The organism is Streptomyces sp. NPDC051913 (genome assembly GCF_044593635.1).
In the GTDB taxonomy this organism is placed as follows: domain Bacteria; phylum Actinomycetota; class Actinomycetes; order Streptomycetales; family Streptomycetaceae; genus Streptomyces.
In genome coordinates this window covers 278,512-319,379 of sequence record NZ_JBIUCI010000011.1, presented here as the reverse complement: position 1 = coordinate 319,379, position 40,868 = coordinate 278,512, and the positions used below count along the sequence as shown (strand labels likewise).

The window sequence follows — 40,868 nt, the reverse complement described above, 5'->3', positions numbered from 1 at the left end:
AACCCCCGGACCCCCGGCCGACCCCTCGGGCATCCCGCGCCGCACACCGGAAGACCCGACAGGCGCAGCCGAAGCCAGGAGGGCCGATCGGCGGCGGGCATCGATCAAGCAGGGCCCGACCGACGCGGGCCAAGCCCAGGAAGACCGACCAGCAGCAGGGCGCCGATCAAGCGACGCCCCCACCGGCAGGTGTCAGCGCTCCTCGACCGGGATGAAGTCGCGCTCGACGACGCCCGTGTAGATCTGGCGCGGGCGACCGATGCGGGAACCCGGCTCCTTGATCATCTCGTGCCACTGGGCGATCCAGCCCGGGAGGCGGCCGAGGGCGAAGAGGACCGTGAACATCTCGGTCGGGAAGCCCATCGCGCGGTAGATGAGGCCCGTGTAGAAGTCGACGTTCGGGTAGAGGCTGCGCGAGACGAAGTAGTCGTCGGAGAGCGCGTGCTCCTCCAGCTTGAGCGCGATGTCCAGCAGCTCGTCGGACTTGCCGAGCGCGGAGAGGACGTCGTGCGCCGCCGCCTTGATGATCTTCGCGCGCGGGTCGAAGTTCTTGTAGACCCGGTGGCCGAAGCCCATCAGCCGGACGCCGTCCTCCTTGTTCTTCACCTTGCGGATGAAGGAGTCGACGTCACCGCCGGAGGCCTGGATGCCCTCCAGCATCTCCAGCACGGACTGGTTGGCACCGCCGTGCAGCGGGCCCCACAGCGCGTTGATGCCGGCCGAGATGGAGGCGAACATGTTGGCCTGCGAGGAGCCGACGAGGCGGACCGTGGAGGTCGAACAGTTCTGCTCGTGGTCGGCGTGCAGGATGAGGAGCTTGTCGAGCGCGGCGACGACGACCGGGTCGAGGTCGTACTCCTGGGCCGGCACCGAGAAGGTCATGCGCAGGAAGTTCTCGACGTAACCGAGGTCGTTGCGCGGGTAGACGAACGGGTGACCGATCGACTTCTTGTACGCGTACGCCGCGATCGTCGGAAGCTTGGCGAGCAGCCGGATCGTCGAGAGGTTGCGCTGCTTCTCGTCGAACGGGTTGTGGCTGTCCTGGTAGAACGTGGACAGCGCGGAGACGACCGACGACAGCATGGCCATCGGGTGCGCGTCGCGCGGGAAGCCGCGGTAGAAGTTCTTGACGTCCTCGTGCAGCAGGGTGTGCTGCGTGATGTCGTTCTTGAAGACGGAGAGCTCGTCGACGGTCGGCAGCTCGCCGTTGATCAGCAGGTACGCCACCTCGAGGAAGGTGGAGCGCTCGGCCAGCTGCTCGATCGGGTAGCCGCGGTAGCGGAGGATGCCCGCCTCGCCGTCGAGGTAGGTGATGGCGGATTTATAGGCGGCGGTGTTGCCGTAGCCGCTGTCCAGGGTCACCAGACCGGTCTGGGCGCGGAGCTTGCCGATGTCGAAGCCCTTGTCGCCGACGGTGCTGTCGATCACCGGGTAGGTGTACTCGCCATCGCCGTACCGCACTACTACAGAGTTGTCGCTCACGTCATCCCTCACCGACGTTGTGCCTCTTCTTCGAGGTTGCCCTGACTGTCTCTACCATCCCCCATTCGGCGCAGAAGAGTGCACTGGGGGTCGACCATTGGGCCTATTGGCGGCACTCAGTGCCGCCAACTTGCCCATCCTGCCCCTCCCCTACCCGGTTCCGGAAGGGCTCTGTGACCTAGGTGACTCATTTGATCGATCATTTTTTGATGAGAGCCTGAAGTCCAGTGCCGTGCAGCGCCGCCCCGCCGACACCGTGCGCACCGCCTGGCCGATCGCCTTGCGTGAACCGACCAGCACGACCAGCTTCTTGGCCCGGGTGACCGCCGTGTACAGCAGGTTGCGCTGGAGCATCATCCAGGCCCCGGGGGTGACCGGGATCACCACCGCCGGATATTCACTGCCCTGGGAGCGGTGAATGGTCACCGCGTACGCGTGGGCCAGCTCGTCCAGTTCGTCGAACTCGTACGGCACCTCCTCGTCCTCGTCCGTCAGCACCGTCAGGCGCTGGTCGACCGGATCGAGCGAGGTGACCACGCCCACGGTGCCGTTGAAGACGCCGTTCTTGCCCTTCTCGTAATTGTTGCGAATCTGGGTGACCTTGTCGCCGACCCGGAAGACCCGGCCACCGAACCGCTTCTCCGGCACATCCGGACGGCCGGGCGTGATGGCCTGCTGCAACAGACCGTTGAGATTGCCGGCGCCCGCGGGGCCTCTGTGCATCGGCGCGAGCACCTGGACGTCCCGGCGCGGGTCGAGCCCGAACTTGGCCGGAATCCGACGGGCCGCCACATCCACCGTGAGCCGCCCGGCCTCCTCCGTGTCGTCCTCGACGAAGAGGAAGAAGTCCTTCATGCCGTCCGTGACGGGATGCTGCCCGGCGTTGATCCGGTGCGCGTTGGTCACCACCCCGGACTGCTGCGCCTGCCGGAACACGCGCGTGAGACGGACGGCGGGGACGGGGCTGTCGTCGGCGAGCAGATCCCGCAGCACCTCGCCCGCGCCGACGGACGGCAGCTGGTCGACGTCTCCCACAAAGAGCAGATGCGCCCCCGGCGGCACCGCCTTCACCAGCTTGTTGGCGAGCAGCAGGTCCAGCATGGAGGCCTCGTCCACGACCACCAGATCGGCCTGGAGCGGGCGGTCCTTGTCGTAGGCCGCGTCACCGCCCGGCTTCAGCTCCAGGAGGCGGTGGACGGTGGAGGCCTCGGCGCCGGTGAGCTCGGCGAGGCGCTTGGCGGCGCGGCCGGTGGGGGCGGCGAGCACGACCCTGGCCTTCTTGGCGCGGGCCAGCTCCACGATCGAGCGGACCGTGAAGGACTTGCCGCAGCCCGGGCCACCGGTCAGGACGGCGACCTTCTCGGTCAGCGCCAGCTTGACGGCGGCCTCCTGCTCGGGCGCGAGGTCGGCGCCGGTGCGGTCCTTCAGCCAGGCGAGCGCCTTGTCCCAGGTCACGTCCCGGAAGCCCGGCATACGGTCCTCGCCCGTGCGCAGCAGGCGCAGCAGCTGGGCGGCCAGGGAGAGTTCGGCGCGGTGGAAGGGGACGAGGTAGACGGCGGTGACCGGTTCGCCGTGCTCCCCGGGGACCTTCTCGCGTACGGCGCCCGGTTCGCCGGTGTCCTCGTCCGGCTCGGTGAGCTCGGCCAGGCACTCGATGACCAGGCCGGTGTCGACCTGGAGCAGTTTCACCGCGTCGGCGATCAGCCGCTCCTCGGGGAGGTAGCAGTTGCCCTGGTCGGTGGCCTGCGACAGCGCGTACTGGAGGCCGGCCTTCACGCGCTCCGGGCTGTCGTGCGGTATCCCGACGGACTGGGCGATCTTGTCGGCGGTGAGGAAGCCGATGCCCCAGACGTCGGCGGCGAGCCGGTAGGGCTGGTTCTTCACGACGGAGATGGAGGCGTCGCCGTACTTCTTGTAGATGCGCACGGCGATGGAGGTGGACACCTCCACGGTCTGGAGGAAGAGCATGACCTCCTTGATCGCCTTCTGCTCCTCCCAGGCGTCGGCGATCTTCTTGGTCCGCTTCGGGCCGAGGCCGGGCACCTCGATGAGCCGCTTGGGCTCCTCCTCGATGATCCGCAGGGTGTCCAGGCCGAAGTGCTGGGTGATGCGGTCGGCGAAGACCGGCCCGATGCCCTTCACCAGACCCGAGCCGAGGTAGCGGCGGATGCCCTGGACGGTGGCGGGCAGGACGGTCGTGTAGTTCTCGACGGTGAACTGCTTGCCGTACTGCGGGTGGGAGCCCCAGCGGCCCTCCATGCGGAGGGACTCGCCGACCTGGGCGCCGAGCAGCGCGCCGACGACGGTGAGGAGGTCGCCGGCGCCCCGGCCGGTGTCCACGCGCGCGACCGTGTACCCGTTGTCCTCGTTGGCGTAGGTGATTCGCTCCAGCACGCCTTCGAGGACGGCGAGTCGCCGCTCGCCCGTCGCGTTCCCCGCCTGTTGAGCCATGATCCGACGGTACCGGTGCGGTATGACAACGGCCGGGGTTGTCCACAGGTGGGGCTCATCGGTGCGGGGAGCGCAGCACGTCGCGCATCGTGCCCTCGGCGGCGCTGGCGTGCCCGCGGGCGGACCGGGCGAGTGCGCGGAAGCCGTCCCACTCCACCGGGGGCCGGGTCAGATCGCGGCGGCGCAGATACCGGTCGGTGGCCCGCTGGGTGTGGCGCAGGACCCGTAGCGCGTCGCTCGGCCGTCCCGAGCCCATCGGTTCCAGCACCTTCCCGGGCACGAGCAGCCAACCGTCGTCGGTCTGCCTCAACTCACCGCGGACCAGCGCGTTCCGCATCCGGTTGAGCTGGTCGTCGTGCCGGTGCACCAGCAGCGAGGCGGGCCCCGGCACGACCGCGTGATCGTCGGGCGGGCTCACCACGAAGCCGCCGACCGTGGGCGCGGTCCGGGTGCGGGCCAGTACGGGCGCCCCGGAGGCGTCGCGCGCCGCGAGGACCGCCGTGGGATGGCCGGCGAGCTGCTCCGCACCGGGCAACGGAGTGCCGTCCGGCCCGGCGGACACCTTCAGGAAGGGGGGCGCCGTGGCGGAGCGCGCGATCACCCGCTCCGGGGTGACGGTGACGACGAGCCGCAGGTAGTACCAGTCCATCAGCCGCCGCATCGATCATCTGCTGCCCCTGCGGGAGCAGTTCGCCGGGACGGCCGGCGGGGCCTACGCGACGCGTCCCCTCGCCCGGGCCCTCGGGGACCTGTGCCGGTTCCTCGGCGAGGAGCGGCACGCGGCCGACGCGTACGCCGCGGCCGAGCGGGGGGCCCGTGCGTGGGGGTGCGCGGACAGGCCTCAGGTGAAAGGCCTCCTGTCCCCGGCGAGCACGACCCCGACGGCGGCCAGCAGCGCGGCGAGCGCCGCGAGGGCGGTGCCGGTCCAGCCGACGGCTTCGAGCAGCGGCGCCGCGATCGTCGTGCCGACGGCTCCCACCGTGAAGTACAGCACCAGGTAGACGCTGCTGAGGCTGCCGCTCCGGTCGGGGTCGAGGGCCATGACGCGGCTCTGGTTGGCCGCCTGGGCGGCGAACGCGCCGGCGTCGAAGAGGGCCAGGCCGAGGGCGGTGGTCAGGGGGCTGTCCAGGCCCGTGGCGAGCAGGGCGGTGCCGGTCGCGGCGGTCAGCAGGGAGGCCGTGATCACGGTACGGGGGCTGTGGCGGTCGGTGAGGCGGCCGGTCAGCGGCAGGGTGACGAAGCCGAGGAGGCCCGCCAGGCTGTAGAGGCCGATGGCGGTGGGGCCGAGGGAGTACGGAGGGCGGCCGAGGGCGAGGGCGAGGCTGACCCAGATCAGGTTGAAGGCGAGATACCACAGGCCGCCGGCGGCCACCGCGCGGCGCAGGCCGGGGTGTCGGCGCAGGAGGCGGGGCAGTGCCTGGACCGCGGCCAGGTAGGTGCCGCGCGCGGGCGGCCGTTCCCCCGGCAGCAGCCTCGCGACGGCCGTCGCGCACAGCACCGCGGCCGTGGCGAAGACCAGCAGCATCGCCCGCCAGCCGAGGGCGTCCGCGAGGGCCCCGCCGACGAGGCGGCTGAGCAGGATGCCGGCCGACATCCCGGCGGCGACGGTGGCCACGGCCCGCGCGCGGCGTCCCTCGGGGGCGAGGCGGCCCGCGATGGTGCCGGCCTGCGCGGCGGCGCCGGCCGTGGCGCCGATGAGGAGGTAGGCGGCGAGGAGCACGCCCGCGCCGGGGGACGCCGCGGCCAGGACGAGGGCGGCGGCGAGGGCGGTGAGCTGGGCGGCCAGCAGACGGTCGGGGGCCACGCGGTCGGCGAGCGGGAGCAGCAGCACGAATCCGGTCATGCAGCCGAGGAGCGCGGCGGTGGGGATCAGGCCGATCACCGACAGGGGGACGTGGAGCTGGGCGGCGACGTCGGTGAGCGCGGGCTGGATCGCGTAGTTGTTGGCGATCGCCGTGCCGGCGACGACGGCCAGGAGGAAGGGACGGCCTCGGGGAGCGGGTCCGGGCGCAGGTGCCGGTGCGGGCCCGGTTGTGGGAGCGGGTCTGGGTGCAGGCGCGGGTGCAGATTCGGACGCGGGTCCGGAAGCGGGTCCAGATTCGGGCGCGGGTCCGGAAACGGGTGCAGATCCGGGCACGGGTCCGGAAACGGGCGCGGGTCCGGAAACGGGCGCGGGTCCGGAAACGGGCGCGGGTCCGGAAACGGGCGCGGGTCCGGAAGCGGGTCCAGATTCGGACGCGGGTCCAGATCCGGGCGCGGGTCCAGATCCGGGCGCGGGTCCGGAAGCGGGTGACCCTACCGGGTCAACGGTGACGCGGGGGGCCGTCGACGCGCGGCGTCGCGCGGGGCGTATCGGTCGCCTCATGGCTGCGGGTGCCGGGCCAGGACGACGACGTAACGGCATTCGGTGTCGGTGTCGTTGACGAAGGTGCGCGGGGCCGGTTCGCCGAGTTCGATGGTGTCGCCGGAGTGGAGGCGGTGCACCAGATCTCCCTCGTGGAAGGTCAGTTGACCGTCGAGGACCCACACCAGCTGCCGGATGAACGCGAACGCCGCCGCGGGGTAGGGGACTTGGGCCCCGGCGGGCAGGCGGATCTCGGCGATCTCCGTGGGGAAGCGGGGGCTGGTGATCTGGCGGCGCCGGTAGCCCGTCTCGGGGTCGCGCCACACGGCCGCGTCGGCCTCCCGACGCACCCGCTCCCCCTCGTCCGCGACCGCCGCCTCGCCCTCCGCCGACGCCAGCAGCGAGGACACGCTGAGCTGGAACGCGGCCGACAGCTTGCCGAGGACGACCGCCGTGGGGCTGCTCTCCTCCCGTTCGATCCGGCTGATCATCGCCTGGGAGACTCCGGAGGCCTCGGCGAGCTGCGCCAGGGTCCAGCGGCGGCGCTCCCGCTCGGCACGCACGCGTGCGGCGATCTGGCGCACCAGAGGATCTACTATGTTGGACATGAATCCAATATACGAGACGTCCACCACGGGCGTGACCGTACGCCCGGCGCTTGCCGGGGACGCCGAGGCGGTCCGTGAGATCCGCAATCACGCGATCGAGCACTCCACGGCCCTGTGGACCGACCGGACCCTGTCCGCCGCCGAGGGCGCGGCCTGGCTGGCCGCCCACCTGGAGCGCGGCTCCGCGTTCGTCGCCGAGGCCGCCGGCGAGGTGGTGGGCTTCGCGACGTACGGGCCCTGGCGGGAGAAGGAGGGCTACCGCCACACCGTGGAGAACTCGGTCTACGTCCGCGAGGGACGCCACGGCCTGGGCATCGGCTCCGCGCTGCTGGACGCCGTCATCACCTCGGCCCGCGCGGCCGGCCATCACGTGATGGTCGCCGGGATCGAGGCCGGGAACAGTGCGTCGGTCCGGTTGCACGAGCGGTACGGGTTCGAGCATGCGGGGACGGTCCGGGAGGTCGGCATCAAGTTCGGGCGGTGGCTGGACCTGACGATCATGCGGCTGCCACTGAGCTGAGCACCCCTTCCCCACGAGCACCCCTTCCCCACGAGCACCCTTTCATCACGAGCACCCCTTCATCACGATCCGGTCTCAGAGGTCGGGCGGGGGCTTGATTAACTGCCGTGTAATCGATTCCAATCCTCCGTACACGCCGATGTAATCGATTCCATGAACCGATTGCCCGGCTGATCACGATCGATCCACAAGGAGGTGGAACGGCGATGGCGAGCATCAAGGACGTGGCTGCCGAGGCGGGAGTGTCCGTCGCCACGGTCTCGCGCGTCCTGAACGACCATCCGTCGGTCAGCGCCGACGCACGCACACGCGTGCTGGCCGCCGTGGCAGCGCTGGGCTACCGCCCGAACGCCGTCGCCCGTTCGCTGCGCACCGACCAGACCCACACCCTCGGCCTGGTCATCAGCGACGTGCTCAACCCGTACTTCACCGAACTGGCCCGCTCCGTCGAGGAGGAGGCCCGCGCGCTCGGCTACAGCGTCATCATCGGCAACGCCGACGAGCGGCCCGACCTCCAGGACCACCACGTACGGACGCTCCTTGACCGCCGTATCGACGGCCTCCTGGTCTCCCCCACCGACGGCGGCTCCCCGCTGATGCTGGACGCCGCCCGCGCGGGGACGCCGATGGTCTTCGTGGACCGGTGGATCCCGGGCGTGGACGTACCGGTCGTCAGGGCCGACGGACGGGCCGCCGTCCGGGACCTCGTCGCGCATCTGCACGCGCTCGGGCACCGCCGGCTCGCGATCATCGCGGGCCCCGCCGCCACCACCACCGGCAGCGAGCGCGTCGAGGCCTTCCGCGAGGCCCTCGCCGAGTACGGCATCCCCCTCCCGGACGCCTACATCGGACAGGGCGACTTCCAGGCCGAGAGCGGGCGGCGGGTCACCGAGGGATTCCTCGACCTGCCCGAGCCGCCCGAGGTCGTGTTCGCCGCCGACAACCTGATGGCGCTCGGCGCACTGGACGCCGTCCGCGCGCGTGGGCTGCGGGTCCCCGAGGACCTCGCGCTCGCCGCGTTCGACGACATCCGCTGGTTCGTGCACACCGATCCGCCGATCACCGCGATCGCCCAGCCCACGGACGAGCTGGGGCGGGCCGCCGTGCGCGCGCTCGTCGACCGCATCGAGGGCCGGGAGCCGCGGTCCGTCACCCTCCCCGCCCGTCTCGTCGTACGCCGCTCGTGCGGCGAGCAACCGGCTTCCCCCGAGCCGGCCCCCGTACAGAACAGGAGCACGTCGTGAGCAACCCGGACGAGTTGCTGCGCATCGAAGGCATCCGGAAGACCTTCCCTGGCGTGGTCGCGCTGGACGGCGTCGACTTCGACCTGCGCCGCGGCGAGGTGCACGTCCTCCTCGGTGAGAACGGCGCGGGCAAGAGCACCCTCATCAAGATGCTCTCCGGCGCCTACACGCCCGACGAGGGCCGCATCCTGGCGGCCGGCGCGGAGGTGCGCATCCAGGGTGCGCAGGACGCCGAGCGCCTCGGGATCGCCACCATCTACCAGGAGTTCAACCTCGTCCCCGACCTGACGGTCGCCGAGAACATCTTCCTGGGCCGCCAGCCGCGCCGCCTCGGCATGATCGACCGCAAGCGGATGGAGGCCGACGCCGAGGTCCTGCTCGCGCGCGTGGGTGTCGACGTGTCGCCCCGCGCGCGGGTGCGCGAACTCGGCATCGCCCGCCTTCAGATGGTCGAGATCGCCAAGGCGCTGAGCCTGGACGCGCGCGTGCTGATCATGGACGAGCCGACCGCGGTGCTCACCTCCGAGGAGGTGGAGAAGCTCTTCGCGATCGTGCGCACGCTGCGCGAGGACGGCGTCGGGATCGTCTTCATCACGCACCACCTGGAGGAGATCGCCGCCCTGGGCGACCGGGTCACGGTCATCCGGGACGGAAAGTCCGTCGGGCAGGTCCCCGCCTCCACCCCGGAGGACGAGCTCGTGCGCCTCATGGTCGGGCGGTCCATCGAGCAGCAGTACCCGCGTGAAGTGCCCGAGCAGGGCGCCGCGCTGCTGACCGTCGAGGGGCTGACCCGGGACGGCGTCTTCCACGACGTGTCCTTCGAGGTCCGCGCCGGTGAGGTCGTCGGAATCGCGGGGCTGGTCGGCGCCGGGCGGACGGAGGTCGTGCGCGCGGTGTTCGGCGCCGACCCGTACGACCGGGGCGCGGTGCGGGTCGCCGGGGCCGCGCTGAAGCGGCATGACGTCAACGCGGCCATGGCGGCGGGCATCGGGCTGATCCCCGAGGACCGCAAGGGCCAGGGGCTGGTCCTCGACGCGTCCGTGGCGGAGAACCTCGGCCTGGTGACGCTGCGCTCGGCCACGCGCGCGGGGCTCGTCGACCTCAAGGGGCAGCGGGAGGCCGCCGCCCGGATCGCCGGTCAGCTGGGCGTGCGGATGGCCGGACTGGGCCAGCACGTAAGGACGTTGTCCGGCGGCAACCAGCAGAAGGTCGTCATCGGCAAGTGGCTGCTCGCCGACACCAAGGTGCTGATCCTCGACGAGCCGACGCGTGGCATCGACGTCGGCGCGAAGGTCGAGATCTACCAGCTGATCAATGAACTGACCGCTCAAGGTGCGGCCGTGCTCATGATCTCCAGCGATCTGCCCGAGGTCCTCGGCATGAGCGACCGGGTCCTGGTCATGGCCCAGGGCCGGATCGCCGGTGAACTCCCCGCCGACCAGGCCACGCAGGACGCCGTGATGGCGCTCGCCGTCAGCAACCCCAACACCCTTGAGAAGGAGGCCCCTCGTGGCCACTGACACGCTCAAGAGCACGACGGGCGCCTCAGGGCTGCGCCGCCTGCTCCTCGACAACGGCGCGCTGACCGCGCTGATCGTCCTCGTCATCGCGATGTCGGCGCTGTCCGGCGACTTCCTGACGACGGACAACCTCCTGAACGTCGGCGTCCAGGCGGCCGTGACCGCCATCCTCGCCTTCGGTGTGACCTTCGTGATCGTCTCGGCGGGCATCGACCTGTCGGTCGGCTCGGTCGCCGCCCTGTCGGCCACCGTCCTCGCCTGGAGCGCCACGTCGCAGGGCATGCCGGTGGTCCTCGCGGTACTGCTCGCCATCGCGACCGGCATAGCGTGCGGCCTGGTCAGCGGCTTCCTGATCTCGTACGGCAAACTGCCGCCGTTCATCGCGACGCTGGCCATGCTGTCGGTGGCGCGCGGTCTGTCGCTGGTGATCTCGCAGGGTTCCCCGATCGCCTTCCCGAGCTCGATCTCCCATCTCGGTGACACCCTCGGCGGCTGGCTGCCGGTGCCCGTGCTGGTGATGATCGGCATGGGTCTGATCACGGCGTTCGTGCTCGGGCGGACGTACATCGGCCGTGCGATGTACGCGATCGGCGGCAACGAGGAGGCGGCCCGTCTCTCCGGTCTGCGGGTGAAGCGGCAGAAGCTCGCGATCTACGCGTTCTCCGGTCTGTTCGCCGCGGCCGCCGGCATCGTCCTGGCCTCCCGCCTCTCCTCCGCGCAGCCGCAGGCCGCGCAGGGCTACGAGCTCGACGCGATCGCCGCGGTCGTCATCGGTGGGGCGTCGCTGGCCGGTGGTACGGGCAAGGCGTCCGGGACGCTGATCGGCGCGCTGATCCTGGCGGTGCTGCGCAACGGCCTCAACCTGCTGTCCGTGTCGGCGTTCTGGCAGCAGGTGGTCATCGGTGTCGTCATCGCGCTGGCGGTTCTCCTGGACACCGTCCGCCGCAAGGCGGGTGCGACGCCGGTGGCGGCGGGGACGGGCGGCAACAAGGGCAAGCAGGCGATGACCTATGTGCTCGCGGCCGTGGTCGCCGCGGCGATCGTGGGCGCCACCTCGCTCCTGCACAGCGGCACCTCGGAGGCGAAGAGCCAGAAGATCGGTCTGTCGCTGTCGACCCTCAACAACCCGTTCTTCGTGCAGATCCGCGCCGGAGCGCAGGCCGAGGCGAAGAAGCTGGACGTGGACCTGACGGTCACCGACGCGCAGAACGACGCCTCGCAGCAGGCCAACCAGCTGGAGAACTTCACCAGTTCGGGCCTCGGCACGATCATCGTCAACGCCGTGGACTCCGACGCGGTGACCCCGGCGGCGAAGGCCGTCAACAAGGCGGGCATCCCGCTGGTCGCCGTCGACCGCGCCGTCAACAACGCGGACACCGCCGCCCTCGTCGCCTCCGACAACGTGGCCGGCGGCAGGCTCGCCGCGAAGGACCTCGCCGAGAAGCTGGGCGGCAAGGGGAAGATCGTCGTCCTCCAGGGCCAGGCGGGCACCTCCGCGAGCCGGGAGCGCGGCGCCGGTTTCACCGAGGGACTCAAGGCCTACCCGGGCATCGAGGTCGTCGCCAAGCAGCCCGCCGACTGGGACCGCACCAAGGGCCTGGACGTCATGACCAACCTGCTCCAGGCCAATCCGGACGTCGACGGTGTCTTCGCCGAGAACGACGAGATGGCGCTCGGCGCGATCAAGGCGCTCGGTTCCAAGGCCGGAAAGTCCGTCCAGGTCATCGGCTTCGACGGAACCGAGGACGGCCTGAAGGCCGTCAAGGCAGGCACGCTGTACGCGTCGGTGGCGCAGCAGCCGGCGGAACTGGGCAGGATCGCCGTGCAGAACGCGGTGAAGGTCGCCGAGGGCGACAAGGTCGAGAAGTCGGTGATGGTGCCGGTGAAGGTGGTCACGAAGGAGAACGTGGCCGACTTCGCGGGCTGAGACCAAGGCCGGCGGGCGCTCGTCACGGGCGCCCGCCGGCTCACGTCATCTCATAGGGGAGCAACTTCATGTACGACTACGACCTCCTGGTCGTAGGGTCGGCCAACGCCGACCTGGTGATCGGTGTCGAGCGCCGGCCGGCGGCCGGGGAGACCGTGCTCGGCTCCGACCTGGCCGTCCACCCGGGCGGCAAGGGCGCGAACCAGGCGGTCGCGGCCGCCCGGCTGGGCGCGAGTACGGCCCTGCTGGCCCGGGTCGGCGACGACGGCCATGGCCGGCTGCTGCTGGACTCGCTGCGGTCGGCCGGGGTCGACACGGTGGGCGTGCTGGTCGGCGGGGCGCCGACGGGGGTCGCGCTGATCACCGTGGACCCGTCCGGGGACAACAGCATCGTCGTCTCACCGGGCGCCAACGGCCGGCTCACGCCGGAGGACGTGCGCGCGGCGAGCAGCCTCTTCCATGCCTCGCGAGTGGTGTCGGCGCAGCTGGAGATCCCGCTGGAGACGGTCGTGGCGGTGGCGTCGAGCCTCGCGCCGGACAGCCGTTTCGTGCTGAACCCCTCTCCGCCGCGTCCGCTGCCCGCCGTGCTGCTGGCGGCCTGCGACCCGCTGATCGTCAACGAGCACGAGGCGAAGGTCATCCTCGGCGACTCGGCGATCGGCGACGACCCGGAGGACTGGGCTCGCATCCTGCTGGCGAAGGGCCCGCGGTCGGTGGTCGTCACCCTGGGCGCGGAGGGCGCCCTCGTGGCGTCCAGGGACGGGGTGAGCCGGGTGGCGTCGGTCAAGGTCGACGCGGTGGACACGACGGGCGCGGGCGACGCGTTCACGGCGGCGCTGGCGTACCGGCTGGGGACGGGGGCCTCATTGCCTCAGGCGGCGGCGTACGCGGCCCGGGTCGGGGCGGCGGCGGTGACGAGGGAAGGCGCGCAGGTGTCGTTCCCCACGGCCGAGGAGGTCGACGCGCTGTGAAGAAGGCGGGCATCCTCAACCGTCAGCTGTCCGGTGCGCTGGCCGAGTTGGGGCACGGCGACGGGGTGCTGGTCTGCGACGCCGGTATGCCGATACCGGACGGCCCCCGCGTCGTCGACCTCGCGTTCCGGGCCGGGGTGCCGTCCTTCGCGGAGGTGCTGGACGGGCTGTTGGCCGAGCTGGTCGTGGAGGGCGCGACGGCGGCGACGGAGGTGCGGGACGCGAATCCGGCGGCGGCGAAGCTGCTGGCGGGGCACTTCGACGGGGGCGCCCTGGAGTTCGTGTCGCACGAGCGGCTGAAGGAGCTGTCGGCGGGGGCGCGGTTGGTGGTGCGCACCGGCGAGGCCCGGCCGTACGCGAACGTGCTGCTGCGGTGCGGGGTGTTCTTCTAGGTCGTGTCTTTCGGATCAGCCCGACTCGGAGCGACGGTGCTGAACCGGTGCCGGTGAGCGGGGCTTGGTGCGTGCAGCTGCAAGGCGGAGGAGGGAGTCGACGCGGAGCGTCGGCGACCGACGACAACGCGGCAGATGGGCGTGCCAAGCCCCGCGGCCCCGGGATGATCCGAAAGACACGGCCTAGCCGTACAAGCTTCGAGGGGGCCTGGTCCGTCGACCAGGCCCCCTCGGCTTTCCCCTCCAGTCAGAACCCCCGCGATCCCCCCAGATCCCCTCCCCAGAAGTCCTGATGCCATGTACGACCCGCGAGGTGGGGGGAGGGTTGCACGGCCGACAGGAATTTTTTTCAGGACGGTGGCCGGGGGCCGCGTTTCAGGTAGCGGACCAGGGCGTCCAGGTCGGGAGCGCCCGTCTCGGGGGCGATGTGCCAGTGCGTGGCGGAGGCCGAACCCGGGAAGCCCGGGAGGGCCTCAGGGCCGTAGCTGGGGAAGAGAACCCAGAGGATGCGCTTCTGCCACGTGGCCGGGTGCTGGTACACGTAATCCAGGATGTAACTGGCCTCCCAGGTCGCTCCCAGCCCTACGCCCGGCTCCTCCTCCTGCCGCAATCTGCGCCGGTACGCGGGTGAGGCCACCCCGATGATGAAGTCCGCCGGCTCCAGTTGCCCGTCCATCCACCGCAGCCAGATCTGCGGTTCCTCGGACGCCTCCGCATCCGTCCTGACGTCGATGTCCTGCCGCCGCAGCAACGCGGCCAGGGACCGGACGTCGTCGTCGTGCCCGGGCTGGTCGTCGGCGTGGGCGTAGGAGAGGAACACCCGGGGCGGACGCACCGGTTCGGGCGGTGGCTCCGGCGGCTCGGCGGTTCTCTGCCCGGGCACCGTGACGGGCACGGAAGCGGGCTCGGGCAGGAGGCCGTCGTCGGGTGACAGGACGGGGACCGCCGCCCGGTGGCCCTCCCGTACCTGGGCGGCCAGGGCCCGCAGCGCCCGCCGGTAGGCGGTTGACTGCCGGCCCTGTTTGCGTACCACCGTGTAGAGGCCGGACTCGTTGTAGTCGTCGTAGGCGTCCAGCCTGTCCCCGTCGAGTCGCGGTGCCCAGGGCCGGCCGGGCGGCGGGATCCGGACCGGGCGCCAACGGACCAGCACCCGCGCGGGGTTGTCGTGCGGTCGTCCCTGCTCGGGGACATGGCCGAGTCTGCGCTGGAACACCGCCCAGTCCCGCCGGCACTCCTCGTCCTGGTAGTAGGCGGGAGAGCAGAGGACGACCAGGACACCGGCCTCGGCGACGAGCGCACGGCGTTCCCCGGCGGTCAGGGTGTCGTCGCAGGCCCGGGCGACGATCTTGCGGCCCCCGAGCAGCCTGCCCACCTCCACGGCGAGATCGTCCTGGAATCGGGCCGCGTACCCCCGGTGGTCGGCGGCCGTGAAACTCGTGACGAAGTAGCTCGCCATGGGCAACCCCTTTCACTTTCCTTTGTTCCCGTTCCCCCCGGTCAGGCGGAAGAGCGGCGAACATTGGCCAGTTGACGCCTCGCTGCACGTAAAGCGCCCTGCTTACGGTGGGCGGGGGACTCTCATCACCGTGCAGCCGATCGTTTCGACGGGCATGGATGCGGCTGCCCCGTGGGAGGAATCGGGGGGCGGAGATGAACAGTCTGCATGACAGTACGTCGGTCCGCAGCGTGCCGGACAGTGCTCGGCGAGGCCCGACGTGGAATGACTACTGCCCGCCTCCTGGTCATTGGCCAATGCCTCGTCTTTCCGTCACCAAAGACGGACGGACGCGCCTTGCCGCCCTCGACCAATTCACCGTGAAGCTGCACAGCAGATGCAATCTCGCGTGTGACTACTGCTACGTCTACGAATTACGTGACACGAGTTGGCGTGAGCAGCCCCGGATCATGCCGGGCCCGATACGGGAAAAGGTGGCGGACCGCATCGCGGAACATATCCGCCGGCATGGTCTGGAACGGATCAGGGTCATCCTGCACGGTGGTGAACCCCTGCTCGCCGGCGAGGCGGTCATCGACGAGTTCGCCGCCTCGGTCCGCCGGTCGGCGCGGGCGGCGGGCGCCGTGGCGGAGCTCGCCGTTCAGACCAACGGCACCCTGCTCTCGGAGGCCGTGCTGAAGGTGCTGCACCGCCATGAGGTGCGCGTCGGCATCAGTCTCGACGGGGCCGCGGAGACCCACGACCGCCATCGGCATCGGCGCGGGAACGGCGGCTCGGCAAGGGGCAGCCACGCCGAGGTGAGCGCGGCGCTGGAGCGGCTCGGCTCGCCGTGTCATCGACGGTTGTTCGGTGGCCTGCTGTGCACGGTGGACCCCACCGCCCCGCCCCGGCAGACGTACGACGCCCTTGCCGCACACCGCCCGCCCGCCGTCGACTTCCAGCTGCCGCACGCCACTTGGGACTTCCCGCCGGCCGGCGCCGGCAGCTCGCGCGCGCCGTACGGCGACTGGTTGTGCGAGGTCTTCGACCACTGGACGGACACCGGCCGCGCGGTGCCGGTGCGGCTCTTCGAGTCGGCGCTCACCCTGCTGCGGCACGGCTCCGGCAGCAGCGCCGAGATCCTCGGCCTGCTGCCCGCGGCCGTCACCGTGATCGAGACGGACGGCAGCCTGGTGTGGGCGGAGTCCCTCAACGCCGTGGCCGATCGCGCCGCACACACGGGTGCGAACGTATTCAGCCATTCATTCGACGATCTTCTGGCGTTACCACGTGCCCCCGAAACCGGAATCGGAACTCTTTGTTCCAGCTGCCGGTCCTGCGCGCACGTCGACATCTGCGGCGGCGGACTGCGCACTCATCGGCACAGTGCGCGGCGCGGATTCATGAATCCATCGGTGTACTGTCTGGACCTCACTCGGCTCATCCGGCACATACGCCGACGAACCGGCCACTGAACCAGCATGTACATTCCTCCGAAATCGAACATCGATCAGTAACGCGCCCGGAATTTCCGGCCACTCCAAGGGGACCCGAGAGAGATGTCCCGGTTTCAAACCGGCTCCCAAGCGGGCAAAACTGCTTATCATAGGGCTGAATTGACACCGCCGCGTGGAAACACGCCGTCCCATCAACCGACCGGTGTCAATTCAGGCGATCGGGGGTGCGACGGACCATCGTCTAGCGGGAGGCTGGTCCCTTGGGGGGTTGCTGTGGGGCCGTTGTTCTACACCAGCTATGCCAGTTCGACCGGCGACAGAGGGCCGGTCCAACGGTTCCACTTCGATGTCCAGAACGAGATCCACACCCTGCTCGGCCGCCTCTCCCGCCATGAGGGCCGGCTCCAGCGCCCCACCCCCTCCCCCGGCCCCGACCCGTCCGTCCTCACCTGTCGCTCGCTGCTGGTCCTGTACTCCGCCGACTATCTGACGGACCGTCGGTGCGCCCTGGAGTGGTCCGTCTTCCGTGAGCGCATGGAGCGACGGCAGTGGCTGACCGGGCACCACTCGGACGCGCTGATCGGGGTGCTGTGGCGCACCGACGCACTGGTCCTGCCCCAGGAAGTCGCCGACACCGGCCAGTTGCTGGAGGACGTCGAGGACGGATACCAGGGTCCGGGCGTGGCAGGACTGCAGGACGACACCGGTGCCCGACAGCGCTACCGGGCCCTGGTGCGCCGGGTCGCCGAGCGCTTGACGCGCGCCGCGCGCATCCCGCTGCCCGCCATGACCGAGCAGGACGGCACAGCGGTGAAGCCGTGTTTCGGGCCGGACCGGGAGCGGTTCGTGGCCCGTCACCAACCGCCGCCCCCGCCTCCGGTCGCCGAGCTCCGACTGGTGCTCGTACTGCTCGCCGGGACCCGGGACGGCATGGAGCGGCTGCGCGAGTCCGCCGACTGCTACGCGGAGACCGCCGAGGAGTGGCGCCCCTTTTGGCCGCACAGCGACGAACCGGCCGCCGGGATCGCCGGCTGGGCGGCCCGCGAGCGCGGGGTCGACCGGCTGACCGTCGTCACCCTGGACGGCGTCGGGCAGGAAGAGCTGTCCGAGGTCGCCGATGCGGCGGTGGTCGTGGTGCTCGTCGATCCCTGGATGACCGGCGATTCATCCTTTTCGGTGCACTGGGAGCGGCTGGCGCGCTCGGGGGCCCGCGTCTCGGCTGTCATCAGTGTGTTGCCGCGACAGGACCGCGAGACCCGGCGCGCGTCGGGGAGGCTGCGCGAGGCCCTGGCCCGGACGCCGGCCCGCGATCTGGGCGCGTCGCACCACGAGGCGGGGTCGCCGGAGGCGCTGTCACTGGCCATGGCGGCGGTGCTGGCGGACGCCCACACGGATGCCGAGGAGGGGGAGGCCCCGCCACACAGAGCGGACGAACCACTGCTGGAGACCGCTGGGGAGCGGCTCGCCCGCAGACAGCAGGAACGGGCCGGCTGGCTCAGGCGCAGAGAACCCTGGCCACCGCTGGTCACGAGAGCACCCAGGGAATCATGGGGCGGGGGATGAGTACGACCGTTCGACAGACGAGAGTCATCACGTTCTACGCGGCCAAAGGGGGAACCGGCCGCACCATGGCACTGGCCAACATCGCCTGGATCATGGCCAGTCACGGCAAGAAGGTGCTCGTCATCGACTGGGACCTGGAAAATCCCGGTCTTCACCTGTACTACGCGAAGTACCTCACGGACCCGGACCTGAGCACCGGCGACGGCATCCTGGACATGTTCTCCGCCTTCGCCACCGCCGGCCAGCAACCGCTCACCGAAAACCTGCGCGCCCTGCACCCGGAGCACGCGGCGTTCGACATCTACGACGTCGACGTCAGATACGCGTTCCCGAACGGCGGCGAGCTGTACTACCTCAGCCCGGGCCATCTCGACGGCGACATCGGCGCCGCGCGGCACAAGGCGTTCGACTGGTCCCAGTTCCAGCACACCCCCGACGGGCGGGAGTTCCTCGCCGCGCTGCGGCACCGGATGACCGGCAGCAAGTACGACTACATCCTCATCGACAGCCTGACCGGCTTCGCCGAGGACGCCGCCATCTGCACCCTCGCCCTGCCGGACACCGTCGTCCTCGGCATCAACCTCGACCGGCAGTCCGTGGAGGGCGCCCGCGACATGGCCCGTCGCGTGTACGCCCACTCCCGGCCCATCGGCCTGCACGTCCTGCCCCTGCGGGTGGACAGCACCACCGACGCGACCCGCGTCGAGCGCGCGGTCACGGCCGCCCGGGCCGCGCTCGACGAGTTCCTGGACGTCGGCGACGAGGACGCCCTGGAGACGTACTGGCAGGAGGTCCGGCTCCCCTACCAGGCGCAGTTGGCCCTGGGCGAGGAACTCGCGGTCATGACCCAGGACCCGAACCTCCCGTACACCCTGCTGCACGCCTGTGTGAAGGCCGCCCGGCGGATCACCGACGGCGAGGTCGACTCCTTCCAGCGGGTCCCCAAGGAGCACCGGGAGGAATACACCCTCTGGCGGGCGCGCAGGGAGCGGGACGTCCCCCGACTGACCGCGACCGTCCTGAACCACCCCGACGACCAGCTGTGGGCCGACTGGGCCGCCGAACAGCTCACCGCGGCCGGCATCCAGGTGAAACCGGACGCCGTCCCCTGCCCGGAGGACCCGCTGGAGCCCGGCGAGGTCAGCGGACCCGACACCGACTACGTCATCGCCCTCCTCTCCAAGCACCTGGAGGGCACCACGGCCGGCGACCGCATCGCGCGGCTCACCGAGGACGCTCCGGTAGACGGCACCCCACGGCCCAAGAAGGTCGGAGTGCGCATCAGTTCGGCCCCGCTGCTCGCCCTCTTCGACTGGCCGGACGCGGTCAACCTCGCCGGGCAGACGGAAGAGACCGCGCACCGGGGGCTCCTGTCCCGCTTCGCCCGGGAGATCGGCACCGCGCCCTTCGCCCCGGCGGAGCACACCAGGTTCCCGGGCACACAGCCACGGGTGACGAACCTGCCCATGCGCAACACCCACTTCGTCGGGCGCTCCAGAGAACTCACCGAACTGCGCCGCGAGTTGACCTTCTCGCCGGGCGAGCACACGGCCCCGCGGGTGCTGTGGGGCGTCATGCGCGGGGCGGGCAAGTTCCAGGTGGCCCTGGAGTACGCCCACCGGTTCGCCTCCCAGTACGACCTGGTCTGGCATGTCCCCGCGACCAGCGAGGACGGCATCAGGGCCGCACTGCGCGAACTGGCGGCGCGGCTCAACGCGGCGCTGCGCGGCACGCGTGACGGCGACGATCCCGAGGCCCTGCTGCACGATCTGCGGACGGGCGAGTACTGCCCTCGCTGGCTGCTCGTCTTCGACGGGGCGGAGAACAGCGCGGCCGTCGAACGGTTCCTGCCGACCACCGGTCCCGGCCACATCCTGATCACCTCCCGCACCCCGGAGTGGCCGCCCGGCTACGAGGTCCAGCGGATCGACCCGTTCACCCCGGAGGAGAGCCTGGCCCTGCTGGAGAGGGGGCTGTGCGCGGCAGATCCCGCCGCTCTCGGGCGGCTCGCCGAGCGGTTCGGGCATCTGCCGCAGGTCCTCACCTCGGCGATCAGCGTGGTGGAGGCGTACCCGTCCCAGATCGACCGATTCATCGCCCGGCTCGACAGCCTGGAGGGCGCGGCCCAGGCCGAGATCATGCCGGAGTACGGCACCATGGGGACCCTCTACCGCGGTATCTACGCGGACCTCTCCCGCAACCACCCCGCCGCCGCACGGCTGTTGGAGCTGTGCTCCTTCCTGTCGCCGGACGGTGTCGGCATGATGGTCGTCGAGTCGAAGGGCATGACCAGACTGCTGGCCCGGCTGGACGAGAGCCTCCAGGACGAACTCCGCATGCGGACCGTCGTGAACCGCCTGGCCCGCGCCACGCTGGCGGTCGTGGACCAGTCCAGCGAGCGGCTGATGGTCAACCGTGTCATGCAGGACCTGGTACGCGGTTGGATGGACGCCGAGAAGCGGGAAGAGACCCGGCGCGAGGTCCTGGCGGTGCTGGCGTCCATGGTCCCCTCGGACCTGAAACGCCACCAGCCGCGGTACCGGCCCGTGTTCGCCGAACTCGACCGGCATCTGGAGGCCTCGGGAGCCCCCGACAGCACGGATCGCGACGTACATCGCTGGCTGATCAGCCAGGCCTATCACCGGCGCGTCACCGAGCGCTGGGTCGAAGCACGGCAATTGGGCGAACGCGCCCTGGAACGCTGGCGCCCGGAGTCCGGCCCGGTCCCCTTGGAAGTCCTGCGCATGGAGTCGGAGGTGGCCTCCGCCTGCCGGGAGGCCGGCCGGTACGCGTGTGCGCTGCCCTTGTCCAAGCACGCGTTCGAGACCCTGAACGAGCGGGACGCCAGGGACGTCTACACCCTCATGGCAGCGCGGGGCTACGCCGCCGACCTGCGCGCCGCCGGAGAGTTCCGCAAAGCCTTCGAGCAGGACCAGGCGACCTACCGGGGGCTCGTCGAGGAGATCAACAAGGAACACGGAGCCACCCTCGACGCCTCCAACAACCTCGCCCTGTCGAAGTTCTACATGGAGACCGTCAAGGCGGCCGTCGAGCTGGACCGCGAGACCCACACCATCCGCCTCCAGCAGTTCGGCGAGGACGACTTCCGGCCCTGGCTCTCCTTCGCCAACCTCGGTACCTACTTCCGGGAACTGGGCGATCTGGAGTCCTCGGAGCGGTACCTGGTCCGCGCCTGCGAACGCTTCCTCAAGCTCACCGGGAAGACTTCCCACCATCATCTGGGCGCGCTGGCCAGCCTGGGCATGACGATGGTCCGCAAGGGCGAGATCAAGAACGGCCGGGAACGGCTCCAGGACGCGCTGCGCGGCTTCCGGGGCCAGTGGGGCGACCGTTATCCCCGCACCATGGCCTGCGAGTTGTCCCTCGCCATCGGGCTCAACGCCGCCGGTTCGCCGTCCGACGCGTTGCGCCGCACGCAGGAGGTGTACGAGCGCTACAAGAGCGTCTTCGGCGAGAAGCATCCCTTCACCAGCATCTGCCTCAACAACATGGCCGTGTATCACCTCGCGTCCGGGGACCCGGAGGCGGCACGCTCCTGTCTGCAGAAGGCGGTGTACCAACTGGAGACGGTGTTCGGCCGCGAACACCGCTATCCACTCGCGGCACGCCTGAACCAGAGCAACTGCACGCATGTACTGGGGAGGGACACCTCCACCGAGGACATCGGCATCCACGAGGACTGCCGACAGCCGACGGCATGGGGGGAGCGGCATCCGGTGACCCTGAAAGCACTGGCCAACCGGCTTTCGTCGACAACGGACGGCGACCGCGGACTGCGGGCAATCCTCGACCGGAGTGTCTCCGAACTACCTGAGCGGCACCCGCTCAGGGCCGTGCTGCTCGCCGCCCCCTACCAGCGGGCGGGTGTGGATCTGGAGGTGCAGGATGTCTGACCCTCTGGGTGCCACGGCGCAGACCACTGTCCGCTTTCCTTCCGGGGAGACACCGCCGATGACCCGACTCGCCGAGCAGCTGCGGGAGTTACTGCGCCACGACGGCCTCGCGCATCTGGTCCTCTACGACGGCGACACGGCGACCGTCGCCCTGGACGCCACCACCGCGCATTCCCCCGCCCTGTCCCAGGATTCCCATGAACACGAGCGGGCCGGGCGACAGATCTACTACCTCCTGGAGGAACTCCAGCCCGATTTCAACGCGTTGCGCACCGGCGCGCTCATTCGCACCGTATTACGCGTGCCCTCGGGCGCCGTTCTCTATTACCAGGTGGAACCCGGATTCCATCTCTATGCGGCCACCTCGGAAAGGGAACGCCTGGACGAACTCGACGCGAGTATGGCCGAATGCGCCAATCGCCTTCGGCTGCCCGCGCGTTACAGTCCGCTGAATTACGGCTCCTGGTTCAACACCGATTCCTGGGCGCTGCTGACCGAACCCGAACCAGAACCCGCCGAGGCGGGGACCCTGGAGGAATCGACCGTCCCTGCCGAACCGCCACTGGACGAAGACCCGCCGGAAACGCCCGCCGCGCCCGTCACGGCGCGGGACATCCATGTACGGCGCCCGGAAACCGCCGTACCGCAGCCCGCGACCGAGGAGTTGCTCCGGGAGGCGCTGGACGTGCGCGGGCTGCACTACATCGCGTACCACCGGTCCCCGGGCACGGCGTGGGTTCAGGACATCTTCGGCCATACGGCGCTGGACGACTTCTTCCGGGTCCGCACTCCGGACCAGCGGCGCGAACGCTACGCCCGGATGAGCCGGCTGCTGCCCGGGGTCGCCGGGCGGATGAACCTGTCGCTGCGGGCGATCCTGGGCGGGGAACTGGTCCAGCTCGTCCTCGATGTGGAGCAGGGGGCGGTGTACTTCCACACGCTGTCCGAAGGCCGCTATCTCATCGGGGTGACGCTCGATCAGTCGCGGGTCACGGCGGCCGACCACCGGCTGGCCCGGCTGGCGAAGGAACTGCCCCCGGACGGATCCAGCGACTGACCCGCGGCGGCTCGGGCCGGCCCGGAAGGAGTGATGCGTGGAAGCCCCAGTCGGCCTCTCAGGGCGTGACCACGCCCTTCTGCGCGCGCTGGGCCTTCCCCTGTTGCTGCCGCTCTCGCTCGCCGGTGCGGGGCTCGTCGTCGGCCAGTGGCTGACGGTGCGGCCCGAGGGCGGCGGCGGCATGTACGGCCACCTCACCGCCGGGCTCCTCGCGATCGGCCTCTACGGCAGCGCCGGCGGCGTGGGGCGTCCCGAGAGCCGGGGGGACGTGTACCGGATCGTCGTCGCCATCACCTTCGGCGTGGTCGTCAAGGCGGCCTTCATCGCCGGGGTGTTGTGGCTGGCGTTCCGGGGAGAGCCGGAGTACCTGGTGCTGGCCGTGGCGATGGCGCAGATCGATCCGCTGTCGGTGTCGGCGATGCTGGAGTCCCGGGACCTGTCGCCACGCGCGAAGTCGCTGCTGGCGGCATGGGCGTCGTTCGACGATCCGGTGACCACGGTGCTCGTGGTGATCCTGGGCTCGATGGTGCTCAGCGACACGGGGAGCATCGCCTCGGGGGCGACGACGTACGCGCAGACGCTGGTCGGGAACGCGGTGCTGCTGGTGGCGGCGGCCGGGGTGTGGCTCCTCGTGCGGCAGCCGAAGGCGCGGCGGGACGAGCCGGTCGGGCCGCGCCGGGCGGTGCTCCAGGTCGTCGCACTGCTGGGCCTCCTGACCGTGGCCACCTGGAAGTTCCTGATGCTGGGGCTGGCGGTGGCGGCGTTGTTCTTCCGTCCGGCGCTGGGGCGGTGGCTGGGGCGGGCGACGAACCTGGCGCTGTGGGTGGCCACGTTCCTGCTGGGGATGCTGCTGGCCGAGGGCGCCGACTTCCGGGTGGGTGCCGTCCTCGGGGTCGCCACGTTCCTGGCGCAGGTGCTGGTCGGGGCGGTGGTGACCCTGGGTTTCCCGGCCCGCGACCGGGTCTCGTTGTCCCTCAGCCAGCAGAACGGCATCACGGCGATCATCCTCGCCCTGCTCCTGGAACCCGCCCTCCCCCAGGCCGTCGCCGTCATCGCCCCGGCGATCCTCGTCGTGAACCTGCTGCATCTGGGGTCCAACGCGCTGCGGGACCGGTTCCGGCTCACCCGGGAGGAGTCCGCGGGCCGCACGGCGAGCGTGGCGGGCACCGGCGGGCGGGCCTCGGTCCCGGGCGCACCGGAGGCCCTGGGCGCGGGCAAGGAACCACCCGCGCCCAGGGCCTCCTGAGCGCAACCGCGGCGAGGGTCAGTCCGTGTGCTCCACGAACCGCGCCGCCGTCTCCGCCAGCACCTCCCGCCCGTCCCGCGCCCACAGCGCGTCGTTGAACAGTTCCACCTCGATGGCGCCGGTGTAGCCGGCCGCCTCGACGTAGCCCTGCCACTCGCGCATGTCGATCGCGCCGTCGCCGACCTGGCCGCGGCCGTTGAGGACCCCCTCCGGCAACGGGGTGGTCCAGTCGGCGAGTTGGAAGGTGTGGATACGGCCGCCCGCGCCCGCCCGGGCGATCTGCGCGGGGGCGTGGTCGTCCCACCAGATGTGGTACGTGTCCACCGTGACGCCGACCTGGTGCGCCGGGAAGCGTTCGGCGATGTCCAGGGCCTGGGCGAGGGTGGAGACCACGCAGCGGTCGGAGGCGTACATGGGGTGGAGCGGCTCGATGGCCAGGCGTACGCCGTGCTGCTCCGCGTACGGTCCCAGCTCGGCGAGCGCGTCGGCGATCCGTTCCCGGGCGCCGTGCAGGTCCTTCGATCCTGCGGGCAGGCCGCCGGAGACCAGGACCAGGGTGTCCGTGCCGAGGGTCGCCGCCTCGTCGATCGCCCGGCGGTTGTCGGCCAGGGCCGCCGCCCGCTCGTCCGGGTCGATCGCCGTGAAGAAACCGCCTCGGCACAGGGTGGTGACCGTCAGGCCCGCGTCGCGGACCAGTTTGGCGGTCGCCTCGACGCCGTACGACTGGACCGGCTCCCGCCACAGGCCCACGTTGGTGATGCCCGACTCGGCGCAGGCGTCGGCCAGTTCCGGCAGCGACAGCTGCTTGACCGTCATCTGGTTGATGGAGAAGCGGGAGAGGTCGCCGGTCACTGGGTCACTCCGTACATCGCGAGCAGGTTCTTCATGCGCTCCTCCGCCAGCTTCGGGTCCGGGAACAGGCCCAGGCCGTCGGCGAGTTCGTAGGCGCGGGCGAAGTGCGGCAGGGAGCGGGCCGACTGCAGGCCGCCGACCATGGTGAAGTGGCTCTGGTGGCCGGCCAGCCACGCCAGGAACACCACGCCCGTCTTGTAGAAGCGGGTCGGGGTCTGGAAGAGGTGGCGGGAGAGTTCGACCGTGGGGTCGAGCAACGCCCTGAAGCCCGGTACGTCGCCCGTGTCGAGGACGCGGACCGCCTCCGCCGCCAGCGGGCCCAGCGGGTCGAAGATGCCGAGCAGGGCGTGGCTGAAGCCCTGCTCGTCGCCCGCGATCAGCTCGGGGTAGTTGAAGTCGTCGCCGGTGTAGCAGCGGACGCCCTGCGGGAGCCTGCGGCGGATGTCGATCTCGCGCCGCGCCTCCAGGAGGGAGACCTTGATGCCGTCGACCTTGTCCGGGTGGGCCGCGATGACCTCCAGGAAGGTGTCCGTCGCCGCGTCCAGGTCGGACGAGCCCCAGTAGCCCTCCAGGGCCGGGTCGAACATCGGGCCGAGCCAGTGCAGGACGACCGGCTCGGTGGCCTGGCGGAGCAGGTGGCCGTAGATCTCCAGGTAGTCCTCGGGGCCGGTGGCCGCCGCGGCGAGGGCGCGGGAGGCCATCAGGATGGCCTGGGCGCCGGACTCCTCCACCAGGGCGAGCTGCTCCTCGTAGGCCGCGCGGACCTCGGCCAGGGTCGCCGGGCCGGTGAGCTGGTCGGTGCCGACGCCGCAGGCGATGAGGCCGCCGACGGACCTGGCCTCGGCGGCGGACCGGCGGATCAGCTCCGCGGCGCCCGCCCAGTCCAGGCCCATGCCGCGCTGGGCGGTGTCCATCGCCTCGGCGACACCGAGCCCGTGGGACCACAGGTGGCGGCGGAAGGCGAGGGTGGCGTCCCAGTCGACGGCGGCGGGAGCGTCGGGCGTGGTGTCCGCGAAGGGGTCCGCCACGACGTGCGCCGCCGAGAAGACCGTACGGGAGGTGAAGGGCGTGCCCGTCTTCACCTCGAACGGCTCGGTGCGGGGCTCGTACGCCCTGAACCCGCCCTGGAAGTCGGGGAGTTGGATCGTCACAGCGAGATCTCCGGAACGTCGAGACGGCGGCCCTCGGCGGAGGACTTCAGGCCCAGCTCGGCCATCTGCACGCCGCGCGCACCGGCGAGCAGGTCCCAGTGGTAGTCGGCACCGGCGTAGACGTGCTTGAGGAAGAGCTCCCACTGGACCTTGAAGCCGTTGTCGAACTCCGTGTTGTCCGGGATCTCCTGCCACTGGTCACGGAAGGAGTAGGTGGCGGGCAGGTCCGGGTTCCAGACCGGCTTCGGCGTCGCGCTGCGGTGCTGGACCCGGCAGTTGCGCAGCCCGGCGACCGCCGAGCCCTCCGTGCCGTCCACCTGGAACTCGACCAGCTCGTCGCGGTTGACGCGCACGTCCCAGCTGGAGTTGATCTGGGCGACGACACCGCCCTCGATCTCGAAGATGCCGTAGGCGGAGTCGTCGGCGGTGGCGGCGTACGGCTTGCCGTCCTCGTCCCAGCGGGTCGGGACGTGCGTGGTGGCCAGCGCGTTCACCGAGGTCACGCGGCCGAACAGCTCGTGCAGGACGTACTCCCAGTGCGGGAACATGTCGACGACGATGCCGCCGCCGTCCTCCGCGCGGTAGTTCCACGACGGGCGCTGTGCCTCCTGCCAGTCGCCCTCGAAGACCCAGTAGCCGAACTCGCCGCGCACGGACAGGATCCGGCCGAAGAAGCCGCCGTCGATGAGCCGCTTGAGCTTGAGCAGGCCGGGCAGGAACAGCTTGTCCTGTACGACGCCGGACTTGACGCCCGCCTCGCGCGCCAGCCGGGCCAGCTCGATGGCGCCTTCGAGGCCCACCGCGGTCGGCTTCTCGGTGTAGACGTGCTTGCCGGCGGCGATGGCCTTCTTGAGGACCTCCTCGCGGCCCGAGGTCATCGCGGCGTCGAAGAAGATGTCGACGCTGCCGTCGGCGAGGACCTCGTCCACGTCCGTGGACCAGTGCTCCAGACCGTGCTTCTCGGCGAGCGCCTTCAGCGCGTGCTCGCGGCGGCCGACCAGGATCGGCTCCGGCCACAGCACGGTGCCGTCGCCGAGGTCGAGGCCGCCCTGCTCGCGGAGGGCCAGGATGGAGCGGACCAGGTGCTGGCGGTAGCCCATGCGCCCGGTCACGCCGTTCATGGCGATACGCACCGTCTTGCGTGTCACGTCGATCCCTTCGTAGGCGTCGTACGCAGCGTGCGCTGCGCATTCCGTACGCGGTTGTGCGCGCCGCGTACGCCTCGACTGGTGAGCGATACAGCAAGCGCTTTCTATCTATGAAGAAGCTAGCCTCTGACCAGCGGTCTGGACAAGACCGTGACGGGGTTGAGTTGTTCGAGGGGGCGAACAACGAGGGGTGGGGGCCTTAAGGTCTGGATGGCTGCGTGGCCTGCGGGTCCGTGTGGCCTTTCTGGGCCGGGGGTGTGGGCGGCCCGCACGAAACCGATGCCCCGCGCCTGTGCGTGTACAACGAGGTACGACTGAGATGCGCGACCGGAGGACGACGAGATGACGGTGACCCTGGCGGACGTTGCGGCGCGCGCACAGGTCTCGCCCGCGACGGTGTCGCGCGTGCTGAACGGGAACTACCCGGTGGCCGCGTCCACCCGTGAGCGGGTACTGCGGGCCGTGGACGAGCTGGACTACGTACTGAACGGTCCGGCGAGCGCACTCGCCGCGGCCACGTCCGACCTGGTCGGGATCCTCGTCAACGACATCGCCGACCCCTTCTTCGGGATCATGGCGAGTGCGATCCAGTCGGAGATCGGCGGTCCTGGTGGGCGCGCGGGCGGTGAGCGGCTGGCGGTGACCTGCAACACGGGTGGCTCTCCGGAGCGTGAACTGACGTATCTGACCCTGTTGCAGAGACAGCGGGCGGCGGCGGTCGTGCTGACGGGTGGCGCCGTCGAGGACGCGCCGCACGCGGCGGCCGTCGCGGCGAAGCTGCGGAAGTTGGGCGAGGCCGGGACGCGAGTGGTGCTGTGCGGGCGCCCGGCGGTGCCGGACACGTCGGCGATCGCGCTGACCTTCGACAACCGTGGCGGCGGACGGGAGCTGACCGAGCACCTGATCGGGCTCGGTCACCGGCGGCTGGGGTACATCGCCGGCCCCGAGGAGCGGACGACCACCCGGCACCGGCTCGAAGGGCATCGGGTCGCGCTCGCCGAGGCGGGGATCTCCGAGGATCCGCGGTGGACCGTGCACGGCCGGTACGACCGGCGGTCCGGTTACGAGGCGACGCTGGAGCTGCTGCGGCGGGATCCGTCCCTCACGGCGGTGGTGGCGGCGAACGACTCCGTCGCGCTCGGCGCGTGCGCGGCCCTGCGGGACTCGGGGCTGCGCATCCCGGACGACGTCTCCGTCGCCGGCTTCGACGACCTGCCGTTCAGCATCGACGCGGTGCCCGCGCTGACGACGGTGCGGTTGCCGTTGGCGGAGGCGGGCGCCCGCGCGGGCCGGATCGCGATGGGGCGGGAGGAGCCGCCGCCCGGGGGGATCGCGGTGATCCGGGGGGAGTTGATGGTCCGGGGGTCTTCTGGGGGGCCTCGGGAGTAGGGGCGTTGGGAGCGGGGGCCTCGGGAGTAGGGGCGTTGGGAGCGGGGGCGTCGGGAGTAGGGGCGTTGGGAGCGGGGGCGTCGGGAGTAGAGGGCGCCCGGGAGCAGAGGGCCTCAGGAACCCGGGCCGTCGAACGTAGGGGCTGACGAGCAGAGGCCCGGGGAGCAGAGGGCACCCCGGGAACAGAAGGCGCCCGGGAACAGCAGGCGTCGGGAACCTGGGCCGCCGAACGTAAGGGCTGACGAGCAGGGGCCCGGGGAGCAAAGGACACCCCGGGAACAGAAGGCGTCGGGAACCTGGGCCGCCGAACGCACGAGCTGACAAGCAGAGGCCCGGGGAGCAAAGGACACCCCGGGAACAGAAGGCGTCGGGAACCTGGGCCGCCGAACGCACGAGCTGACAAGCAGAGGCCCGGGGAGCAAAGGACACCCCGGGAACAGAAGGCACCCGGGAACAGAAGCCCTCAGGAACCCGGACCGCCGAACGCACGAGCTGACAAGCAGGGGCCCAGGGAGCAGAGGGCCTCGGGAGTGAGGGCCCGAAGAGCAGGGGCCTGGGATTTGGTCGGGTCGCCGGTGATCGCGTCACCGGTGTCAGGGTGCCGTGGCCCCCGAGGGCTGCCGATCCCATGCCCCCGCCTCTTCCTCAAACGCCGGACGGGCTGGACACACGGACCGGCGTCTGGATGTGGGCGTCCGGCCAGCACAGATGCCCGGCGTCGCGATGCGGCCCCGTGGCGGGTCAGGCTGCCAGGCGTTGTTCCGGGTAGCGCGTTGTCAGCCAGACGCCCAGGCCCGGAGTCAGGGGGACGTGGTGGGGGTGGCGGAAGCCCAGGGGGCGGAGTTGGTCGGTGTGGCGGGCGGAGAGGGTGAGGGCGACGGCTGTGGCGGTCTGCGCGTCCACCTCCGTCAGGCCGGGGGCCAGCAGGTCGGTGACCAGGGTCGGGTCCCAGGCCTCCGGGTCGCCCTGCGCGCAGACGGTGACCACGGTCCAGTGCGGCTCGGCGGGGCCGGCCTGCTTCAGGGCCGCCGGGAGGACGGGGTTCCGCGGCGGGCGGACGGTGAGTTCACGGGCGAAGAGGGTGCCGAGGCGGGCGTGGGGCGGCTCCGCACCCGTGTCCGGTGGCATCCAGACCGCGGCCGCGAGCAGCTCGCCGTCCGCGCGTTCCGCCACCCACACCTGCCCCTCCTCCAGGGCGTGATGGGCCAGCAGCAGCCGCATGGCACGCTGCGCCTGGTCCCAGTCGGCGGCCAGGCACTCCGCCGGCCGGAGCGCGGGCGCGGCCGGCGGGGTGACAAGGCGGACCACCGCCGGTACGTCCACCAGGCCCGCCTGGCGGACGGCGGCGGCACGGGGGCGCAGCTGAAGGATCGTCATGAGGGTGTTCTGCCTTTCACACGGTCACAGTGACGGGGCGGTGCCGGTCAGTTCGACGGTCGCGGGGTGGCGAAGGGACGGGCGGGGGCCGGCCACCACGACCCTCGGCGTCCGGCTCGTGGCGGTCGGGGCGCTCGGCGCGTCCTGGGCGCGGCTCAGCAGGGTCACGCCGTAGACCGCAGCCGCTCCCCCGGCGAGCGCGAGCAGCGTGCCCGTGCTGCCGTACCGGAAGCCCTCTCCCAGCAGCGTGATGCCGATGGCGGAGGCGGTGAGGGGGTTGACGAGGGTGAGGAGGGCGAGCGGGCCGCCGAGGCCGCTGCGGTAGGCCTGCTGGGAGAGCAGCAGGCCGCCGACGGCGAAGCCCACCGTCAGGAGCGCGACCAGTGCCGTGTCCCAGGAGAGCGTCGGCCCGACCGCCAGCTTCTGCGACAGCGTGGAGCCGACGCCGGAGGCGACACCGGACGCCGCGGCGAAGGCGAGGCCGGTCCCGGCCAGGCGGGTGAGCGCCGCCACGAGACCGGCCGCGGCGAGCGCGACGAGCAGGACCTCGGTCGTACCGAGCGTCTCGTGCGGCCCGTGTCCCGTCGCGGTGACGAGGAGCAGAGTGCCGAGGCCCACGAGGGTGTAGGCGACGCCGCGCCACTGGGTGCCGGAGGTGCGGCGGCCCGTGGCCAGCGAGCCGAGCGGCACCGCCAGCACCAGGCTGAGCGCGCCTAGCGGCTGGACCAGGGTCAGCGGGCCGTACCGCAGGGCGACCACGTGGAGCAGCGCGCCGCCCGCGTTGAGGGCCACGGACCCCCACCAGGCGCCCCGGGCCAGCGCACCGCGCATGCCCGGGGTGGCCGCGGCCGTCCGTTCCTGGACGACGGCGGCCGTGGCGTAGCAGACCGCGGAGACGAGGGAGAGAGCCACTGCCAGCAGCACCGGGGACGCAGTCATCCGGCCCACCTCCCTGTCGCCCATCAATACGAAACGGTTTCGTACAGATAGGCTACGGAGGGCTTTAGCGAAACGCAAGCGTTTCTTTCAGTGAGCTGCCTTTACCGCCACGAACCCGAACAGCTCCGGCACCTCCTCCCGCCCCGCCTCGACCGTGCGCTCCAGCCGCAGACCGGCCGTGAGCGCGGCGCTGAGCAGGTCGGCCAGCGGTATGTGCCAGGCGCCGACCCGGGCCCGTACGCCCGCGGGGTTCCAGCCGCCGCCCTTGCGGGAACGGTCGGCGTACCCCGCCCCCACGACCAGCCGCCCCGGCTCGGCGTGGTCCGCGAACGCGCCGACGAAACAGGGGTGGACGCCCAGGTGCACGAACCGTCCGCCGGGGGCCAGGACACGGGCGATCTCCCCGACCACGGCGGCGTAGTCGGGGACGTCCGTGCTGGCCAGCACGCACACCGCGGCCGGCACGGAGGCGTCGGCCAGCGGGAGCGCCGTCGCGTCGGCGACCGCCACGGGCAGCCGGGCGGCGGCATGCCGGAGCTGGCCGCGCGAGAGGTCGACACCGACCGGGGTCCAGCCCAGCCCCGCCGTCACGGCGGCGTGGGCGCCGGTGCCGCAGCAGACGTCCAGACAGACGCCGGCGCCGGGGCCGAGAAGCCCGCCGAGCGTGCTGTGCACCCGATGAATGTAGTCGCCGCCCGCGTCGGGCGACATGTAGTCGTTGTACCAGTCCGCGTGTGCGTCGTACGCCGCAGTCGTCGTCATACCTACGACCCTGGGAACACCGACTCCCCCACAAACCCCGGTTCACTCACGGCACATGCCCGCGGGCGGCATCTGGACGGGAGGCCGCGGCGGTCGTACCGTATCTCTGACTGAGTCAACTATCCGCGCCAGCCACCCAGAGGTCGACCGCCATGACCGTCCAGGACATCCGTGCCTTCAACCGCTTCTACACGAACGTCATCGGCGCCCTCGACTACAGCCGGCACCTCTACGCACCGTTCACCCTCACCGAGTCCCGAGTGCTGTACGAACTCGCGCACTCCCCGCGGACGGACGCTGCCGATCTGCGGGGAGAGCTCTCGTTGGACGCCGGCTATCTGAGCCGGATCCTCAACAAGTTCGAGGACGACGGCCTGATCGAGCGGTCGGCCTCGCACCGCGACCCGCGGCGGCGGCGCGTCACACTCACCACCCGGGGCCGGGAGACCGCCGCGCTGCTCGCCGAGCGGGCGGACGAATCGGTGGGCGCGCTGCTCGCCACCGTGCCCGCCGCCGAGCGACCGCGGCTCGCGGAGGCCCTGCAGACGGTGCGCACGCTGCTGTCCGAGGGACGGCCGCCCCGCCGGGAGGACGTGCTGCTGCGTGAGCCCGGCCCCGGTGACCTGGGCTGGATCGTGCAGCGCAACGCCGCGCTGTACACCGCGGAGTACGGCTGGAACGCGGACTACGAGGGGCTGGTGGCCCGGATCGTCGCCGACTTCGCGGAGGATCACGACCCGCACCTGGAGCGGGTGTGGATCGCCGAGCTGGACGGCCGGCCGGTGGGGTGCGTGATGTGCGTGCGGGACGAGGCGCCCGGCACGGCGAGGCTGCGGCTGCTGCTCGTCGAGCCGGACGCCCGCGGCCTCGGCATCGGGGACCGGCTGGTCACGGCCGTCGTCGACTTCGCCCGCGAGGTCGGCTACCGGGACCTCGTGCTGTGGACCAACGACATCCTCAGCTCCGCCCGCCACCTCTACCAGCGCCACGGCTTCGTGCTGCTCGCCGAGAAGCCGCACCGCTCCTTCGGCAAGGACCTGGTCGGTCAGGACTGGCGTCTGGACCTGCACGGCACCCGGGAGTGACGCGTAGAGTCCGGAACCATGAAACTCGCGTTCTCCACCCTCGGTGTCCCCGGTCTCCCCGTCCCCGAGGTGCTGCGGCTGGCCACCGCGCACGGGTATCACGGGATCGAGCTGCGCGCGCACCCCGAGGAAGCCGTGCATCCCGGGATCGACGCGGACCAACGGGCCGACGTCGTGAGCGAGTTCAAGGCCGCCGGGGTGGAGATCCTGGGACTGGCCGGATACGCGCGCGTGGCCGCGCCCGGCGCCGACGAGCCCGTGATCGACGAGATCCGCACCCTCCTCGACCTCGCCCGCGACCTCGGCGCCCCCTACATCCGCGTCTTCCCCGGCGCGAGCCCGGAGCAGTCCCGCGCGGAGGCCGACGCCACCGCCGCCCGGCGGCTCGGCACGGCCGCCGAGTACGCCGCCGACCTCGGCGTACGGATTCTGCTGGAGACCCACGACTCGCACCGCACCGGCGCCGACGCGATCCGGATCCTCGGCCTGGTCGGCCACCGCAACGTCGGCTCGCTCTGGGACGTCATGCACACCTGGCTCGGCGGCGAGCAGCCCGGCGAGACCTACGCGGCCCTCTCCCCCTACCTCGGATACGTCCAGGTCAAGGACATCGCCTCGGCCGAGGACACCACCCCGCTGCGGCTCGGCGCCGGCGTCCTGCCGCTCGCCGAGTGCGTCGAGATCCTCTCCCGGCACGGCTGGGACGGCTGGCTGTGCTGGGAGTACGAGAAGCGGTGGTACGAGGGGGCCGCGCCGCTTCCGGGGCTGCTCGGCCGGGGGCGCGATCATCTGGCGCACCTCCTGAACGACAGCGCGTGAGTAATTCGGTGGCCCGGGCGGGGGTCGCCGGATAACGTCCCGGGGTGCATCAGCCCACCCCGCCCCCGCTCGCGCTCTCATGAGCCTGTCCGACGCGCTGCTCGACGTACGGCCCCTGCGCACCTCCCCCGTCTTCCGGCGGCTGCTGTTCGGGCGCACGGTGTCCACGCTCGGCAGCTTCATGACCATGGTCACCGTCATGTACCAGGTCTGGGACATGACCCACAGCGCGTTCTGGAGCGGCGCGGTCGGCGTCGCGCAGGCGGTGCCGATGGTCGCCGTCAGTCTGTTCGCGGGCGCCTGGGCCGACCGTGTCGACCGCCGCCGGCTCTACCTCACGGGCACCGTCGGCTCGGCGGTGTGCTCCCTGCTGCTGGCCGTGCAGGGCCTGGCCGGGCACGCGCCGGTGGCCGTGGTCCTCGTCCTGGTCGCGCTCCAGACGTCCTTCAGCGCGCTCGGCGCCCCGGCGGCGGGGGTGTTCGTACCGCGGCTGCTGCCCAAGGACCAGGTGGCCGCCGGTCTCGCCCTGCAACAGGTCACCGGCCAGGCGATGATGCTGGTCGGCCCGGCCGTCGCCGGTGTCGTCCTGGGCTGGTGGGGCATCGGCGTCTGCTACCTCCTGGACACCCTGAGCTTCGCCCTGTCCTTCTACGGCGCCTACGGCCTGCCCGCGCTGCGACCTGAGGGCGACACGTCCCGCCCCGGCGTGCACGGGGTACTGGACGGCCTGCGCTTCCTGGTCGGCCACCGCGTGGTGCGCGGTGCGCTGCTCACGGATCTCGCGGCCTGTGTGCTCGCGATGCCCACCTCGCTGTTCCCCCTGGTCAACGAGGAACGCTTCGGCGGCGACCCCCGCACCCTCGGCCTGTTCCTGTCCGCGCTGGCCGTCGGCGGAGTCGCCGCGACCGTCTTCTCCGGCCCGGTGACCCGACTGGCCCGGCCCGGCCCGGTGATGCTGTGCGCGTCCGCCGGCTGGGGTGCGGGCCTGTTCCTCTTCGGCCTGACGACCAGCGCCTGGGCGGGCCTCGGTCTGCTCGCCCTGGCCGGAGCGGCCGACGCCCTCGCCGTCCTGTCCCGCACGACCATCGTCCAGACCCGCACCCCCGACGCCCTGCTCGGCCGTGTCACGGCGGCCGAGACGATCGTCGGCCAGGCGGGCCCCCACCTCGGCAACCTGCGCGGCGGCCTGGTCGCGGGCTGGACCTCGGGGGCGACGGCGCTGATCGCCGGAGGGCTGATGTGCCTGGCGGCGGTGGCTGCGGTCGGCGTCGGCACACCGGAGCTGCGCGGGACCCGCGCCCCGGAAGCCGGGGACGATCCCCCGACTGCCGTGCCCGCCGCCCCTACCGGACCCTGAACACCGCCCCTACCGGACCTTGAACTCGGCCTCCGGATCCAGGCACCACTCCAGCACGGACGGCCAGGCTCCGTAACCGGCGTCCAGGTCCAAGTGGGCCGCGCCCGGGAGGAGTCGGGTGGGGACGCCCAGCGGGTCACCGTAGGCGGCCCGTGCGCCTCCCGGGCAGTACGGGTCGTCGTCGCCCGCCACCAGGAACGTCGGGCCCGGCAGTGTGAAGTCCAGGGGCGGCGCGACGAATTCGGCGACCTCGGGCAGGCCCTCGAGGACCGAGCGGGCCGGCGGGGCCACCAGCAGTACCCGCTCCACGTCCCCCACCCCGGCGGTCCCCCGCGCCACCGCGTGCAGCCACAGCAGGACGGAGGCGCTGTGGGCGACCACGACGTCCGGCCCCTGCGCCAGACACCGGGTCAGCTCGCTCAGCCACACCTCCAGCGACGGGTCGTCGGGGTCGGGCAGCTGCGGGTAGGTGACCTGGTGGCCGAGGTCGGTGAGGCGGTCGGCGAGGTGATGCTGCCAGTGGTCCGCGGGACGGTGGTTCTGCCAGCCGTGGAGGATGAGGTAGGCGGTCATGGCACCGATCGTTTCCGATCCCCTCCCCTTCGGTCCAGTTAATCTTTCTTGATGGAACCGGTAAGCGAGACCTTCACCGTCGACCTGCGCCGTCTGACCGTCCTGCGGGAACTCCAGCGCCGGGGCAGCCTGGCACGCACCGCCGAGGCCCTCCATCTCACCCCCTCCGCGGTCTCCCAGCAGATCGCCGCGCTGGCCCGCGAGGTGGGCGCGCCGCTGACCGAACGGGATGGCCGGGGCGTACGGCTCACCGGCCAGGCCCGGGTCCTGCTGGCACACGCCGACCTGATCGCCGCCCAACTGGAGCGCGCCCGCGCCGACTTGGCGGCGTACGGCGAGGGCGGGCGCGGCTCGGTGACGATCGGCTGCTTCTCCAGCGGCATCCTCGGTCTGCTGCCGGCGGCCCTGGGGGCGCTGGGTGCGCGGATGCCGGACGTCCGCGTCGACGTCGTCGAGGCCGAGCCGCCGGACCTGTTCACCGCGCTGGACGGCGGACAGGTGGACATCGCGGTGGCGGTGGACTTCGCGGCGGGCCCCCCGCACACGGACCGCCGCTACAGCCGGATCGACCTGCTCACCGACGTCATGGACCTGGTCGTGCCCAAGGACCACCGGCTGGCGGGGCGCGCCGAGGGCGTCCCGCTGCGCGAACTGGCCGCCGATGCCTGGATCGTGGGCCATCCGCGCAGTTGTGTGGGGGCGGTGGCGCGTTCCGTGTGCGCCACCGCGGGGTTCACCCCGGACATCCGGCACGCCGTGAACGACTGGGCGGCGGTGGCCGCGCTGGTCGAGGCGGGCGCGGGGGTGGCGCTGATCCCGCGCCTGGTACGGCCGTTGTACGCGAGCCGTCGGCTGGCCACCGTGACGACCGAGGGCGAGCCACCGTCCCGCAACGTCTTCGCGGCCGTGCGCACGGGCTCGGAGGACGACCCGGTGCTCACTGTCGTACGCGAGGAACTGCGGCGCGCGGCCGGGGAGTCGGTCACCGTGCAGACCGGTTCGGGCCCGCACCGCTGAACCGTCTCCGGGCTCAGCGCGCGGGCTCTCCGCCCGCCCGGTGGGCCACGAACCGTCCCACCCGCTCCGCCAGCCGCGGCCGGATCTCCGGCCATTCCTCCGCCGTGATCGAGAAGATCGCCGAGTCGCGCAGCCGCCCTTCCTCCCCCGGCGCCCAGGAGCGCGACCAGTTGCGCAGGACACCCTCGAAGCGGGCCCCGACGCTCGCGATCGCGGCGTGGGAGCGTGCGTTGCGGGCGTCGGTCTTCAGGTCGACGCGGGAGACGTCCCACTCCTCGAAGGCATGCCGGAAGAGGAGGTACTTGGACTCGGCGTTCACGCCCGTGCCCTGCGCGGAGCGGGCCAGCCAGCTGAAGCCGATCTCGATGGCGTCGAGCCGGTCCGCCGAACGCCAACTGCGCGGCTCCCAGAAGGAGGTGGTGCCGACCACGCGTCCGGTCGCCGTCGAGATCTGCGCGTACGGTGCGAGCCTGCCGTCCGCCGCCCGGCCGAGCTGGGCGTCGATGTACCCCAAAACCTCGTCGGCGCGCGGCACCCAGGTGAACGCGTAGGTGTCCCGGTCCTCCTCGGCCGCCTCCGCCAGACCGGCGGCGTGCCGGTGCGCCAGCGGCTCCAGGCGCACCAGCTCGCCCTCCAGAAGCGGCCCCTCCAGCGTGAAGCTCACTGCCCGATGTCCTTTCGCAGTTCGGCGAACGCCCCGTGGAAACCGGGGAAAGTCTTCCGGACGCATCCGGGGTCGTCGAACGAAATACCGGGCACGCGCAGGCCGGTGACCGCGAAGGACATGACGATGCGGTGGTCGCCGTGCGTCGTGATCTGCGCGCCCGTCCCGGGCGGACCCGGCTGGATCTCGATCCAGTCCGGGCCGACCGCGACCTCCGCGCCCAGCCTCCGCAGGTTCTCCGCGCTGGCCTCCAGGCGGTCGCACTCCTTGACGCGCGTGTTCGCCACGTCCTCGATCCGGACCGGGCCGTCGGCGAAGGGGGCGATGGCCGCGAGGGTCGGCATCGTGTCGGAGATGTCCCGCATGTTGACGGTGAGGCCGCGCAGCCGGCCGGTACCGCGGACCGTCGTCCCGGAATCGCCGACCGACACGTCCGCGCCCATCCGCCGCAGGACCTCCACGAAACCCAGGTCGCCCTGGAGCGCGCCCGTCCCGAGGCCGGGGACGGTGACCTCGGCGCCCGGCGTGACGGCCGCCGCGGCGAAGAAGTAGCTGGCGGTGGAGGCGTCGGGCTCGATCGGGTACGTCGTCGCCCGGTAGCCGCCCGGCGGGACGACGAAGACGTTCCCCTCCCGGCCGACCTCGACCCCGAACGCCCGCATCATCGCGATCGTGATCTCCACGTACGGGACGGAGACCAGGTCCGTCACCCGGATCCGCAGGCCCTTCCGCGTCAGCGGACCCAGCAGAAGCAGGGCCGTCAGGTACTGGGACGACTGACCCGCGTCCAGCACCACCTCGCCGCCCTCGACACCGGACGCCCGCACGGTGAGCGGATGGTGGCCGTCGGCCCCCTCGTGCCGCAGGTCCACGCCCAGGTCGCGCAGGGCGCGGGACAGGGGCAGGAGGGGGCGGCGGCGCATCTGCTCCGAGGCGTCGAAGCGGAAGGTGCCGTGGCCCGCGGCGGCCAGCGTCGGCAGGAAACGGGCGGTCGTGGCGCCGTCCCGGCAGTAGACGTCGGCCTCCGTCACCGCGGGGCCCTCCGGCCGGCCGTCGACCTGCCAGGCGTCCGGGGTACGCCCGACCCGATAGCCGAGCCGGACCAGCCCCTCGGCGAACCCCTCCGTGTCGTCGGACCGGAGCGGTCGCGTGAGCGTCGTGACACCGTCGGCCGCCGCCGCCAGGAAGAGGGCGCGGGCGGTGATGGACTTGGAACCGGGGATGTCGACCGTGGGCATGGCCTCATGATCGGACGCCGGACGCCTGTGGCGCCGGGACGTCCACGGGATGGACCCGCGCCCTTCGCCCGGGCGTCACCGAGGCCAGTGCCACGCCGCCCACCAGGAGTGCCGCCGCGCACCAGCGCAGTCCGCTCACCTCCTCGCCCAGGAACAGGGCCGCCGAGGACATGCCGAAGACGGGGACCAGCAACGAGAAGGGGGCGACCGTGGAGGCCGGGTGGTGGCGGAGGAGCCGGCCCCAGGCTCCGAAGCCGAGGACCGTCGTGATCCAGGCGACGTAGACGACCGTGCCGGCGCCCTGCCAGTCGAGGGCGCGCAGGGCGTCGTAGTCCCGGGTCGGGCCCTCTGTCAGCAGGGACAGGGCGAGGAGGGGGAGGACCGGGACCGTGCTCACCCACACCATGAAGTTGAGGGCGTCGGGGGGCGCCGCCTTGCGGGTGAGGACGTTGGACGCGCCCCAGCAGGCCGCCGCCGCGACGCACAGGGCGAAGGCGCCGAGGGGGCCCGAGGTGCCCTCGTCGACGGCGGCGACGGCGATGCCGGCCAGGGCCACCGCCATGCCCAGCATCCTGATGCCCGAGGGGCGTTCGCCCAGGACCGCGAACGCGATCACCGCCGTGAACACCGCCTGGATCTGGAGCACCAGGGAGGACAGCCCGGCCGGCATGCCCGCGTCCATCGCGACGAACAGCAGGCCGAACTTCGCGACCCCCAGCACCAGGCCGACCCCGATGATCCACTTCCAGGCCACCTTCGGCCGGCCCACGAAGAACACCGCGGGAAGGGCCGCCGCCAGGAAGCGCAGGGCGGAGAAGAGCAGGGGCGGGAAGTGGTCGAGGCCGATCTCGATGACGGTGAAGTTCACGCCCCAGACGGCGGCGACAAGGACGGCGAGGGCGATGTGGGCGGGACGCATGCGTCGAGGATCACTCGCCTCGACCATGTAGCACCAGCGATGATTGCTGCATGGTCGGATGAAGCGTCGCTAATGAAAAGAGGCTGCGAGATGCTCGATCTGCAACGCCTGCGCGCCCTGCACGCCGTCTCCGTGCACGGCACCGTCGGCGCGGCCGCCGCCGCCCTCGGCTACACACCCTCCGCCGTGTCCCAGCAGATCGCCAAGCTGGAGCGGGAGACCAGGACGGTGCTCCTGGAACGGGAGGGGCGCGGGGTCCGGCTCACCGCCGAGGCGCTGCAACTCGTCGACACCGCCGAGCAGTTGCTGGCGATCGTCGAACGGGCCGAGACCGGGATCGAGCGACGCCGCAACACCCCGGCGGGACGGCTGACGGTGGCCGCGTTCGCCTCGGCGGCCCGTGGGCTGCTGCCCGGCGTGCTGGCCGACCTCGCCCACCGGCATCCCGCCCTCGACGTCCGGCTCTGCGAGATCGACCCGCATCTGTCGGTCGGGCTGGTCGCACGGGGCGCGCTGGACCTGGCCGTCGTGCACGACTGGGACATCTCCCCGCTGCCGGTGCCGCCCGGCGTGGAGCAGGCGGCGATCGGCGAGGACCGGTGCACGCTGCTCGTACCGGAGGGCCACCCCTTCGCCGAGCGCAGGCGGGTGCGGCGCGAGGACCTCGGCGGGGAGCGCTGGGTGTGCCAGCCGCCGGGCCGGGTCTGCCACGACTGGCTGGTGCGCACCCTGCGGAGCGCGGGGCACGAGCCGGAGATCATCCACCAGGCCGACGAGAACCCCACCCTCGTCGCGCTCGTCGCCGCCGGCCTCGGCATCTGTCTCATCCCCCGTCTCGGCCGCGGCCCCCTCCCGGCCGGAGTCGTCGAGGTGGAGCTCGACCCGACGCCGGTACGGCGGCTGTACGCCCTCTGGCGCACCGGCGCGGCGGGCCGCCCGTCGATCACGGAGACCGTACGCACCCTCCAGCACCACTGGCCCGAGACGGCGTCCCACCCGCCCCGCTGAACCCCGCGGCCCCAACTTGCGGGATTCGGGCCCGAGCCGGGAACCCCGCCCCAGCTCCGCTCGTCCAATGCGCGAGCTGTCGGAGAGTCACCGCGGTGCGGTGTCGGCCTCGCTGCTGGCTGCGAACGCTGACCTACCCTCTCCGCCGTACCGCGGCCGACAGCACGCCGTCATCGGCGCGCCCCCCTCCAACAGCGCCGATGACGGCCCTCATTGCCGGGCCCGGGGCCCATCGCGGGTTACTGTGCACTCCCTTGACTGGCAGAAACTTCCCGGATATTGGTGACTCCTCGGAAGTTTCCTTCAGCGGATCACCTCCGGAAGGAGCGCACGTGCCCTCCAGACGTACCGTCCTAGCCGCCACCGCGGGAGTCGCCGCCACCCTCGCCATGTCCGGCCCCGCCTACGCGGACGACAAGAAGCTCCGCTCCCTCATCTC

The 40,868-nt window shown here is 71.6% G+C and carries 34 protein-coding genes (1 of these 34 running past the window's edge); 18 read left to right on the top strand and 16 right to left on the bottom strand.

All coding sequences use genetic code 11. The features are described from left to right. Positions 1–192: 192 nt before the first annotated feature. From ACIHIX_RS31245 to ACIHIX_RS31225, 5 genes are all read right to left on the bottom strand, one after another. Positions 193–1,482 (bottom strand): citrate synthase, encoded by a 1,290-nt coding sequence (locus ACIHIX_RS31245; protein WP_399961982.1) that lies wholly within the window; start codon positions 1,480–1,482, stop codon positions 193–195. Between the two features lie 150 nt (positions 1,483–1,632). Next, positions 1,633–3,933 (bottom strand): ATP-dependent RecD-like DNA helicase, encoded by a 2,301-nt coding sequence (locus ACIHIX_RS31240; RefSeq protein WP_399961980.1) that lies wholly within the window; start codon positions 3,931–3,933, stop codon positions 1,633–1,635. Between the two features lie 55 nt (positions 3,934–3,988). Then, a complete protein-coding gene (locus ACIHIX_RS31235) occupies positions 3,989–4,594 on the bottom strand; it encodes a hypothetical protein (protein ID WP_399961978.1) in 606 nt (201 codons plus the stop codon). Between the two features lie 180 nt (positions 4,595–4,774). Continuing rightward, complete coding sequence (locus ACIHIX_RS31230) at positions 4,775–5,908, bottom strand: MFS transporter (protein WP_399961999.1); 1,134 nt, start codon at positions 5,906–5,908, stop codon at positions 4,775–4,777. 386 nt (positions 5,909–6,294) lie between these two features. After that, complete coding sequence (locus tag ACIHIX_RS31225) at positions 6,295–6,885, bottom strand: helix-turn-helix domain-containing protein (RefSeq protein WP_399961976.1); 591 nt, start codon at positions 6,883–6,885, stop codon at positions 6,295–6,297. Here ACIHIX_RS31225 and ACIHIX_RS31220 point away from each other — a divergent pair. The 6 genes from ACIHIX_RS31220 (at position 6,884) to rbsD (ending at position 13,459) form a co-directional block, all read left to right on the top strand. Then, positions 6,884–7,405: a GNAT family N-acetyltransferase gene (locus tag ACIHIX_RS31220; RefSeq protein ID WP_399961974.1), complete on the top strand. Its 522-nt coding sequence runs from the start codon at positions 6,884–6,886 to the stop codon at positions 7,403–7,405. The genes ACIHIX_RS31225 and ACIHIX_RS31220 overlap by 2 nt on opposite strands. Before the next feature lie 206 nt (positions 7,406–7,611). Next, entirely contained in the window at positions 7,612–8,649 is a 1,038-nt protein-coding gene (locus ACIHIX_RS31215; RefSeq protein WP_399961972.1) for a LacI family DNA-binding transcriptional regulator, read from the top strand. After that, the gene (locus tag ACIHIX_RS31210) at positions 8,646–10,169 is read left to right on the top strand and encodes a sugar ABC transporter ATP-binding protein (protein WP_399961970.1); all 1,524 of its coding nucleotides are present in this window, start codon (positions 8,646–8,648) and stop codon (positions 10,167–10,169) included. Before ACIHIX_RS31215 ends, ACIHIX_RS31210 begins: the two co-directional genes overlap by 4 nt. Next, positions 10,159–12,096 (top strand): substrate-binding domain-containing protein, encoded by a 1,938-nt coding sequence (locus ACIHIX_RS31205; RefSeq protein ID WP_399961967.1) that lies wholly within the window; start codon positions 10,159–10,161, stop codon positions 12,094–12,096. Before ACIHIX_RS31210 ends, ACIHIX_RS31205 begins: the two co-directional genes overlap by 11 nt. Before the next feature lie 68 nt (positions 12,097–12,164). Then, on the top strand, positions 12,165–13,067 hold the full coding sequence (locus tag ACIHIX_RS31200) for a ribokinase (RefSeq protein WP_399961965.1): 903 nt from the start codon (positions 12,165–12,167) through the stop codon (positions 13,065–13,067). Next, the gene (rbsD, locus tag ACIHIX_RS31195) at positions 13,064–13,459 is read left to right on the top strand and encodes a D-ribose pyranase (protein ID WP_399961963.1); all 396 of its coding nucleotides are present in this window, start codon (positions 13,064–13,066) and stop codon (positions 13,457–13,459) included. Before ACIHIX_RS31200 ends, rbsD begins: the two co-directional genes overlap by 4 nt. A gap of 349 nt (positions 13,460–13,808) precedes the next feature. Here the strand turns inward: rbsD and ACIHIX_RS31190 are convergent, their stop codons facing one another. Beyond that, positions 13,809–14,915, bottom strand: coding sequence for a TIR domain-containing protein (locus tag ACIHIX_RS31190; RefSeq protein WP_399961961.1), 1,107 nt, complete (start codon positions 14,913–14,915; stop codon positions 13,809–13,811). Between the two features lie 158 nt (positions 14,916–15,073). On the opposite strand from ACIHIX_RS31190, the gene ACIHIX_RS31185 reads away from it, so the two are divergent. The 5 genes from ACIHIX_RS31185 to ACIHIX_RS31165 all read left to right on the top strand — a co-directional run bounded on the left by ACIHIX_RS31185 (position 15,074) and on the right by ACIHIX_RS31165 (position 24,131). Next, the gene (locus tag ACIHIX_RS31185; protein ID WP_399961959.1) at positions 15,074–16,369 is read left to right on the top strand and encodes an FxsB family cyclophane-forming radical SAM/SPASM peptide maturase; all 1,296 of its coding nucleotides are present in this window, start codon (positions 15,074–15,076) and stop codon (positions 16,367–16,369) included. Positions 16,370–16,633: 264 nt separating this feature from the next. Further along, the gene (fsxC, locus tag ACIHIX_RS31180) at positions 16,634–17,914 is read left to right on the top strand and encodes an FxsC protein (protein ID WP_399961957.1); all 1,281 of its coding nucleotides are present in this window, start codon (positions 16,634–16,636) and stop codon (positions 17,912–17,914) included. Then, entirely contained in the window at positions 17,911–21,828 is a 3,918-nt protein-coding gene (fxsT, locus tag ACIHIX_RS31175) for an FxSxx-COOH system tetratricopeptide repeat protein (protein WP_399961955.1), read from the top strand. Before fsxC ends, fxsT begins: the two co-directional genes overlap by 4 nt. Before the next feature lie 58 nt (positions 21,829–21,886). Continuing rightward, entirely contained in the window at positions 21,887–22,885 is a 999-nt protein-coding gene (locus ACIHIX_RS31170) for a hypothetical protein (RefSeq protein WP_399961953.1), read from the top strand. Positions 22,886–22,922: 37 nt separating this feature from the next. After that, the gene (locus ACIHIX_RS31165) at positions 22,923–24,131 is read left to right on the top strand and encodes a hypothetical protein (RefSeq protein WP_399961951.1); all 1,209 of its coding nucleotides are present in this window, start codon (positions 22,923–22,925) and stop codon (positions 24,129–24,131) included. Between the two features lie 18 nt (positions 24,132–24,149). Here the strand turns inward: ACIHIX_RS31165 and ACIHIX_RS31160 are convergent, their stop codons facing one another. From ACIHIX_RS31160 to ACIHIX_RS31150, 3 genes are read right to left on the bottom strand one after another with little or no spacing between them, the layout of a single operon-like run. Next, positions 24,150–24,947: a sugar phosphate isomerase/epimerase family protein gene (locus ACIHIX_RS31160; protein ID WP_399961997.1), complete on the bottom strand. Its 798-nt coding sequence runs from the start codon at positions 24,945–24,947 to the stop codon at positions 24,150–24,152. Positions 24,948–24,979: 32 nt separating this feature from the next. Beyond that, entirely contained in the window at positions 24,980–26,134 is a 1,155-nt protein-coding gene (locus tag ACIHIX_RS31155; protein ID WP_399961949.1) for a dihydrodipicolinate synthase family protein, read from the bottom strand. Continuing rightward, positions 26,131–27,282, bottom strand: a complete 1,152-nt coding sequence (locus ACIHIX_RS31150) for a Gfo/Idh/MocA family protein (RefSeq protein ID WP_399961947.1) — start codon at positions 27,280–27,282, stop codon at positions 26,131–26,133. The genes ACIHIX_RS31155 and ACIHIX_RS31150 overlap by 4 nt, the downstream gene beginning before the upstream one ends. Positions 27,283–27,624: 342 nt before the next feature. Between ACIHIX_RS31150 and ACIHIX_RS31145 the strand changes: the two genes are divergently transcribed. Beyond that, positions 27,625–28,671 (top strand): LacI family DNA-binding transcriptional regulator, encoded by a 1,047-nt coding sequence (locus ACIHIX_RS31145; protein WP_399961945.1) that lies wholly within the window; start codon positions 27,625–27,627, stop codon positions 28,669–28,671. Positions 28,672–29,412: 741 nt separating this feature from the next. Here ACIHIX_RS31145 and ACIHIX_RS31140 read toward each other — a convergent pair. The 3 genes from ACIHIX_RS31140 to ACIHIX_RS31130 all read right to left on the bottom strand — a co-directional run bounded on the left by ACIHIX_RS31140 (position 29,413) and on the right by ACIHIX_RS31130 (position 31,749). Next, a complete protein-coding gene (locus ACIHIX_RS31140; protein WP_399961943.1) occupies positions 29,413–30,048 on the bottom strand; it encodes a hypothetical protein in 636 nt (211 codons plus the stop codon). 24 nt (positions 30,049–30,072) lie between these two features. Next, positions 30,073–30,987: a hypothetical protein gene (locus tag ACIHIX_RS31135; RefSeq protein ID WP_399961941.1), complete on the bottom strand. Its 915-nt coding sequence runs from the start codon at positions 30,985–30,987 to the stop codon at positions 30,073–30,075. 87 nt (positions 30,988–31,074) lie between these two features. Continuing rightward, positions 31,075–31,749, bottom strand: a complete 675-nt coding sequence (locus tag ACIHIX_RS31130) for a class I SAM-dependent methyltransferase (protein ID WP_399961939.1) — start codon at positions 31,747–31,749, stop codon at positions 31,075–31,077. A gap of 152 nt (positions 31,750–31,901) precedes the next feature. On the opposite strand from ACIHIX_RS31130, the gene ACIHIX_RS31125 reads away from it, so the two are divergent. The 3 genes from ACIHIX_RS31125 (at position 31,902) to ACIHIX_RS31115 (ending at position 35,010) form a co-directional block, all read left to right on the top strand. Beyond that, positions 31,902–32,834 carry a GNAT family N-acetyltransferase gene (locus ACIHIX_RS31125; protein ID WP_399961937.1) on the top strand — a complete coding sequence of 311 codons (933 nt, stop codon included), beginning with the start codon at positions 31,902–31,904 and terminating at the stop codon, positions 32,832–32,834. Between the two features lie 18 nt (positions 32,835–32,852). After that, positions 32,853–33,653, top strand: coding sequence for a sugar phosphate isomerase/epimerase family protein (locus ACIHIX_RS31120; protein ID WP_399961935.1), 801 nt, complete (start codon positions 32,853–32,855; stop codon positions 33,651–33,653). Between the two features lie 79 nt (positions 33,654–33,732). Continuing rightward, positions 33,733–35,010 (top strand): MFS transporter, encoded by a 1,278-nt coding sequence (locus tag ACIHIX_RS31115; protein WP_399961933.1) that lies wholly within the window; start codon positions 33,733–33,735, stop codon positions 35,008–35,010. A gap of 9 nt (positions 35,011–35,019) precedes the next feature. Here the strand turns inward: ACIHIX_RS31115 and ACIHIX_RS31110 are convergent, their stop codons facing one another. Next, on the bottom strand, positions 35,020–35,583 hold the full coding sequence (locus ACIHIX_RS31110) for an RBBP9/YdeN family alpha/beta hydrolase (RefSeq protein ID WP_399961932.1): 564 nt from the start codon (positions 35,581–35,583) through the stop codon (positions 35,020–35,022). 51 nt (positions 35,584–35,634) lie between these two features. Between ACIHIX_RS31110 and ACIHIX_RS31105 the strand changes: the two genes are divergently transcribed. Further along, positions 35,635–36,600, top strand: coding sequence for a LysR family transcriptional regulator (locus ACIHIX_RS31105; protein ID WP_399961930.1), 966 nt, complete (start codon positions 35,635–35,637; stop codon positions 36,598–36,600). A 13-nt stretch (positions 36,601–36,613) separates the two neighbouring features. On the opposite strand, the gene ACIHIX_RS31100 is transcribed toward ACIHIX_RS31105, so the two are convergent. Genes ACIHIX_RS31100 through ACIHIX_RS31090 form a run of 3 tightly spaced genes read right to left on the bottom strand, consistent with a single transcriptional unit; the run spans position 36,614 to position 39,421 of the window. Continuing rightward, positions 36,614–37,264: a GNAT family N-acetyltransferase gene (locus ACIHIX_RS31100; RefSeq protein ID WP_399961928.1), complete on the bottom strand. Its 651-nt coding sequence runs from the start codon at positions 37,262–37,264 to the stop codon at positions 36,614–36,616. After that, positions 37,261–38,502 (bottom strand): 3-phosphoshikimate 1-carboxyvinyltransferase, encoded by a 1,242-nt coding sequence (aroA, locus tag ACIHIX_RS31095; protein WP_399961925.1) that lies wholly within the window; start codon positions 38,500–38,502, stop codon positions 37,261–37,263. Before aroA ends, ACIHIX_RS31100 begins: the two co-directional genes overlap by 4 nt. 4 nt (positions 38,503–38,506) lie before the next feature. Continuing rightward, positions 38,507–39,421 (bottom strand): EamA family transporter, encoded by a 915-nt coding sequence (locus tag ACIHIX_RS31090; RefSeq protein WP_399961923.1) that lies wholly within the window; start codon positions 39,419–39,421, stop codon positions 38,507–38,509. Between the two features lie 90 nt (positions 39,422–39,511). On the opposite strand from ACIHIX_RS31090, the gene ACIHIX_RS31085 reads away from it, so the two are divergent. Together ACIHIX_RS31085 and ACIHIX_RS31080 are read left to right on the top strand one after the other, a co-directional pair. After that, positions 39,512–40,429: a LysR family transcriptional regulator gene (locus ACIHIX_RS31085; RefSeq protein WP_399961921.1), complete on the top strand. Its 918-nt coding sequence runs from the start codon at positions 39,512–39,514 to the stop codon at positions 40,427–40,429. A gap of 332 nt (positions 40,430–40,761) precedes the next feature. Then, positions 40,762–40,868: the 5' end (the start) of a glycoside hydrolase family 3 N-terminal domain-containing protein gene (locus ACIHIX_RS31080; protein ID WP_399961919.1), read on the top strand. Its footprint extends 1,672 nt past the window's final position; the window shows 107 of its 1,779 coding nt (coding positions 1–107); its start codon is at positions 40,762–40,764; the stop codon falls past the right edge of the window.

Excerpts from the sequence above, each read along its gene's own strand:
- ACIHIX_RS31240 (WP_399961980.1), bottom strand. The coding sequence starts at position 3,933 with ATGGCTCAACAGGCGGGGAACGCGACGGGCGAGCGGCGACTCGCCGTC.
- ACIHIX_RS31235 (WP_399961978.1), bottom strand. The coding sequence starts at position 4,594 with ATGCGGCGGCTGATGGACTGGTACTACCTGCGGCTCGTCGTCACCGTC.
- ACIHIX_RS31220 (WP_399961974.1), top strand. The coding sequence starts at position 6,884 with ATGAATCCAATATACGAGACGTCCACCACGGGCGTGACCGTACGCCCG.
- ACIHIX_RS31225 (WP_399961976.1), bottom strand. The coding sequence starts at position 6,885 with ATGTCCAACATAGTAGATCCTCTGGTGCGCCAGATCGCCGCACGCGTG.
- ACIHIX_RS31215 (WP_399961972.1), top strand. The coding sequence starts at position 7,612 with ATGGCGAGCATCAAGGACGTGGCTGCCGAGGCGGGAGTGTCCGTCGCC.
- ACIHIX_RS31200 (WP_399961965.1), top strand. The coding sequence starts at position 12,165 with ATGTACGACTACGACCTCCTGGTCGTAGGGTCGGCCAACGCCGACCTG.
- ACIHIX_RS31190 (WP_399961961.1), bottom strand. The coding sequence starts at position 14,915 with ATGGCGAGCTACTTCGTCACGAGTTTCACGGCCGCCGACCACCGGGGG.
- ACIHIX_RS31185 (WP_399961959.1), top strand. The coding sequence starts at position 15,074 with ATGCGGCTGCCCCGTGGGAGGAATCGGGGGGCGGAGATGAACAGTCTG.
- fxsT (WP_399961955.1), top strand. The coding sequence starts at position 17,911 with ATGAGTACGACCGTTCGACAGACGAGAGTCATCACGTTCTACGCGGCC.
- ACIHIX_RS31170 (WP_399961953.1), top strand. The coding sequence starts at position 21,887 with ATGACCCGACTCGCCGAGCAGCTGCGGGAGTTACTGCGCCACGACGGC.
- ACIHIX_RS31160 (WP_399961997.1), bottom strand. The coding sequence starts at position 24,947 with ATGACGGTCAAGCAGCTGTCGCTGCCGGAACTGGCCGACGCCTGCGCC.
- ACIHIX_RS31145 (WP_399961945.1), top strand. The coding sequence starts at position 27,625 with ATGACGGTGACCCTGGCGGACGTTGCGGCGCGCGCACAGGTCTCGCCC.
- ACIHIX_RS31140 (WP_399961943.1), bottom strand. The coding sequence starts at position 30,048 with ATGACGATCCTTCAGCTGCGCCCCCGTGCCGCCGCCGTCCGCCAGGCG.
- ACIHIX_RS31135 (WP_399961941.1), bottom strand. The coding sequence starts at position 30,987 with ATGACTGCGTCCCCGGTGCTGCTGGCAGTGGCTCTCTCCCTCGTCTCC.
- ACIHIX_RS31130 (WP_399961939.1), bottom strand. The coding sequence starts at position 31,749 with ATGACGACGACTGCGGCGTACGACGCACACGCGGACTGGTACAACGAC.
- ACIHIX_RS31125 (WP_399961937.1), top strand. The coding sequence starts at position 31,902 with ATGACCGTCCAGGACATCCGTGCCTTCAACCGCTTCTACACGAACGTC.
- ACIHIX_RS31120 (WP_399961935.1), top strand. The coding sequence starts at position 32,853 with ATGAAACTCGCGTTCTCCACCCTCGGTGTCCCCGGTCTCCCCGTCCCC.
- ACIHIX_RS31115 (WP_399961933.1), top strand. The coding sequence starts at position 33,733 with ATGAGCCTGTCCGACGCGCTGCTCGACGTACGGCCCCTGCGCACCTCC.
- ACIHIX_RS31110 (WP_399961932.1), bottom strand. The coding sequence starts at position 35,583 with ATGACCGCCTACCTCATCCTCCACGGCTGGCAGAACCACCGTCCCGCG.
- ACIHIX_RS31105 (WP_399961930.1), top strand. The coding sequence starts at position 35,635 with ATGGAACCGGTAAGCGAGACCTTCACCGTCGACCTGCGCCGTCTGACC.
- aroA (WP_399961925.1), bottom strand. The coding sequence starts at position 38,502 with ATGCCCACGGTCGACATCCCCGGTTCCAAGTCCATCACCGCCCGCGCC.
- ACIHIX_RS31090 (WP_399961923.1), bottom strand. The coding sequence starts at position 39,421 with ATGCGTCCCGCCCACATCGCCCTCGCCGTCCTTGTCGCCGCCGTCTGG.
- ACIHIX_RS31085 (WP_399961921.1), top strand. The coding sequence starts at position 39,512 with ATGCTCGATCTGCAACGCCTGCGCGCCCTGCACGCCGTCTCCGTGCAC.